The sequence below is a fragment of the Kitasatospora sp. CMC57 genome, assembly GCF_045866025.2.
GTDB lineage: Bacteria > Actinomycetota > Actinomycetes > Streptomycetales > Streptomycetaceae > Kitasatospora.
In genome coordinates this window covers 6,717,163-6,770,001 of record NZ_AP035881.2, presented here as the reverse complement: position 1 = coordinate 6,770,001, position 52,839 = coordinate 6,717,163, and the positions used below count along the sequence as shown (strand labels likewise).

Below are 52,839 nucleotides of genomic sequence, written 5' to 3'. Positions count from 1 at the left end.
GCCCGACCGGCCCGAACCCACCGCTGCCGACCTGTTCGCCGTCCTCGATCCCGCCGAGCGGCTCCGCGCCGAGGCGTACCGCTCGGCCGAGGACCGCCGCCGGTTCGTGGTCGCCCACGCTGCGGTCCGGCACATCCTCGCCCGGCAGCTCGGCGTCCCACCGGCCGAGCTCCGTTGGCAGCGCGGGCCGCACGGCAAACCCGAACTGACCGGCCATCACACCGGCACGGAGGTCAACCTCTCCCATTCCGGCGACCTCGCCATGGTCGCGGTCTCGATTACCCGGCCGGTCGGCGTGGACGTCCAACGGGTGCTGCCTCGGCTGGACGCCGTGGCCATGGCGGAGCGCTACTTCGGGCCCGAGGAGGCCGAGTTCGTTCGGGCGGCACCGGACCCCGTAAGCCGGGCCGACTGCTTCGCCCGGCTCTGGGCCCGGAAGGAGGCTCTGGTCAAGGCTCACGGCGGCCGGCTGACCCAGGGGCTGCGGATCCCGCTGCACGAGAGCGACACCGGGGTCGGCGGTAGCTGGTCCCGCGACTACCGCGTCTCCGACGTGCCCGCACCGCCCGGCTACCGGGCGGCCGTCGCACTGTCCGGCACCGAGCCCTTCCGGGTCACCCTCCGCCCCTGGCGCCGGCCCGCGCCGACGACCACCTGACACCCGTCGAACGGAGCACCCACCATGCCCCTGGACCCCCGGCTCCAAGCCCTGCGCGAGCAGCGCGCCCGCAGCGGCGCGGCCCCCCTCTACACCCTCTCCCTGGAACAGGCCAGAGCCGCCGACCTCGCCGCGATCCGCGCCGCCGCCGGCCACCCCCGGCCCCTGTACGAGGTCACCGACCGCCAACTCCCGGGCCCCGCAGGCGAGCTGACCGCCCGCATCTACCGGCCGAGCGCCGAACGGCCGCTGCCCGCCCTGCTCTACCACTTCGGCGGCGGGTGGACCCTCGGCAGTATCGACACCGCCGACGTGCTCTGCCGCGACCTCGCCGAGGCGGTCGGCTGCCTGGTCGTCACGGTCGGCTACCGGCTCGCCCCCGAGCACCCGTTCCCGGCTGCCGTGCACGACTGCCACGCGGCGCTCCGCTGGGTCGTCGGCCACGCCGAGGAGCTGGGCGCCGACCCGTCCAGGCTCGCGGTCGGCGGCGACAGCGCGGGCGGCAACCTCGCGGCGGCGGTGACCCTGCTGGCCCGCGCCGACGGCGACCTACCGCTCGCCGGACAGCTGCTGGTCTACCCCAACACCGACCAGCTGGCCGACGACGCGTCGATGCGGGCCAACGACGACCCCTGGATGTTCAACCACCACTCGGTGGCCTGGTACGGCGGCCACTACCTGACCACCCCGCAGGACGCCGGCCACCCGCTGGCCTCCCCGCTCCGGGCCCCCGATCTGACCGGCCTGCCCCCGGCTCTGGTCCTCACCGCCGAGTACGACCCGCTGCGCGACCAGGGCGAGGCGTACGCCGCCCGGCTCGCCGCCGCCGGGGTGACGGTGGAACTCACCCGCTACCCCGGCATGGCTCACGGCTTCTTCACCATGACCGGCACCCTCGACGCCGCCCGCACCGCCAACCGCCAGGCGGCCCGCTTCCTGCGGGACCGCTTCGCTTCGTGCTGACGGTCAGTCCGTTGCGCCGGACCTCACTGGCCCACCCGGCCATCGACGCACTCGCGCAGCAGGTCGGCGTGCCCGCAGTGCCGGGCGTACTCGTCGATCCGATGCACCATCAGTTCCCGCACGGCGGTCCCGTTCTTCCCCAACCGCACTCCCAGGTCGGGGTGTTGGGCCAGCGCGGCGTCCGTCTCGGCCTGCTCCCTGGCCAGGTCCTCGAACGCGGCGTCGACCACGGCCTGCTCGCCGACCGCATCCTCGAAGTCCGCGTCCCGCCTGCCGTAGAGCTTCGGCAGCGGATCCCCCTCGGTGATCCAGTTGCGCCAGTCCCGCTCCACCTCGGCGAGGTGCCGGACCAACCCGAGCAGCGACATCGTCGAGGGCGGCACCGACCGGCGGGCCAGCTGCTCCGCGTCCAGCCCCTCGCACTTCATCCGCAGAGTGAGCCGGAAGTTCGCCAGGAAGTCCTGCAGGGTCGCCAGCTCCCCGTCGGGGCTGGGACCTTCACTGTTGCGGGGGTCGTCGTCCGGGTTGGCCCACATGTCGGGGTAGACGGTGGCCTGGGTCCATCGCGCGGGATGATCAGTCATACGGCCCATGGTCGTCCGCACCACCCCGAGGCCGCCAGCGAGTTTCGCCGCCGGTAGTCTCCGTCACCATGAGACGCGCGTGGATGTTGCCGGTACTGCTTGTGCTCTGCGGCTCGGCCCTCTCCACCAGGCAGATCGTCCAAGGACACCCCGGCACGGCCGCAGCCGTCCTGCTGGGATTCGTGCTCCTCGCGGCCCTGAACTCGCCGCTGATCTTCCCCCGGTCGGTCAGCGCGCCGGAGGCCCAACGCCTCAGTGCCCTCGACGGCCGCCCGATCGTCTACTGGCGGCCGGGCTGCCAGTACTGCCTACGCCTGCGCCTCCGCCTGGGCCGCCGCGCCCACCGGCTGCACTGGGTCAACATCTGGCGCGACCCCGCCGGAGCGGAGGCCGTCCGAGCGGCCAACGACGGCAACGAGACCGTCCCGACCGTCTTCGTGGCGGGCAACCCGCACACCAACCCGGCCCCTGGGTGGGTGCGCGATCAGCTCCGCTGACGGGCAGTCAGTTGTTCGGCGACCCGTCAGTCGTCCGGTACGACCGCGACCGGGCAGGGCGCGTGGTGAATCGCGGCCTGGGCCACCGACCCGAGGTGAGGCCCGAGGGAGAGCCGTCGGCTGTGCCGGCCGATCACCAGCAGTCCCGCGCCGGCGGCGGCCTCCAGCAGGGTGAGCGTCACGGTGCCGAGCACCGCCTCCCCGGTGATCGCGAGCTGCGGGTACCTGCGCCGCCACGGTTCCAGTGCTTCCTCGACCAACGTCTGCTCGACCTTGGCGAGCTCCTTCTCCGAGTTGCCGATGGCCGCGAACGCGAGGTAGTCGCTGCCGCTCGGCGGGCTCCAGACGTGGATCACCCGCAACGGAGCCGACCGTGCGGCCGCAGCCTCGCAGGCGAACTCCACCGTACGGTCGGTGGGGTGACGCATCCTCAGGCCGACCACCACGCCCGCCTGCCGGTCGCCGTCCGGCGGGGTGACATCCGTCGGGCTGTCATCCGTCCGGCTTTCGCCCGTCCGGACCAGGACCACCGGGCAGTCCGCCCGGCCGAGCACCTGCCGGCTCACCGAACCGGTCAGGAACCCCCGCAGGGCGCCGAGCGCACGCGAGCCGAGTACGAGCATCGCGGCGCCCTGCCCGGCCGCCCGCAGGACGGTGACCGGGTCCCCCTGGACGTGCGTGGCGATCACCTCGACCCCGGCGCTCCGGGCGCCCAGCCCGGCCGCCTCGTCCGCCAGCCGCCGCCGGGCCCACCGCATGGCCTCCTCGCTGCCCAGCACGTGGTCGCCCGCCCACGGCCACACCTGGACCAGCTCCACCGGCCATCGCCGGCGCACTCCCTCCAGGGCGGCCCAGTCGGCGGCGGCCACGCTCTCGGGTGATCCATCGAACCCGACCACGATCGATGCGTCCACGGGAACCTCCTCGGGTACGGCGTGCCCGTCCTCGATCACCTTCATCCTCCGCCTACGCGCCTCCGTCCGCACGGGCCGCGCGGCTCGGGCCAGGTGTGGCAGCCGTCATGACAGCCACCAGGCGCGCCGCCGACCCGCTGTCGGCGCGGGTCCCTAGGATGCCGGTCATGACCTCGACCCCGCTGCACTGGAAGCTCGTTGTCGACGCCCACGACCCACACGCCCAGGCCGACTTCTGGGCCGCCGCACTCCACTACCAGGTCGAGGACCACAGCCCCCTGATCGGCAGACTCCTCGGCGCCGGCGCCGTCCCACCCGAGCTCGTGACCGACCACCACGGCCGCGCCGCCTGGCGGGACGCAGCGGCGGTACGCCACCCCGACGAGCCGTACGACCCGGAGAGCGGCACCGGACTGGGTCGCCGGCTGCTCTTCAACCGCGTACCGGAGTCCGAGCGGAAGACCACCAAAAACCGCCTGCACATCGACCTCCACGGCCCAACTGGCGAGCGCGACAAGGAAGTTGAGCGCCTCACCGCCCTCGGCGCCCGAACCTTCCGCCACGTCAGGGAGCCGGCGGGCGAGTGGGTGGTCATGACGGACCCCGAGGGCAACGAGTTCTGCGTTCACTAGCCTCGATCTTTCGTGACGATCGTGTACCGCCACAGCCCATGCACCGCGGACAGCGTGGTGCCCGGGCCGATCCGGCGAACGGTCTCCACCAGCAGCGCTCCGCCAGCCTGCGAGACCCCTCTCGATCCGCCTCCCGATATCCGGACACGTGGACAAGTTCCGTTGCGCTTCATCAGGCGTGCCCCGTGCTGGGGCGATGTCACCGGACCGTAAGCGGGCGATATCCTCCCAGTTCAAGTGCACTTCGTTGATCTCCGGCTGCCGCCCGGGCGAGGAGTCACCGGTCTCGTCGGCACGAAGCACCGAGAGCAGAGGGGACCACCCGTGTCAGCTGGCACATGGCCGCAATTCTTGGTCCACTCCGAGCGGTTCACCGCCGTCTACCCCGACTTGCCGGCTTTGGAACGCTTGGTTCTCAGATCGGTGCACCTCAGTCCCTACGGTCCCGCTGTGACATTGCGTGTCGAGCTTCCGCGCTTTCCTGACCTCGCTCCGCCGGACTGGGCCGAAGCAGGCTGTGACCGCTTCGAGGCCCAGATCGAGTTCATCGCGGTGGGCGAGGACCTCCGGATGCGGGGTCTCCCCGACAGCACCGTGGTCGACATCGAGTTCGGTCCCCACGTCCAGACCCCGGAGCGCCGGATCAGGATCGCGGTGAGCGGCCCGCAGTTCTCACTGGAATTCACCGCGCACGCAATGAAGGTGGGCCACCTCAACGCCTACCGCTCCGGCGAAGCGAACCCCTACACGGCTCGGCGATGGTTCGAGAGTCCCCTCGACCAGCGTCTGCACCCTGAGGTGCTGCCTCCCACGACTGCGAGGGTGTTCTATGAGCGAGCGTGACTGGTCTGCCGAGCTGGCCAACCCCGAATCGATCCGCGAAGTCCTGGGCACACCCCCACGACCACTGACGGACTACCACCTGGACTCCGTCCTCATCGACGAGCGCGAAGCGTCGGTCACTCTGAGATTCTCCGACTTCGGCATCCCGGCCGGTGCCACCGGCCTGTGGCACGCGCGCGGCCACAACGCGGTGGAGTTCGTCCTGGTCTGCAGCGGCGTGAAGAACTTCGAAGTCGACGGCTGGTCCGGCTGGCCCACAACTGTCGCCAGCTTCACTCAGCGAACCGTTGTGCTCGGCGGCCAGGACAAGCACGTGTCCTTCGACACCGACGAAATTTGCGCCCAATCCCCGGTTGGACACCGACGGAGTCGAGCGCAGTGACTTCGGCCGACAGTCGAAGAAGAACTGGCGCGGCGAGGACTTCACCTCACGGACGAACGTCGCAGACCCTCGGCTGGGTGCAGCGCGGGAGGAGGATTCACAGGTCAGCGCCGCCCTCTAGGATCCTGATTGCCCATCAGCACCTTTCTTCGTGAAAGCGCGGGGCTGGGCACGGTGTGGGGTCGGGTGCCGCGACGGCGCATGGCCGACCCCCTGGTGCTCGGGATCGGCCATGCGTGGGCGGAGCGGTCAGTGAAGCGCGGTGGAGCAGGTGGTGCCGTTGAGGGTGAAGCCGCCGGGTGCGGGGTTGGTGCCGGAGTAGGCGCCGTTGAAGCCGATGGTGGTGGAGCCCCCGGTGGGCAGGGACGCGTTCCAGCCGGCGTCCTTGACGGTGACCTTGTCGCCGGTCTGCGCCCAGGTTCCGTTCCAGCCCTGGGTGACCGTCTGGTTGCCGGTGAAGGTGAATCCGAGGTTCCAGCCGGTGACCGGTGCCGCCAGGTTGGTGATCTTCACGCTCGCGGTGAAGCCGCTGCCCCAGTCGTTGCCGACCTGGTAGGCGACGGTGCAGCCGCTCGTCGTGGCCGGACCGGTGGTGACCTGCAACGGAGCCGACGGCGGTGAGCTGCGGCCGCCGGTGTCGGTGGCCACCACGCGGAACGTGTAGGCGGTGGCCGGGGTCAGACCGGTGACGGTCGCACTGGTGGCCGAGGCGGGGACGGTGACCAGCGGCGCCGTGGTGGCCGGGTCGCCGGCGTACACGCGGTAGTCCGCCAGGGGGGACGTCCCGGCGGTGGCGGCCGGCCAGGTCAGCGTCACGCGGTCGGAGCCGGTCGCGGAGGCGGTGGGGGTGCCGGGGGCCGTGGGTGGGGTGGCCTGGGCCGAGCCGGCGGGAATGACGTACTCGGTGATGGAGTACGCCGGGAAGGTCGCGGTGAAGGAGCCGCCGTTCAGCGGCTGACCGGCCGGGTGCTGGATCGCGGCGGGGTCGCCCTGGCCGTAGCGGTAGACCTGCGCCGCTGCCGGGAGCGCGGTGCTGCCGGTCACCGAGACGGGTGCGGTCAGGTCACCGGTGGTCTTGTTGATCACCATGACCGTGGTGGCGTGGTCACTGCTGCGCTCGGCCGCGTAGACCGACAGCTTGTCCTGGTCGGCGCTCGCGGCCTTGACGGAGGTGTCGCCGAAGGTGCCGCCCTGGCCGTCGTAGTTCAGGAACATGCGGAAGGCGTACGCTCCGGGGTCGGTCGCCTTCGGCGGTGACCACAGGGTGGCCAGGTCGAGTCCCTGACGTCCGAAGATCCCCAGCACGTCGGCCTGTGCCAGGCCACCGTCGATGTGGTCCAGCGCGCCCCAGTTGTACTCCGAGATGGCCAGCTTGGTACCCGGGTAGTTCTGGTCGATCAGCGAGCGCATCCGGGGGACGAACTGGATCGGCTGGTTGATCCAGCTCTCGTCGACGTAGGACGGGTCCCACAACTGCCGGGTGGAACGCAGTCGCAGGGCCTGCGTAGCCGCGTCGTCGGCGCTGCCGGAAACTCCGGACTGCTGCGGGTAGATGTGCTCGTCGAAGTAGTCGAGGATCCGGCGCCCGTGCGCCTGCTCGTACTCCTTCATCTTCTGCAGGTACCAGGGGGCGAACTGCAGGCCGCCGTGCGCGGCGGCGTCCGGCGGGTTCGACCAGCAGCTGCCGCCCTGCTGGCCGCACACCTGCTGGTCCAGACCGGAGTAGACCAGCGAGTTGAAGCCCCAGCCGACCGGGCCGAGGGTCTGCGCGGCCGGATCGGCGTCCTTGACGGCTGCGGCGACGGCGTAGGTGCTGTCGCGCATCTCGTCGTAGCCCGGCCCGGTCGGGTGGACGTCGCGGTGCGTGCCGAACCACAGGTCCGGTTCGTTGTCCAGGTTGTAGAAGCGCACCCCGCCGCTGCTCGCGGTGCCGTAGGCACTGTCGAGGTACTGCACCCAGCCCTTGACGAAGTCAGGCCCCGCAGGCGTGCTGGTCTCGGTCGGGGCGTTGCCCGTGATCAGTGTGCCGTCGGGTTTCTTGCCGTTGCCGCAGTCCGGCCGCCACTGCGCGTCGGTCTCCTGCTGAGGGCCGTACTTGGCGATGCTGAACCCGCAGCCGCTGTCCCGGCCGGCCGCCGTCCAGCCGATCATCGGCACGGTCATCAGCGTGTCGGTCCCGGTCCTGCGGTTCTGCTCGACGAACTTGTCGGCCTGCGATCCGGCGGGCAGTGCTGCGGCGTCGTTGTTGTAGTGCAGGTCCTCGAAGTACCAGTCGGACCCGGCGTTGTAGGCGTCGAGCTTGTAGTTGTACCGGCTGGTGGCGTTGCCGCCCCAGCGGCCCATCGGCAGGCGCAGTTCCTTGGCCAGTACCTCGTCGGGAAAGTTCATGCCGTAGATGTGGGGGTCGATGGCGTGCCGTCCGCTGGTGGCGTCCACGGTGATCGCCGGGCCCGCGGTGGCAGCGGCCGCCGACACCGCCCGCCCGGGCGCGGTGCCGGCGGCCTGCGCCGCTCCGGTTCCGGCCAGCAGGACCGCGACTGCCGCCAGGGCGGCCGCCTTGTGTGTGGTACGCATGGTCTCCTTCTCAGCAGCCGACAGCGCCGGGGTACGGTCCGCGACGCCGAAGCGTGCGATCGACGCGTACCGCCGACAGCGCCGCGGCCTTGGGTGGGGGGATGGAAACGACCGCGCTGTGGGAACCCGGCACTCAACTCGCCGCCCAGTGGGGCCAGTCAATACGTGGGAGCGCTCCCATCCAGGAGTCTGGAGCGCCCGGACCGGGGTGTCAACACGTCTGCACGGAGCACTGATCCGGCTCGGTCCGAGTCGGTGTCGCGCGCCTGAGAAGACCGGCCGGGTCGGCCCGGCCCGCCGGAGGGCCGTCCGGGCTGCACGGTTTAGGCTCGGTGACTCGGGGGCTCAGTGCTTCAGGGGCGACGATCGGGGGGACGAAGTGGGCAGATGGGAGCGGGCGCTCGACGCGGCCGGAGTGCACGACACCGGACTACGGGCGGACTACGGCCGGCAACGGCAGCAGGTCGCCGAGTACAAGCGCGAGGTCGCGCTGGCCGTCGGCCTGCTCCTGCCGGACTCGATGCTGCCGCACGTCATCGCGGCCGCCGCGTTCATGCACCGCACCGACAGCCTGCTCGACAGCGGCCCATCGGCGGACCGCAGGAGGGCCTCCTCCGACTGGGAGCGGGAGGTCTCCGAGGGCCTCGCCACCGGGCGCTCCGACCACCCGGAGATCCGTCCCCTGCTCAACAGCACCGAGGCGCACCCGGTACTGCGTGACCGCGTCAGGGACTACCTGGCCGCAGCCGCCACGGACCTCGACTTCGCCGGATTCGCCACCGAGGACGACTACCAGCGGTACGTCGACGACTATTCGCTGCCGGCGTTCATGGTCGTCGCCACGCTGCTCGGCCCGGACGGTGACCAGACGGAGTACCGCGCGGCCTGCCGGACGTTCATCGAGGCGAGTCAGCGGCTGGACTTCGTCAACGACCTCGCGGAGGACCTGGCGGACGGCCGCCTGACCATCCCGGTCCAGACCCTGGCGGCGTACGGTGTCACCCGCACGCACCTGGAGCAAGCCCGGTCCGTACCGGCGGTGCTCGCCCTGCTCACCGACCAACTCGACCGGGTGGACCGCGCCCTGACGGCGGGGCGGGCGGTTGTCGGGCTCGTACCGGCGCGTCACCGGCCGATGGTCAGGTGCATCGTCGGAGTCGACGAACTCACCAGCGCCGCCGCCCGTTCGGCCGGTGGCACCCTGCTGCGTCGCCCCGCGAGTCCTGCCAAGCTCGCCGCCCTTCGGCTCCTCGGCCGCGAGTACCTCCAGGCCTGGCGGCACCGCGGCTGAGGCGCGTCAGGCGCTGCCGCCGACCGAACCCGGTCAGATCGCGGTGCCGGACCCCGGGTCGGAGAACGTCAGGCCGCCCACGGCGAGCGGCCGGCGGGTCGGGCGCGGCTCGGCGACCTCCTCACCGGGCGGCTGCCGGAAGTCGGCACCCTGCTCGACGGGAGGCAGGCGGTGGCCACTGCTCGGCACCGGGGCGGGCGCGTCGGTGGCGGATTCGGAGAATGCGGGCAGCCCGAGGCTGCGACGGTCGGGGGTCATGTCGATCAGTGTGACAGGTCCGCCGACGGTTCCGGTCGCTGGCACCGGCCCGGGGCGCCGATCCGGCCGACGGGTCGGCGTTCGCGCCCCACCGCCGCCCGCCCAGATGGTCTAGTCCACTCATTGACAGGGGGCGGCCGCAGCCGAATAGTTGGGCAGCACAGTCGGCACAACGAGGAGGTCCGGGTGTCCACACCGTCAGCGTCGGAGTTCGCCGCCGCAGCTCACGCGGCGATCGAGCGTGTCAGCAAGGAACAGGCCGAAGGCGTGGTCAGGGCGGCCGAGTTGATCGTTGCGGCACTCGCCGCCGGCGGCATCGTGCAGGCGTTCGGCACCGGTCACTCCGAGGCGCTCGCCATGGAGCTCGCGGGTCGCGCCGGTGGCCTGGTCCCCAGCAACCGGATCGCCCTGCGGGACGTGGTCCTCTTCGGCGGCAGGCCCCTGGAAACCTTGCAGGGGCCCGAGTTGGAGCGCGGCACCGACTCCGCCGCCCTGCTGTACGAGCTCGCGGCACCGCAACCGGCCGACGTCTTCGTGATCGCCTCCAACTCCGGCGTGAACGGCTGCGTGGTCGAACTCGCCCGACTGGCAAAGGAGAACGGCCATCCGCTGATCGCCATCACCTCGGCAGAGCACACCGCCCGCGTCCAGCCCAAGCACCCGTCCGGCCTCCGGCTGCGCGACCTGGCCGACGTCACGCTGGACAACGGTGCACCCTACGGCGACGCCGTGCTGTCGATGAGCGGCGGCGGCAAGGCCTGTGGAATCTCCTCGATCACCGCCGCCCTGCTCGCCCAGCAGATCATCGCCGAGGTGATCGCACGGATCCAGGCCGGTGGCGGCGTCCCGCCGATCTACCTGTCGGCCAACATCCCCGGCGGCGACGAACACAACCGGGTGTTGGAGGCGCGCTACGCCGGCCGCATCCGGCGTACGGCGTGACCGACGCACCCGTGGTGCTCGGCCTGGACGTCGGCGGTTCGACCACCCGGGTGCTGCTCGCGGACCTGGACGGCCAGGTGCTCGCCGGTGCCACGGGCGCGGGCGGCAACCCGGTCTCGTACGGCGAGGCCACCGCCGCCGGGCACATCCTGGACGCCCTGCGCACCGCTCTGGCCGAGGTGGATCCGGCCGGGGTGGTGGCCGGTGTGATCGGCCTGGCCGGCGGCCTGATCCGCGCCACCGCCCTCGACCAGGTCTGGTCCGCCGCCGGTCTGCCGATCACCCCACGCGTGGTCAGCGATCTTCAACTCGCCTACGTCGCGGGAACCTCGGGCCCGACCGGTTCGGTCCTGCTCAGCGGCACCGGGGCGGCCGCGGCCCACTGCCGGGACTTCGAGCCCGTCCGGACCGCCGACGGTCACGGCTGGCTGCTCGGCGACCGGGGCTCCGGCTACTGGCTCGGCCGAGCCGCCGTCGAGACCGCCCTCGCCGCCAACGACCGGGGCGAACTCGACGGCCTCGCCGCCCAGGTGGTCCACACACTGGCCGGACCGCAGCCGCCCGGCCGCCGAACGCGCGCCGCCCTGATCGCCGCAGCTCACGCCGACGCTCCCGTACGGCTGGCCCGGCTCGCCCCGCTCGTCCTGTCCTCCGCCACCGCCGGAGACCCGCAGGCCCGCCGACTGGTTCACCGTGCGGCCGACCACCTGCTCGACACGCTCACCGCCGTCCACGCCCCGCACTCGCAACTCCCGGTGGTCCTTGCAGGCGGCGTGCTCGCACCGGACTCCCCGCTCAGCGCCGAAGTGCGCACCCGCATCACCGCCCACTGGCCCGACGCCCCGCTCACCCACGCGGGCAATACCGCCGGTGCCGCCGCCTGGCTCGCCATCCGCCAACTCGGCCGCACCGACACCGCCTTGCACACCCGCCTGACCGCCCAGCCACCCACCCCGACCCGTACCTGACGCTTCCACAGGTCGCACCCATTCGGGCAACTGCCGCTCCTGCAAAGAATGCAGTTCGTTTCCCGGTGCTCCGATCGGTGCCTGCGGGCGCGGCTTCCGCCACCGCTCAGCCGCCCGGAGTTCCGAAGAGGCTGCGTTCGACGTGCTGGGTGTCGGTGTACTCCCGTACGGAGACGATGACGCCGTTCCGTACGACGAAGACGCCGAGGCAGGTGTTGTCGTAGACCCGGCCGGTCGCAGCGAGTCCCTTGGACGTCCACTCGGCGACGACCTGCTCGCCGTCCGCGATCACGTTGGTGAGCGTTACGACCGGGGTGCCACCTGGGGCGAAGAGGCTGCCGACGCCGCCGAGGAAGTCGTTGATGATGGCGTCGCGTCCGCTCCACACGCCGGTCAGGGGGACGTCACCGGGGTACGTCCAGCTGGCTTCCTCGGCGAAGCTCGCGACGATGGTGTCGAGGTCGCCCTCAACGACGGCATTGACGTAGCGGGTGACGACGGTACGGGGGTCGAGCCGGGTCATGGGAGTGCTCCTCGGAAAACTGGCTGACGGTGGGTCAGGAGATGGTGAGTACGGCGTTGCCACGGATCCTGCGGTCCCGCAGGTCGGCGAGGACTCCGGCGGTCTGCTGCCAGTCGGCGGTGCGGCCGAGCTCGGGGTGCAGACGGTCCTCGGCGACCAGGCGGACGAGTGTTTCGAGGTCGGCGGCGTCCGGCTCGTCCACATCGGCGTAGCTGAAGTGGCGAACGGTGGCAGAGACCGGCCCGGCGAAGAAGTCGAAGAAATCCAGGAGGGCCGGCTCCCGGCTCGCCTGACCGAACCAGACCAGCTGCCCGCGCGGCGCCAGCCGGGAGAGCGCCGACGTCAGGTTCTTGCCGCCAGTGGACTCCAGGACGAGGTCGAAGGTGCCCCGCGCGTCCTCGACCTCGTGGACCACGGCAGCGGCGCCGAGCGCGCCGAGCCGCTCGCCCCGCTCGGACGACGCGCTCACCGCCGTCACCAACGCACCGGCTGCGGCCGCCAGTTCGGTGGCGTAGTGGCCGACGCCGCCGGAGGCTCCGGTGAGCAGGATGCGTCGGCCCGCCACGCAACCGGTCGTCCGCAGCAGCCGCAACGCGGTCAGCCCGGCCAGCGGAAGCGCGGCAGCCTGAACGGCCGTCACCGAGTCCGGCAGCAAGGCGAGGCTGCCGACCGGCACCGCGACCAACTCGGCCCAGCCCGACGAGGACGGATGGCCGACCACCCGCTGTCCGACCTTCGGCCCGGAGCCGTCCGGCGCCGCCTGCACGACCAGCCCGGCGATGTCCTTGCCGGGGCGTGCGCCCTCCGCCGACTGCTCCAACTGGAAGATCTCGCCCCGGTTCACCGAGTACGCGTCCACCTTCACCAGTGCCTCATCGGGCCGCTGGACCGGCTCGCCGACCTCGGCCTGTCGGACCAACTCCGGGCCCCCGGTTGCCACGAATGCCTTCATATCGCTCTCCCACGCTGCTCCGGTCGGTGCTGCCCGACCGGTGTCCAGCAAACCGCCGGGGCCGGTCAGCGGTCCAACAACCGGATGCCGGTGGCGACAACCACGGGTTGTCGGCCAGGATGGCGGCCGTGGATCTCGATCTCGCCCAGGTGCGCGCCTTCGTCATGACGGCCGAACACCTGCACTTCGGCCGGGCGGCGCAGGCGTTGTCGCTGAGTCAGCAGGGTCTGTCCAAGCGGATCGCCCGACTCGAGGAGGGCCTCGGGGTCACCCTCTTCGAACGGGGCTCCGGTGCAGTCGGCCTGCTCCCGGCCGGAACCCGCTTCCTCGGGCCGGCCAGGGCGCTGCTCGCCGCTGGGGAGGCGGCCCTGGCGGCTGCCCGCGAGGAGGAGCGGCCCGTCAGGATCGATGTCTGGGGCCATCTGTTCGCCCCACTACGGACGGTGCGGGAGGCGCTGGACGATGCATCGGACGAGGCCCTGCACGCCGAGGTCGGCTCCGGCCGTGACCTGCCGGCGGTGGCGGCGGCCCTGCTCCGAGGGGACGCCGACGCCGGTTTCGGGCGGTATCACCCGTTCGGGGACCGCCGCGACGAGGCACTCGCCCACCGCCTGGTCCGGCTGGAACCGGTGGACGCGATCCTCGCCGCTGACCACCCGCTGGCCGGTGCCGAGGAGCTACGGCCCGTCGACCTGACGGCCGGACGACTGGTCCTCCCCGCAGCGGCCGGACGCCTTGACTTCCTGCGGCGGTTCGCTGAGCAGTTCGCCGTGCCGATGCTGCCGGGCGAGGCGAACCTCGGCTTCGACCACCTGTTGGAGCGGATTCGCAGCACCCCGGGAGGCTTCACGCTCTTTCCCGCCGAAGTGCCACTGCCGGACGGCTCCGGTCTGGTCGCCGTCCCACTGGTCGAGCCGACCCCGCTGTACGCCTGGTCACTGCTCTGGCCACGCCACCAGGCCGCTCCGGGCGTGGCGCACCTGGTACGCGGGTTCGCCAGGAGCGGCCGGCGGCGGCGTTGGCTGGAGTACCGTCCCGGCCGGGACTGGCTACCGGAGGCCGATCAGGAACAGGTACGGGCGCTGTGAGGCGGTGCAGGCGGACTCCACCAATTTGCCACGGTGCCGTCGCCGTTGGAGGTGAACTTCCAGCGCGGCGAGGTCCGGGATGTGTCCAGTGCGGCGAACTCGGCCCCGCCGAGATGATGACGCTGCAGCTCCCGCCACACTGGAAGGCGACGCCACCGCCTTCGCTGAGCGCGAGGTGGGCGTTGTCATCGACCACCGTGGGGCCGTACTTGACGGCGCGCGTGTCCAGCACGGCCGGTGGTGGGCAGCGGCGGCACGGCCGTCGGGCGGACGTTCTTGGACCAGTCGGCGAAGGTCGCGGCCGTTTGCGCGGAGGTCGTCTGCCTGGTCCGGACCTGCTCCTAGCCGAGGGCCCCACCACCTGGCCCTGGGCCACGCTATCGGGTAAAGAAGTGCTCTTCACGGACAACAGCGCCCAAACGCTTGACCGTTGGGCGCGTGCAGTGAAACCGTCCACGAGTGACTGCTGATACAGGGGAATCGACTTCGGCCCGCCCCGACGACCGGGCCGCGTCGGCACTGCGCTTCGCGGTGGAACTCATCGCCTGGGTGGCGACGCCCTGGGCGCTGGCCGGCCACTCCTGGCTGCTGGCCGTCCTCTCCGTGGCCGTCCTGATCGGCCTGCCCACGTGCTTCTCCACTCCGGGCGACAAGGCGCAGGTGATCATCGCGGTGCCGGGCTGGGTGACGATCCTCCTCGTGCTGCTCCAACTCGCTGCTGCGGTGGCCTCCTCCTGGCTGGCCTGGCCCGCGTGGGCGGCGGTCCCGGTGACCGTACTGGCCACCGCGACCCTGGTCACGGAGAACCGGCGCTGGCGGTGGCTGCTCTCCGGCGCACCCACCCGCCACTGAGGACATCGCGCGAGCAGCTCACACACGGCGCCCTGCACCGGGCGAGCCGACATGCCCCGGTCAGACTTATTGACAGCCTGTCAGCCGAGCCACATCCTTACCGCACGGTAGAACCGCCTGGTAACCACGACTGGAGCGCGAATCGCCTCCCGTCGGCGCCCCCACGCCCACCCGGCGAACACCCCCATCCACCCCACCCGGAGGCACCCCCATGCCCTCGACCGGAACCTCCCGCGCCCGTACGGCCCTCACCGCATTCGCCCTCGCCGCCGCCGTCTCCGGCGGCGCCGTGACCGCTGCCGGCCCCGCCGCCGCTCAGACCACCTACGCCCGCTACGTCGCCCTCGGCGACTCGTACGCCTCCGCCGCCGGAGTACCGGACCAGATCGACACCGCGTGCGCCCGCTCCAGCCGCAACTACCCGTCGCTGCTCAACGCGGCCCTGACCCCGGCCGCCCGGGTCGACGTCACCTGCGGCGGGGCCACCACCGCCCACATGACCTCCCGCCAGACCGGCTCTGCCGGACCGCAGTTCGACGCCCTGAACGCCGACACCGACCTGGTCACCCTCACTATCGGCGGCAACGACATCGGCTTCGCCGACATCATCGTCCGCTGCGCGACCCTCGGCCTGTTCTCCCCCAACGGCGCACCTTGCAAGTCGAGTTACACCAAGGCCGGGGTCGACCAGCTCTCGGCGAAGATCGACGTGACGGCCGGCAGCATCGCCGCCACCCTCGACGGCATCCGCCAACGCTCGCCCCGGGCCACCGTCCTGGTCACCGGCTACCCGGCGATCCTCCCGGACGACGGCACCAACTGCTTCTCGACCGTCTCCATCGCCAAGGGCGACGCCCCCTGGCTGCGCGACACCGAGAAGCACCTCAACGCCGTGATCGCCGCGCAGGCCGCCGCCCACGGCGCCCGCTACGTGGACACCTACACGCCCTCGATCGGCCACGACGCCTGCAAGCCCACCGGCACCCGCTGGCTCGAACCGCTATTCGCCAGCGGCGCGGCCGCCTTCCACCCCAACGCCACCGGCGAACAGTCGATGGCCGCCGCCGCCCTCGCGGCCGCTACCCGCTGATCCACTCCGGGCACCATCGGTCCCAACGGACCGGTGGTGCCCGCCCCGTTCACTTCCAGAGCGGACCGCTGTTCCCGTTGTCCGCGTCCTCGCACGCCCGGATCCGCCGCTCGACGGCCTGCGCCTCGGAGTCCCGCCCCTGCGCACGCAGCTGCGCGGCGCGCGCGCTCATGGCGGCGACGTCACAGGTGACCGTCCCACCCGCCGCCGCCGGAACGCTCCCGGCGAGCAGTGCGGCGCCACTCAGGGCCAGGGCCAGGGTGAGATTCGACGCGCGACGGATCACCGGTACACCTCCGAGTGGGGCTACTCCGCTTCGCCCACCCTCGAGTTGACCACCTGCCCCACCGCCGACTCCACCACCCACGCCGCCCCGAGCGGGTGAACCGCCCCGCCGAAACCACGGCTGACGCCAGGTCAGAATCGGTTGACGCCGGTCGGCCGACGGCAACCTGGCGTCGCGCTCGCGGCTACTTGCTCACCGCGAACCGCATCAGGGCCTTCTCGTCCCCCTGCTTGATCTTCCCGGTCTCGTTGATCACCTGGAGCTTCCACGAGCCGCCGACCCTCATCGCCTTGGCGACCGCGCAGCCGTTGTCGTCGGTGAGCATGCTCGGCCAGATGTCGGCGACCTGCTGCGAGCTGCCGCCCGTCGCGTCGTACACCTTGAAGCTGATGTTCCGCGCGTTCTTGAAGGCGCTGCGCTTCTTGTAGGCGGCGGCGATGAACACGATGGACGTGATGTTGTCGGGGACCCGCGAGAAGTCGACGGTCACCGTCTCGTCGTCGCCGTCCCCGTGCCCGGTCTGGTTGTCGCCGCTGTGGGTGAGCCCGCCGTTGCCGAGCGGGTCCAGCGAGTCCAGGCCGGCCAGTCGCACGGGGTCCGCGCCCTGCATGGCGATGGCGATCAGGTCGAGGTCGGTGCCGGCCTTCTGCCGGAGCTTGCCGATCAGCCCGCCGCTGCTGCCGACGGTCGGGTCCCAGGAGACGCCGATGGAGAGGTGGGTGACTCCGTCGAGATCCGCCGGGCCGTCTTCCTTCTTCAACGTGATCATGCGTGATCCTCTCGGTGTGGGCTGCTGCGCCCGAGTCTGCCCGGTGTGCCCGGCGCCCGGCCCACCCGGGGCATGACCTACGCCTGCGGTGGGCAGGAGCCGATCATGACAGACAGCCTCACCGTCGGTGTCCTCGGTACCGGGATCATGGGGGCCGCGATGGCCCGCAACCTCCTCCGGGCCGGACACACCGTCCAAGCGTGGAACCGCACCCGTGCCAAGGCCGAACCGCTGGCCGCCGACGGCGCGCGGATCGCCGACTCCCCTGCCGAAGCCGTACGGGACGCGGACGTCGTCCTGACGATGCTCCACGACGGTCCTGCGGTCCTCGCGACGATCCGTCAGGCGGCGCCCGCCCTGCGGCCCGGCGCTGCCTGGGTGCAGTCGACGACCGCCGGGCTGGAGGATGTCGGCGAACTGGCCGACTTCGCCCGGCAGCACGACCTGGTCTTCTTCGACGCCCCCGTGCTGGGCACCCGCCAACCCGCGGAGGCCGGCCAGCTGACCGTACTGGCCGCCGGGCCGACCGGGCGGCGGGCCGCGGTCGCCCCGGTGTTCGACGCCGTCGGCGCCCGTACGGTGTGGACGGGCGAGGACGGCGCGGCCGGCAGCGCCACCCGCCTCAAGCTCGTCGCCAACAGCTGGGTACTCGCCGCCACCATCGCTACGGGCGAGGTGCTTGCCCTGTCCAAGGGGCTCGGCGTGGACCCGCAGGACTTCTTCGACCTGATCGCGGGCGGCCCGCTCGACATGGGCTACCTGCGTTCGAAGGCCGCCCTGGTCCTGGAGGACCGGCTGTCGCCGGCGTCCTTCGCGGTGACCACGGCCGCGAAGGACGCCGACCTGATCGTCCGGGCCGGGCAGCACTGCGGTGTCCGCCTGGACGGTGCCGCCGCCAGTGCCGAACGGTTCGCCCGCGCCGCCGCCCTGGGCCACGGCGAGGAGGACATGGCCGCCGCGTACTTCGCCAGCTTCGAGGACGGCAAGGCCCCCTGACCCTACGTCAGGGGGCCGTGCGGTCAGCTGATCTGCCAGAGCTGCGGGGCCGCCGAGCCGCCGGGCGGCGGCTGGGTGACCAGCGCGCCGTCCGTGCCGGCGGCGGCGCTCAGCAGCAGGGTGCTCCTCTTGTTGGCGACGGTGCAGCCACTGCCCGTGCGGTGATCAGCCAGCGTTGGCTTTCACCGCCGGTGCAGAGTGCGGCAACGAGCAGTCCGGACAGTCGCATGAAGAGGCTCAAGGGGACGGTCAGTTGAGGGTGAGGTCCAGTTCTGGGCGTCCGCGCCGGGGGCGGGCTGCCGACTGAGCAATGCGAGGGCACACGTGGGGCCGCACAGGACGGCGGCAGGGGCGGGCGGATGCGCATGGCGGCCTGCGCACCTGTGCAGCGTAAATCGCTCGGTGCTGTCAATAGTTGATTGAACATCAGCTGAAACGTGCATCTTCGATCACGTGCACTGACCGCGGTCCGGGCGGGCGTGCTGAAGCGCACCTCACAGTCCGGGACGGCGGCGCCGAACCGGCAGGTGCGGGCTACCGGTCCGTGGCGGCCCGTCCCGACGGAAGCGGTCTGTTCGAGCTGTCCCGCGCCGACTCGGCGGACGGGCATGGCGGTCGGGGTCGGATCGTGTGCCAGGAAGTCGAGGATGACCCAGTTGGTCTCGGCGGGCTGCTCCAGCGGCAGACCGTGAGAGGCTCCGGGCACGACGGCCGACTGGGAGCTCGTGCAGAAGCCGCCGTGCAGCAGGAGCAGCGGGTCACCGTCGCCCTCGACCTCGTACCAGGTCCTGGACCCGGACCCGGAGAGCTCCACGTGCTCGCTCATGGCCCCGGCCCTATCCGGAATGCCAGCGCCCAGAGCAGCCCTTAACCTCCAGTCTCCGGGCGCCTCCCCCCTCCGCCCGTTGCGCGGCGCCGGTCAGACGGGGGTGAGTACCTCCTCGTGGGCGCCGTCGAGGACGAACCCGTTGTCGAAACGGACCCGGACCGTCACGCTGCTCCCCCGCTCCTGGAAGGCTGCCCACTCGGCCTCCAGGTCGCCGACCTGCGATTCCAGCCGCTTCCGGCTCTCGGCGGGCATGGTGTGGCCGTAGTCCTCGAGCAGCGACTTGAGCCGCCGGTACTCGCGGACCTCCTCGGGCTCGGGCAGCTCGCCGTCCACCTGTTCGACGGTGCCCTCGGTGCCCGCCGCCAGGGACAGGAATCCCACGACGGCTCCCGTCGTCCCCGCGACGGCATCGGCCAGTCCGATGTCCGCCACGAGCCTGACCCGTCGGCCTTTCGTCAAGTTCATCGGTCCTCTGTTCCTCGGTTCGGTAGGTGCCGCAGGCACCCGACTCACCCGCCGCCGAGCAGCGCCCGCAATGCGCGGGCCGTCTCGGCAGTGTCGTTGGCGAAGCCACCCTGCGCCAGGCGCAGCATGAACGGCACCGCCTCCTCGTCGCTGGGGTCGGTGTACGGAACACCGTTGTAGTCCAGGAAGAGCAGCATCGCCTCGAAGGTGGTCCGCTTGTTCCGGTCGATCAGCGGGTGGTTACGGGAGATGCTCTCACCGAGTGCCGCCGCCTTGGTCCAGGGGTCGGGGTAGGCGTCCAGCCCGAGCACGCTCTGCTGCGGACGGCCGAGCGCGGAGAGCAGCAGCCCCTCGTCGCGGATCATCGCGGGGCCGCCCGCCAGGTATCCGACGTCGTCCAGGTCGAGGTGGTCGGTCACAGGTCGGCCAGCCTCTCCAGCGTTCGCGCGTTGGCGGCACGGATCCTGGCCACCAGAGCGGCCCGCCGCTCGGCCCGCCACTGCGGGTCCGGCTCCTCGCCGCCGTCGGCGCCCTCCGGCTCGGCACTCCCGGCCGGTCGCCGACCGGCTGCCGTCTGCTCGCTGCTCATACCGAACCGTAGCCGGGCACCGCCACCCGCACCAAGGGTGTTTGGATCCGGGACGGCCGCGATCGACGGGTGAGGGCCGACGTGGTCCCCCTTTGGGTGCTCGGACGTGTGAGCCATCCACGGCGCATCCGTCCAAGTCCAGCAGGTCAGCGCGGCGCAACTCGGCCGGTGGGGCAGCATGCAGGTTGGGCCGGACCCCGGCTTCGGTCCACGCCCGCGGTCGGCGCCAGGCCGTCACTCCGGAGCAGCCCACAGTCTCGGCGGGTACGTCGCGCCAGGCGACACCGGGCAGAAGGTCCGGGCTCAACCCGTCGTGGAACGAACTGCTATGCCTTGGCGACGGCCGGCGGGTTCCAGGTCCCGTCGAGGACGTCGGGTTTGGGCGCATAGAGGCGCATCGTGATGCCCAGTGGGCCGGAGGGTGCGGGCAGCCAGTTGGATTCCCGGTCTGGTCCGGGGTTGTGCTGCGAGATGTAGATGGTGAGCGAGCCGTCCTGCTCATCGTGGGCCAGGTCGTCACGGTCGCCGAGGGCGAAGCGGTTGATCTCGTTCGCGGCCTGGTAGCCCTCGCCGTCGTACATGGTGACCGACCAGAAGGCGCCGGCCGGCGGCATCGCATCAGCCTCGAACCGCAGGATGTAGTCGTGGTCACCGTTGACGGGATCGCCGTCTGCATCGGTGGCCAGAACCGGGTAGACGGCATCCTCCGGCGGGTTGGCGCCGAGCCCGCCGGCGGCGACTGCGGCGCGCTTGAAGTAGCTGTTGCCGTAGACGCCCATGGTGTCGAGGGAGGTCCGCCAGCCGTTGGCCGCAGAACCGAAGCTCGCCATCGACCCGAGGATCTCCGTGAGCGCCTCCTGCACGCCGGCTTCGATCTCGGCGAGGTCGGCTTCGACGAGGCCGGGATCGAACTCCTGGCCCGGCACGATGCCCAGGTTCGCGATCCGGGCCAGGAGGGAGAAGTCCGCGTCGTGCGGCGGGTTGACCGCCAGTGCCCGGGCGGCCCAGGTGAAGAATTCGGCCGCGCCGAGCATGCTCACCATGGCTAGCGCGTCGGCCGTGACGTCGATCCGATCGTCGTGGACGTACTCACGTGGGGGCTCGGCGGTCAGGGTGTAGCCGTCCTGGACCTTCCAGACGGCTGGGTAGTCGGCCGGGCCGTTGGTCTGCGTGCGGCCGATGATCCACACGTGGGGCGTCGGCGCCCTGAGCACCGTCACCCCGGCCTGGGCAGTGCCGTCGTGGCCGGGGCCGACGATGAGGTAGTCCTGGTCGCCGGTCCCGGTGGTGCGCTTGCCGATGGTGGCGAACACGTCGGTCCACATGTCCATCAGCGGGAGCATGAAGTACCGGTCGGCAGTGTCGGTCACGTGCAGTTTCACCGGGCCGCCGGTCAGGTCCAGCCAGGCGTTGGAGTACAGCGTGTCGAAGTTCGGCCGCACCACGGCCCGGAACTCCGCCGAGGGGAATTCGCGCAGGTGGTCGAATTGGTTCGGCGGGCCGTAGCCCGGCCTCTCCGCAGCTGCGGGCGAGGTGCCCTGACGGCGAGTGACGTCCATCATGACCAGCGGATAGAGGTAGGTGTACGCCTCACGGGCCAAGGTCCGCGGATCAGCCGACAGCAAGCTCATGCCCAACGCCTCCAAAACGTGATGAATCCCTGACTGAGAGTCAGGAACAGTCTGCCGCAAGGCGGTCCGCTGAGCCGGGACGCATCGCCAGCCAGCCGGACCACACTGCCGATGTGAGAGTGCGGAGTCATGGTGAAACGGTCGGCAAGTCGGTTTCTGCCCGGGTCCGGCCCGACTCGCTCGCTGCCGGGAGGACATCGGCGGGCTTCGTCAGCCGCGTCCACCACTCCCGGAAAACTTTTCTGCGAAATCATGGCCGGACATGTCGAAATCGCGGCGCGTGCCTCTACCTGTCAGTGCAGGCACCCGCCATGGGCGCCGAGGAGACCGAGGAGCAGGCCATGAAGTACATGCTGTTGATGCAGTTCAGCGCGGCGACCGTCGACTTCCCGACCATCGACACCTGGACGCCGGAGGAGCTCCGGGCCCACATCGGCTTCATGGGCGAGACCAACCGCAAGCTGGCCGCCGACGGCGAGTTCGTCGACGCCCAGGGGCTGGCGATGCCCGACACCGCGAAGATCGTCCGCTCCGGCGCGAACGGTTCGCCGGTGGTCACCGAGGGCCCGTTCGCGGAGACGAAGGAGTGGGTGGCAGGCTGGTGGATCGTCGACTGCGAGAGCCCCGAGCGCGCGGTCGAGATCGCCGCCCATGTCTCCGCCGCACCGGGCCCCGGTGGGAAGCCGCTGAACATGCCGATCGAGGTGCGCCAGGTGATGTCGGCGCCGACCGAGGAGATGTGACCCCCTGACCGGACTCGACCCGGCCGCCGAGGACCTGCTGCGCACCCTGGCGCCGCAGGTCCTCGGCGTGCTCACGCGCAGGTTCGGCGACTTCACCGCCGCCGAGGACGCCGTCCAGGAGGCGCTGCTCGCCGCCGCTCTCCAGTGGCCGGCGGAGGGCCTGCCCGCCAATCCGCGTGGCTGGCTGATCCAGGTCGCCCAGCGGCGGATGACCGAGGAGGTCCGCAGCGAGCAGGCCAGGCGCCGCCGCGAGGACCGGGTCGCGGAGCAGCTGCCCGCCGACCACCGCTCGGCGCCGCCCGCCGACGCCGAGGACGTCACCGGGCGGGACGACACCCTGCTCCTGCTGTTCCTCTGTTGTCACCCCGCGCTGTCGCCCGCCTCCGCGATCGCGCTCACCCTGCGGTCGGTCGGCGGCCTGACCACCGGCCAGATCGCAGACGCATTCCTGGTGCCCGAGGCGACCATGGGACAGCGGATCAGCCGGGCCAAGCAGCGGATCAAGAGCTCGAAGATCCCGTTCCGGATGCCGGAGCCCGAGGACCGGCCCGCCCGGCTCGCCTCGGTGCTCCACGTGCTCTACCTGATCTTCAACGAGGGCTATGCCAGCAGCGCCGGGCCCGACCTCCAACGGGTCGAACTCTCCCGCGAGGCCATCCGGTTGACCCGCGCGCTGCACACGCTGCTACCGGAGCACAGCGAGGTGACCGGTCTGCTCGCGCTCATGCTACTCAACCACGCACGCAGCCCCGCCCGCACCGGCAGCTCCGGCGAACTGGTCCCGCTCGCCGACCAGGACCGCAGCCGATGGGACGCCGAGGCGATCGCCGAGGGGGTCGCGTTGATCACCGCCGCTCTCCCCCGGGGCCCGGTCGGCCCGTACCAGGTGCAGGCGGCGATCGCCGCCGTGCACGACGAGGCCGCGACCGCCGAGGAGACCGACTGGCCGCAGATCCTGGCGCTGTACGGGGTGTTGGAGCGGCTCGCGCCCAGCCCGGTGGTTGCTCTCAACCGGGTCGTCGCCACCGCCATGGTGCACGGTCCGGCCGTCGGCCTCGCCGAACTGGACGCCTTGACCTCGGAGGGAACCCTGACAGGCCGTCACCGCCCCGCCGTGGTCCGCGGCTACCTGCTGGAGCTCTCCGGCGACCGGGCGGGCGCCGCCGAGCAGTACCGTACCGCCGCCCGCCACACCGCGAGCCTCCCGGAGCGCCACCACCTGACCATACGGGCGGCCCGGCTCACCCGATGACGCCGGAGCACGGACGGGTCTCCCCGGCCGGCGCGGTCATCAGCTCCCGGATCCGCCCGCGCAGCCAGGCGTGCGCGGGGTCGGCGTCGTGCCGCGGATGCCAGGCGAGGCCGAACAGCAGCGGAGGAAGCTCCAGCGGGATCTCGAAGAGGGTCAGGCCCAACGCGTCGGTCAAGCCGCGCGCACGCCCGTGGGCCAGTCCCACCAGGTCGCTGTCGCGCAGCATGAACATCGCGGCGGGGAAGGCCGGTGCACTTCCCGACACTCGTCGGCTCAGCCCGAGTTCGGCCAGCGCCGTGTCGATGGGCCCGTGCAACCTGCCGCGCCGGGAGACGCTCAGCTGCGGGGCCGCGGCGAACCGCTCAGGGGTGACGGGTCCGTCGGTCAGCAGCGGGTGCCCCGGGCGTGCCACACCGAGGATCCGGTCCTCGAAGAGGTGTTCCACGTGCACCTCGGGCGAGGTGGCGCCGATCACGCCGACCTCCAGGTCGGCGCCGCCCTCCCGCAGCGTCGGCGCGTCCAGGTGGCTGTCGGCCAGAATCCTCAGCCGGACGCCCGGTGCCTCGGCCGCCGCCCTGGCCAGCAGCGGCGCGCCGTACAGGGCGGCGAACGCGTCGTGCGCGAGCACGGTGAAGGTGCGCGACAGCGCGCCCAGGTCCACCTCTCCGGTGGGGGTGAACAGCGCCTGCGCCCGCTCGACCACCGCCCGTACCTCATCCCGCAGCGACAGCGCATGCGGGGTCGGCACCATCGCGCGTCCGGCCCGTACCAGCACCGGATCGCCGAGTGCCCTGCGGATCCGGCCCAGCGTGCGGCTCATCGCGGGCTCCGAGAGGTGCATCCGCCGGGCCGCGCCCGAGACGCTGCCCTCCTCCAGCAGCAGGTCGAGGGCGATCAGCAGGTTGAGGTCCAGATTGGATTGCGCCACACGCATTCATTCCTTGTGAAACATGCACTGGAGGACAGGACTCGGTCGCCCTACGGTGACAGACACACCGTCGTCCGCGCCAGCTCCAGGGGGAGCCTTGTCCACGTCTGCCCATACACCCGTCCCGGTGCCCACCACCAGCACCACCGATCCCGGACGGCTGGTGGTGTTCGTCGTCTGCGCCTGCACGCTGGTCGCGCAGAGCATGGTCGCCGCGATCAACCTGATGATCCCTCAGCTCTCGGCTTCTCAGCTGAACTTGAACGCCGGCCAGCTGGTCTGGGCCGTCGACGCCTACGTCATCGTTTTCGCCGGTCTGCTGATCCCCGCCGGGGCACTCGGCGACCGCTACGGACGTCGGCGCGCGCTGCTGGCCGGCCTGGGCCTGTTCGCACTCGGCGCGGCGGCCAGCGCCGTGGCCACCGGGCCGGTACTGCTGATCGCCGGACGGGCCGGCTCGGGCGCCGGAGCGGCGCTGATCATGCCCGCAACCATGTCGATCCTGGTCCAACTGGCCGGTCCCGAAGGGCGGTCCCGCGCGCTGGCCTCCTGGACGCTCGCCCTCGGCCTGGGCGGGCTCGCGGGCAACGTCGGCGGCGGACTGATCGCCCAATTCCTGCCCTGGCAGGCGCTGTTCTGGTCGATGCTCCCGCTGGCTGCCGTCCTCGCCTACGCCGTCATCCGGACCGTGCCCGACTCGCCCCGGCACCCCGCCACCACCGACGGACGCGGCTCCCTGCTGCTGATCAGCGGGCTGGCCGCCGTGCTCTACGGCATCATCGAGGGTCCCTCGCAGGGATGGGCGGCGGGCCGCGTACTGACCGGCTTCGCCTCCGGGGCGCTGCTCATCTCGCTCTTCACCGCCCACGCCCTTCGGGCCGCCCACCCGCTCGTCGACCCCCGGCTCTTCCGTAACCGGCGCCTGCGGTCGGCTGCGCTCGGCTCGGCCGCGAGCTTCTTCGGCCTGTTCGCACTGTTCTACGTCAACTCCCAGTACCTGCAGTACGTCAAGGGCTACTCGGCCGCACTCACCGGGCTGGCCATCGTGCCGCTCACCGTCGGCATGGCGCTGGCCCCGAAGGCGGCTGTCCGGCTCCAGGCCCGCTACGGCCCGCGTCCGCTGATCGGTGGCGGACTGCTGCTGATCGGCGTCGGCCTGCTCTGCGTCTCCACCGCCGACTCGGGCACGCCCTACCCGCTGTACGCGGGGTACCTGCTGGTGCTCTCCTGCGGAATGGGCTTCTCCGCCCCCGCCCTCGCCTTCGGAGTGGTCTCCGAACTCCCGCCTGGCCAGGCCGGCTTGGGCGCAGGCCTGAACACCGCAGCCCGCGAGATCGGCGCCGCCCTCGGCGTCGCGGCGGTCGGCACCGCCCTGGCCGCCCAGTCCGGAGGCCATCCCACCGACCCGACCGAGTTCGTCCCGGCCATGGCCCTCGGCCTCCGCCTGGTCGCCCTCATACTCCTGGCCGCCGCTACCGCAGCCACCATCGGCTACCGGCCCGACCCGGCTTCCGCCGGACCGGCGCGGTCAGGAGCGTGAACCGGGCACCGCCCAGCTCAGTGGTGCGGGTGTCCCGGAGTCCGGTCCTGGAAGGCGAGGATGGCGGGGTTCTGGATCACGCCGTCGCGGATCTCGGTGGCGCGGCGGATCGTCTCGTTGGAGTCCCAGGCCGCCGAGCCGGTGAGGACCGCGTCCAGGAAGGGCAGCAGGGCCTCGCTGTTCTCCCAGGTGGCGGAGTTCCACAGGTAGGACGGGCTGTGGTCGACGCCGTAGTAGCGGACGTTGTCACCGACCACGAAGGTCGGCTCGGTGAAGGTGGTGGGACGCGCCCAGCTGAAGCCCATGCCCTCGTCACAGGAGACGTCGATGACCAGGGTGCCCGGCGCGAGCAGGCCGAGGTCGTCGTCGTCGAGGAAGACCAGCGGCGCCCCGGTGTCCTGGAGCACACAGTTGACGATGATGTCGTGCTCGGCCAGGAAGCCCGCCAAGGGCACCCGGCCGTCCTCGGTGAGGGCGTGGATCGGACGCGGTGCGTCGGCGTCACGGTCGAATTGGACGATCCGTGCCGAGTGGATGGGCGAGCTGACGGCGGTGACCCCCCGCTGGGTCAGGACGTCGACGTCGTGCACGCCGAGGGCGGCCAGCGCGGTGACCGCACCCCGGGCAGTCGCACCGAAACCGATCACGACCGCGCGCAGCCGACGGCCGTAGTCGCCGGTCGAGCCGTCGATCTGCATCGCGTGCAGGACCGAGGAGTAGCCGGCCAGTTCGTTGTTCTTGTGGAACACGTGCAGGTTGAACGAGCCGTCGTTGGTCCAGTGGTTCATCGCCTCGAAGGCGATGACCGTCAGCTTCCGGTCGATGGCCAGCTGGGTGAGCTCCCGGTCCTGCACACAGTGCGGCCAGCCCCACAGGACCTGCCCTTCCCGCAGCTCGGCGAGGTCGGCCGCCATCGGCTTGGCGAGCAGGATGACGTCGCACTCCTCGATGAGCTCCGCCCGCGACCGGAAGCCCCCGACCAGCGGCGCCAACGCCTTGTCCGGGACGCCGAAGTGCTCGCCGTAACCGTGTTCGAGGAAGATGCCGGAGCGCAGCTCGGGATCGATCCGGTCGAAGTGGGCGGGGTGGATCGGCCGCCGGAACTCGTTCTCCTTGCGGGTCCGTGCCAGTACGCCGAGACGGAGGAGCTGCTTCATTCGGTTCCCTCTGGTGGTGACGGTCCGGCAGCTGTGCGCTGCCGGGGCAGGTCCGGCGTCCGCGCCGGATGGGGCGCGGACGGCGGACCGGCACTGGAGAGGGCGTGGTGCGTTCCGGCAGTGACTCGGGTTACGCGGCGAGGCCGACGCGCCCGCCCGAGCGGGGTGAACGGGAGGCGGAGCCGCTGCGGCCGACCGTACCGGAGCCGCCGCCACGGCGGTCGCGGGCCCGGCCACGGGTGGCCGAAGGGCTGCGGCGCGGCCGCTCCCGGACCGGGTCGGGTACCACCACGGGCTCGCCGGTGGGCACCCGGGCACCGGTGATCCGGGCGAGTTCCCCGTCGGTGGAGTGGACCTTGACGGAGCCGGGGACGAGCGCGGCGGCGGTCATCATCCGGGCCATCTCGCGGCGCTGGTTGGGCAGTACCAGCGTGACCACGGTGCCGGACTCCCCAGCCCTGGCGGTCCGGCCGCCCCGGTGCAGGTAGTCCTTGTGGTCGCTGGGCGGGTCGATGTTGACCACCAGATCGAGACCGTCCACGTGGATGCCACGGGCGGCCACGTTGGTGGCGATCAGCGCGGTCACCTGTCCGTTGCGGAACTGCTCCAGCGTGCGGGTGCGCTGCGGCTGCGACTTGCCGCCGTGCAGGGCGGCCGCCCGGACGCCGACGGCCAGCAGGTCCTGCACCAGACGGTCCGCGCCGTGCTTGGTGTCGGTGAACATGATCACTCCGCCGTCGCGGGAGGCGATCCGGGCGACCACCGCGTTCTTGTCGTGACCCTGCACGTGCAGCAGGTGGTGCTCCATGGTGCTGACCGTGGCGGCCGTCGGGTCCACCGAGTGGACCACCGGGTCGCTGAGGAAGCGGCGGACCAGCTTGTCGACGTTGCGGTCCAGCGTGGCGGAGAACAGCATCGTCTGGCCGCCCTCGGCGACCTGCGTCAGCAGTTCGGTGACCTGCGGCATGAAGCCCATGTCGGCCATCTGGTCGGCCTCGTCCAGCACGGTCACGCCGACCTGGTCGAGCAGGCAGTCCCCGCGCTGGATCAGGTCCTTGAGTCGGCCCGGGGTGGCGACGACGACCTCGGCCCCCCGGTGCACGGCCATCGCCTGACGGCCGATCGACATCCCGCCGACCACGGTCACCATCCGCAGCCGCACCGCCTGGGCGTACGGCGTGAGCGCCTCGGTGACCTGCTGGGCCAGCTCGCGGGTCGGCACCAGCACCAGGGCCAGCGGACGGCGCGGCTCGGCCCGCCGACCGGCGGTCCTGGCGAGCAGCGCGAGCCCGAACGCCAGGGTCTTGCCCGAGCCGGTACGGCCCCTGCCGAGCACGTCGCGGCCGACCAGGGTGTTCGGCAGTGTGGCCGCCTGGATCGGGAACGGTGCGGTGACGCCCTGGCGGGTCAGCGTGGTCAGCAGCGCCTGCGGCATGTCCAGCTCGCCGAAGGACTCGACGGCGGGGAGCGCCGGAGTCGTGCTGACCGGCAGCGCGAACTCGCCCTGGGCGGAAGGACGCTGACGCTTCGGCGGGCCGGACGGACGGCGGCCCTGGGTGGAACGGGAATTGGCATTCTGGTACGACGAGCGGCTGGGGCGGTTCATGGGAAGACCTTCCTCGGAGCGGCACGCCACGAGGCCGAAATCCCGAACCGTGAACATCCGGTTTCGGCAGAAATGCCGAGAGGCCCGCACCGTGCATGATGCGCGGTGCGGGCCCCTCCTGCGTGGCAGGTGCCTGCGCAGTGAAAACTACAGCGGGCGAATGTTCTCGGCCTGCGGGCCCTTCTGGCCCTGCGTGACGTCGAACTCGACCTTCTGGCCCTCGAGCAGCTCGCGGAAGCCGTTGGCGTTGATGTTCGAGTAGTGGGCGAACACGTCAGGACCGCCACCCTCCTGCTCGATGAAGCCGAAGCCCTTTTCCGCGTTGAACCACTTCACAGTGCCGTTAGCCATAAAAAATCTCCTTCAAGAGGCTGACCAGCGCCCGCCCTGTGCGGGGCCGCGTCGCCGCGAGGATTACCCATCCGGCCGAAACCGGGAAACAAAAAACGCGCCTGCGGTCGAACCAGCAGGCGCACACGAAAGTCATGGGAACCAAAACTGCAACTTCCGCAACTGTAACAGAACCCCACCGGCTTCGGAAACCAATCCCCGTGGACCACTCTTTCGCGCCCGCGGCCATCACCGCCCACCTCATCGGAATATCCGCTCATTTCCCGAACGGGCCGTCCAGCGCCGCCCATTGGAGCAGCATGATGGTCTTCGCATCGGCGATCGCGCCGGTCCGCACCAGGTCGAGAGCGTCGGTGAAGGCCAGTTCGAGCACCTCGATGTCCTCGCCCTCCTCCACGACCCCGCCACCCGTCCCGGTACGGGTGCCCGCGCTGTACGGGGCCGCGTAGAAGTGCAGGCGCTCGGTGACCGAACCGGGGCTCATGTAGACGTCGAAGACGTGCTGCACCGCGCCGACGGTGTGCCCGGTCTCCTCGGCCGCCTCCCGGCGGATCGCGGTCTCGGGGTCGTCCTGGTCGAGCAGTCCGGCGGCCGTTTCGAGCAGCATGCCGTCCGGGTGCCCGTTGACGTAGGCGGGGTAGCGGAACTGCCGGGTGAGCAGCACGGTGCCGCGCTCGGTGTCGTACAGCAGGACGGTGGCGCCGTTGCCGCGGTCGTACGTCTCGCGCTGCTCGGTGCTCCAACTCCCGTCGCGGTGACGGTAGTCGAAGGTGGTGGTGCGCAGGACGTACCAGTGGCAGGAGAGCAGGCTCACGTCGCGGACCTTGACCCCGGGGTTGCCGGTGAGGTCGCGGCCCGCCCGGTCGAGGTGGGTGCGGCCGCGCCGGTCGGGGGTGTCGAGGCCGGCCGTCACCGGGCGGCCGGGATCTCGTCGAACCGGTGGTAGACCGGCTTGCCCTGGCCCGCGGCCTGGGCGGTCATCAGGTCGGCGCCCTGGGAGGGGCCGCCGATCCGCCAGACCGCGTCGCAGCGGGCCAGCAGCCGTTCGGCGACGGGGTGGAAGATCTCGTCGAAGGCCGGGTCACCGACCGTCGCGGAACCGGCCGCCTCGATCAGCGGCAGGGCCAGGGCCTCGCCGGTGACGGGCAGATGGCCGGCCCGGAAGAGGGCGAGGGCGGCTTGGTTCATCGCCTCGACGTTCGCGGCCAGCTTGGCCGGGTCGTCGCCGGTACCGGACCGGTACGGGCCGGCGACCAGGATCATCAGGGGGCGGGGAGTGTCCGGCATCGGGAGCCTTTCGTCGGAGGAGACAAGGGGCGGGCGACGGTCAGATCAGCCGGGTGTCGACCCCGGCGTCACGCAGGGCGGTGAGGGTGTGCGGGCCACTGGGGTGGGTGTCCGGGTCGGCTCCCGTGGCATCGGTGACGAAGACGTCCACGGCGGACAGCGGGGCGACCCGGCTGAACGCCTGCACCCCGAGCTTGGTGGCGTCCGCCACCGCGACAGTCCGGGCGGCCCGGGCCAGCGCAGTCTGTTTGACGGCGCAGTCGTCGAGCGAGAACTCCGACCATCCGTGGTCGGCGTGCACTCCGCCGATCGACATCACGAAGCAGTCGAAAGCCAGCGCGTCCACCGCCCGCAGCGCGAGCGGTCCGACCAACGACTGCTCGTTCGCCCGCGCCTCTCCCCCCAGCACCAGCAGCCGAATCCCCGGCTGGTCCGCCAGCCGGACGGCCGCCTGCAGGCTGAGCACCGCCACCGTCAGCGGGGCCCGCGCGATCAACTGCGCCGCGACGTGCACCGTGGTGGTGCCCGCGTCGAGCAGCACCGTCTGGCCCGGTTCCACCAACTCGGCCACGGCGGCGCCGAGTCGGTGCTTGGTGGCGGCCTGCCACGGCTCCCGCGCCGCGAACCCGATCCGCCGCTCCCGCGTCCCGGTGGCCCGGGCACCGCCCCGCACCCGCTCCACCATGCCCTGGCGCTCCAACTCGTCCAGATCCCGGCGCACCGTCATCTCGGACACCCCGAGCCGCCGGGCCAGTTCGCCGACCCCCATCTGCTCGGCGCCCTGGACCAGGCGCAAGGTGACGTCGAGACGGTTCGCGGTAGCCATGACGCATTTCTAACACACTGATGTTCGTTCTGGTAGATCGATGTGCTCTTTCGCGAACGAGCCGGGATCCGAGCCGGGCGTCCGGGCGGCACTCGTCACCCGATCCCGGCTCGCTACACTTCAAACGTCTGTTCACCGAAGCGTTCTGATTCCGTAACAGATCTCATGTCGGCCCCGTCATCTCGGCTAGGTTCGTACAGGTGCCCGACGGGGGCCCGACCACGACGACCGGGGGATGTGCCATGGCGAACGACGAGCCGAACCCCGGTGGACGGGCGGCCGCACGGCAGGCGGCCCGGAAGCGCGGGCGACGACAGTCGGGGACCCGTCCCCGGTGGGTGGCGCCGACCCTACTGACCGCCGGAGCGGTGCTGCTCGCGGGCTGCGGTGGTGCCTTCCTCTACCTGCAGCACCTGGACTCCAACATCCAGTCCGACCGGCTCGGCGCGGGCAATGCGCCCCCGCCGCCCGGCCAGGCCGACGCCAAGGGCCGGGTCGCGATGAACATCCTGATCATCGGCACCGACAGCCGGAAGGGCCTCGGCGGCGGCTACGGCGACCGGCAGAACGTCGGCCTCGGCAACAACGACGTCAACATCGTGCTGCACGTGTACCCCGACAAGCGTGCGGCGGTCGCCCTGGACCTTCCCAGGGACTCCCTGATCGACATCCCGAACTGCACCTCCAAGGAGGGCAAGGTCACCCCGGCGGCGAAACACCTGCCGCTCAACGAGGCGATGTCCCGGGGCGGCGCCGGCTGCGTGCAGGACACCGTCCAGGACCTGACCGGTCTGAAGATCGATGCCTGGGTGCTGGTCAACTTCCAGGGCGTCAAGGATCTCACCGACGCCGTCGACGGGGTCGAGGTCAACCTCTGCACTCCCGTCAACGACTCGGGCTCACACCTGAACATCCCGGCCGGCCCGGTCAAGCTGACGGGCGAGCAGGGCCTGCAGTTCGTCCGCACCCGGCACGACGTCGGGGACGGGACCGCAATCGGCCGGTTCTCGATGCAGCGCGCCTACCTCTCCTCCCTGCTGCGCAAGCTCACCGACAAGGGCACCCTGCTCGACCCGACGAAGGCGTTCCCGGTGATCGAGGCCGCGACCAAGTCGCTGACGGTCTCCGAGAACATCGCGGGCACCACGAAGCTGGTCTCGCTGGCCACCGACCTCAAGAACATCAAGCCCTCCGAGGTCGAGTTCGTCCAGCCGCCCACCGCCTTCACCCACGACGACCCGAATCCGAACTTCCGGGAGAAGAACTCGCTGGTCCAGCCCCAGACCCGCGACCTCTTCACGCTGATCCGGCTGGACAAGCCGCTCAGCGGTGGCGAGGACCACAGCGGAGCGCAGCCCGGTACCCCGACCACCACCCCCAGCGCACCCGCGCCGCCGGTGGTGGACCCGGCCACGGTCAGCGTCACCGTGCTCAACAGCACCGCGCAGAAGGGCCTGGCCGCCGCGACGGCCGAGAAGCTCGCCAAGCTCAAGTACAAGGCCGAACCCGGCACCGGCGCGCCGAAGAACCTGGCCGCCAGCACCGTCCGGTACCCGAGGGCCGACCAGAAGGACGCCGCCCTCGCCATCGCCCTGGCCCTCGGTCTGCCCGAGTCCGCCGTCACGGCGGGCGGCACCGGGACCGGCGTGCTGGTCACCCTGGGCGCCGACTACCACCCGACCGCAGCCACCCCGGCCGCACCGGTGCCCACCGCCTTGCCGTCCGACGTGGCGGTGCACCAGGCGGACGAGACGGGTTGCACCAAGGTCAAGTAACCGGCCGGGCCTGAGAGACCCTGGACGTCCAGGAGTTGGGGAGAGCCTGCCCGGCTACGTCCGGTCCGCCGTCCACGGCCCGACGCCGAGCCGGCCGGTCGTGCCCAGGTCGAGTTCCGGGATCACCATCACGGGATCGGCGCCCGGCGTCGCCCGCACCCGCAGGTACGGTGCGTTCACCGGGTCCTGGACGCCGAGCTCGACCGTGTTGCGCCACACCACCGTGGCGCGGGCGCGCTCCCCCGGCTGCACCGCCAGTGGCTCGGGCGTCCCGTCGGCACCGGTCCCGCTCGCGATGGCGCCGCCACCCTGCACGACCTGCACGCCGTCCACCACCGTGTGCCTGTCGTCGAGGATCTGGAGCCGCGGGTAGCCGTTGAGCCCGATGGTCGCGGTGCCACAGTTGTCCAGATGCAGTCCCACCACCCGCAGCCCCATCGCGGCGTCGCCCTCGTCCGCGCGGATCCGCATCCCCGACGGCGGACAGGCCCCCGCCTCGGCCGGCGCCTCGGCGGTCGGCACGCTCCGCACCTTGGCGATCCGCACCCGCCGCGGGCTGTTGGACGGTGATGCCGTCCCGGCCACCACCGTGCCCTTCACCGTCTCCCCCGGGCCGACCGAGCGAACCGCCTGCTTCGGGGTGGCCAACGCCGTCCCGGTAGCCGACAGGAACGCGAAGGAGATCGAGTAGACGAGCGGACCGGCCTCGTGGTTGGTGACCTCGAAGTCCGCGCAGACACCGCGCACGGCCGTGATCCTGACGCCGTCCTTCTCCAGATCGCTCGACTCGCCGAGCGGCCTCGGCGTCGCCGACCCGCTCGGACCACCGCAGGAGGGAGCCCGGGGCAACGGTTCCGCCGACACCACCCCACCACGGCTCCCGGGGCCGGCAACCTGCGACCCGCACGCGGTCAGCGTCAGCGCAGCGGCCAGGAGAACGGGAAGGGCAGAGAAGGATCGACGCATCCCCCGAGTCGATCAGCCCACCCCCACGAGCCGCCGTGATCCGGGCCACACCTTCTGCAACAGCCTTGTCACAGCCGTAACTTCACCACCCGGTCGGGCGCTTCCCGCTGCGCTGGGGTCCTGACCTGCCGCGTCCCTGCGGCAGGAAAGGGAGGATCTATGGTGGTGCAGGTGACGGCTTTCGACGGGTACGAGCGCCGGACGTGGGCCGGGCGGGCCGAGGCGTATGCCGGGAGCTTCGCGAGGCTCTGCGCGTATCCGGTTCCGCAGGTGCTGGACGCGGCAGCGGTGGGCCAGGGAGTCCGGGTGCTCGATGTCGGAACCGGGACCGGAACGGTGGCTGCGGCGGCCTGTGAGCGCGGCGCGAAGGTGACCGCAGTGTACGCCGAGCCCGGCATGGTGGAGCTGGCGGCGCAGGCCGCCCCGTCGGCGGAGGTCATGACGGCCGTCCTGCCGGAACTGCCTTTCGAGGACGGCACGTTCGATGCGGTGGTCGGCAACTTCGTGCTCAACCACGTCGGCCGTCCGAGAGTCGCGCTCGCGGAGCTGCGTCGGGTGCTCCGCCCCGGTGGGCGGGTCGCCCTGACGATCTGGGCGGTCCCCGCGCCCGCCGGCCAGGCTCTGCTGGGCCGGGCCGTGCAGGCGGCCGGCGTGACCCGGCCCCCGCATCTGCCCCCGCTCGCCGCCGAGGACGACTTCCCGCGCGACCCGGACGGTCTCGCCTCCCTGCTGGCGTCGGCCGGACTGCACGAGGCGGCCTGCCGGACCATCCACTGGGATCACCGCGCCGACCCCGAGGAGTGGTGGAGCGGACCGGCGTCCGGAGTGGCCTTCATCGGGCAGCTTCTGCTGAGCCGACCCGAACCGATCCGCGCGGAGGTCAAGCACCACTTCGACCTGCTGTCCCGGGAGTTCCTCGGCGAGGACGGCCGACTGGTCCTCCCGCACGCCGCCCTGCTGGCCACCGCCCACCGCTGAGCCGAATCCGCTCCCGGCAACCCGCCGGGAGCGTGCCCACGCCCACTCGCGCTGCGGCCGCCGGCCCGCGCCGGATCGGTACTCGCTGGGTTCACTGCGGCCCGCAGCCTGACGAAACCCGGGCGTCAGACGATCAGCGGCACCGCGTGGATCTCGTCCGCCCGGTGCCCGGCCCGCTCGTGGATCCGCTGGACCGCTTCCTTCGACGGTGCCTCGGACAGGCAGTACACGACGCCCGCCTCCGGGTCCGCCCACGCCTGCTCGAAGTGCACACCTTCGTCGGCCTCGATGGCGAGGTCCGCCATATGGGCCGCGCGGAGTTCCTCCGCCGTGATGCCCGCCATGTTCTGGTGCACATCCATGAACTTCGCCATGGTCCCAACACCTCCGGTGTCCATCGGCCGCAGCCCGGCCGGGCGGGGCCGTCCCTCACTCCAGGGTGCGCTCGACCGGACGGCTCGGCACGACAGCGCGGGAGCCGGGCCGGCCCAGGTCCGTACGGGTGGACTCGCCGGTCACCGTCCGGAGCCGCCCGGTCCCGGGCCGGGCCGGATGGTGACGTTGCCTGGCCAGGTCCCCGCTCTCCGGAAGAGGCCCGATCCATGCCCCGTGTCCCCACCCGCCGACTCGTCGGCGCGCTGCTCGCCCTCGCCACCCTGACCCCGCTGGCCCTGACCTCCCCCAGTGCCCAGGCGCTCCCGCCGACGGCTGCCGTCGTCCGCGCCGCCCACCCCGACGGCGCGCCGCACCAGGAGCTGGATCCCGCGCTGGTGGCGCGCCTCGACGAGGCGATCGCGCGCGTCCGCTCGGAGGCCGGCATCCCCGGCGTCACCGTCGGCCTGTGGCTGCCGGGCCGGGGTACGTACGTGCGCTCGACCGGGGTGGCCGACACCGCGACCGGCCGGCCGATGACGCCCGACCTCAACATGCGGATCGGCAGCGAGACCAAGACCTTCACCGTCACCGCACTCCTGGAGCTGGTGGACGACGGACTCATCGGGCTGGACGACCCGATCTCCGCCTACCTGGACTGCGTCCCCGACGGCGAGCACATCACCATCCGCCAGCTGGCGGAGATGCGCAGCGGCCTGTTCTCGTACACCTTCGATCCGGACTTCGTCCAGGCCCTGCTGAGCGAACCGACCCGGTCCTTCACCCCGCCGGAGCTGCTGGACTACGCCTTCCGGCACCCGAACGTCTTCGCCCCGGGTTCGGCCTTCGAGTACTCGAACACCAACATCGTCCTGCTCGGCCTGGTGGTGGAGAAGCTGACCGGGATGCCGCTCGCCGACGTCATCCACCAGCGCGTGACCGGCCCCGCTGGGCTGCACCACACGTTCCTGCCCGAGGGCGCCGAGTTCCCCGAGCCGCACGCGCACGGGTACACCCGCCAGACCCTGTCCGGTGAGGTCGCCGACACCACGGACTGGAACCCGAGTTGGGGCTGGGCGGCCGGCGCGATGATCTCGGATCTGCACGACCTGCACCGCTGGGCCAAGGTGGTCGCCACCGGCACCCTGCTCTCGCCGGCCACCCAGACACAGCGGGAGCAGTTCCTGTCGCTGCCCGGTTTCAGCGACGGCGGGTACGGCCTCGGCCTGTTCCGGACCCACGGCTGGGTCGGGCACAACGGATCGCTGCCCGGCTACGAGAGCGTGACGATGTACCTGCCGGAGCAGGACGCCACCATGGTGGTCCTGCTCAACACCGACATCCCGTACGCCGGTTCGGAGCCGAGCACACTTGTCGCCAACGCGGTCACCTCGATCGTCACCCCGGAGAACGTCTACCAACTCCCGGTCCACGGCTGACCGTACGGCGCTGACCACCCGGCGACCGGACCGCCCTCCATCAAGGCGGCTCGGTCGCCGGGTGTTTGCGTTCAAGTGGTGAATACTGAACGGCCTATTGACGGCCTGTCACTCCATGGATTCACTGGACCCCGCCGCCCCCGGCAGGCCCGCCCCCACCCCACGGGCCCGTCCCCCACCCCCGGCAGTACTGCGCGTGTGCATCTCCCGCATCGAGTGGGAGCGCTCCCACTCGTCTGCCGGACCCCACAGAGAGGACCAGCGACGTGCTCCACCCCGTACGCCGCCTGCGCGATGCCCTGTTGACCATGGCCCTCGCGTCAACCGCCCTGATCGCTCCCGCCGCCGCCCAGGCCGCCGCGCCCGCCGCAAGCGCTGCTGCCGCCACCACGACCGCCACCGCAACCGCCGTCGGCTCCGGCTACTGGCACACCAGCGGCCGTCAGCTACTGGACGACGCCAACCGCCCGGTCCGGATCGCCGGCATCAACTGGTTCGGTTTCGAGACCGCCAGCTACGTCCCGCACGGACTCTGGGCCCGGGACTACAAGAGCATGATTGACCAGATCAAGTCGCTCGGCTACAACACCATCCGGCTGCCCTACAGCGACGACATCTTCAAGGGCACCTCGCCGGTCAGCCTCAACACCTCGGGCGGCATGAACGCCGACCTTCAAGGACTGAACTCACTCCAGGTGATGGACAAGATCGTCGACCAGGCCGGAGCGACCGGCCTCAAGGTGATCCTGGACCGCCACCGTCCGGACTCCAGCGGGCAGTCGGCGCTCTGGTACACCGCCGCCGTCCCCGAGTCCACCTGGATCAGCCACCTCAGCGCCCTCGCCACCCGGTACGCGGGCAAGCCGACCGTGATCGGCATCGACCTGCACAACGAGCCGCACGACCCGGCCTGTTGGGGCTGCGGGGACACCACCGTCGACTGGCGCCTCGCCGCCGAACGGGCCGGCAACGCGGTGCTCGCCACCAACCCGCAGCTGCTGGTCTTCGTCGAGGGCAACCAGACCTTCAACGGCAGTTCGTACTGGTGGGGCGGCAACCTCCAGGGCGCCGGCCAGTACCCCGTCCGGCTGAACGTCGCAGACCGGCTGGTCTACTCCGCGCACGACTACGCCACCAGCGTGGCCCAGCAGACCTGGTTCAGCGACCCGTCCTTCCCGGCCAACATGCCGGGAATCTGGGACCGCAACTGGGGCTACCTGTTCCAGCAGAACATCGCACCGGTGTGGGTCGGCGAGTTCGGCACCACCCTGCAGGCGACGGTCGACCAGAAGTGGCTGAAGTCGCTGGTCCAGTACCTGCGGCCGACGGCCCAGTACGGGGCGGACAGCATGAGCTGGACGTTCTGGTCCTGGAACCCCAACTCCGGTGACACCGGCGGCATCCTGAACGACGACTGGACCACCGTCAACACCACCAAGGACGCCTACCTCGCCGACATCAAGGCACCCGGCTTCGGCCAGAGCGGGGGCGGCGGCAGCGATGTCCAGGCCCCCTCCACCCCCACCGGGCTCACGGTGACGGGCACCACCGCCACCTCGGTCTCGCTCTCCTGGACCGCCTCCACCGACAACACCGGCGTCACGGCGTACGACGTCTACCGTGGCACCACCCTCGCCGGTACGGCCTCGGGCACCACGTACACGGACACCGGGCTGACCGCCGCCACCGCGTACTCCTACACCGTGCGGGCCAGGGACGCGGCCGGGAACGCCTCGGCGGCCTCCGCCGCCGTGAGCACCACCACCCCGGGCAGCGGCGGCGGCAGCGCGGGCTGTACGGCGGGCTGGCATCTCGACAACCAGTGGAACCCGGGCTTCACCGCCACCGTCACGGTGACCGCCACCGCCCCCACCAAGTCCTGGACGGTGCGCTGGACCTGGCCCAACGGCCAGCAGCTCAGCAGCGCCTGGAGCGCCACCGTCCAGCAGTCGGCGAGCTCGGTCACCGCGACCAGCCTCGCGTACAACGGCACGCTGGCGCAGGGCAGTTCGACCACCTTCGGTCTCCAGGGCACCTGGACGGGGGCCAACACCGCCCCGACGCTCACCTGCACCGCCGCCTGACCGTCCCCCGGCAGGGGTGGGGCCGCCCGACCACGGCGGCCCCACCTTGTCGCTACTTCGACGCCCCGCTCCCTCTGGTGAAGACTCGAGCCCTTCCGTCAGGACAGCCGCTCGCGCGCCTCGCGGAGCGCCGAGGCGAAGCCCGCCGCCACCTCCACCGGGTCGGTGCCCTGGGCCTCGACCTCGGTGTGGCCGCGGGGCTGCTGCTCGATCCGGGTCCGGCACGGCAGCGCGGTGTAGGAGCCGGACTCGAACTCCCACCGCAGCCGCTGCCCGGCCCACTCCCCACTGAGCGAACCGTCCTGCTCGACGACGGCCCGCAGGTAGTGGACCGTCCGGCAGTCCGGGACGCGGTCCCAGACCGGCCGGGGGCCGGTCCACTCCTCACCCTGTTCCACCACGCGGGCGTAGTCGTCGTCCTCGGCGTCCTCGCCGAGCTGGGAGTTCCACAGCGCGGTGATCTCGTCGGCTATCGCGCGGGTCGTGACCTGCAGGGTGTGCACGCCCGCCCGGAGCAGGTACCCGGGCTGCGCCTCCGGGCCGGTCTGACTCTGCGGATTCTCGGTCACGCTCCGATTCTCCCGCAGCGGCCGGCCCCGGCACGGAGCGGGGCCTACGGGCTCAGCGCTCCGCCCAGTCGGGGCAGACCGGCTGGTGCCACCGGGTGCGTACCACCGCCCCGCCGAGCAGCCGGTGTTCGCTGCTCCAGGTGCGGCAGCACCCCGACCGCACCTGCGGGTTCTCCCGCCGGGCGGCCGGACCTACGGGGAGCGGGCCCGCGACGGGCCGGCCGGTGCTCGGGGCGGCGGCTGACGAAGGCCGGGCGTGGTGGCGGCGCCTGCGCGCCTGCGAGGAAGAGGAAGAAGTGGTCACACCCAGCCCCTCCCACCGAGGGCCCGCTCCCAACCCGCATCTCACCCGAACAGGCGACTGCCGAACCGGCCGAACCGCTGACACGGACGAGGTCGCGGTCAGTCGTGGTGGGCGCCGAGCTCGTCCAGGTACCGCAGACGTCGGATGCACGCCCGCGCGCCGAACTCGGCGGCGTACACGTCCACCTCACCGCCCGCCTGCACCCACCGCCCGGTGAGCCGGTCCGCCACCGCCCAGGTCTCGCGGCCCCGGTCGTCCGGGGGCAGCCGCACCACCTCGTACCGGGGTGCGGCACCGTCCACCGGTGGGTCACCGGCACCTGGGCCGGCGACCTCGGGAGGCGCCTCGGACCGTGGTAACAGCCCGCCAGGGCCCCCGCTCGTCATGCCCACCACATTAGAGGAACGGCGTCGTTGACAGTGTGTCAACGGATCATTCCGCCGGTCAGGTGCAGAGCTGACTGGCGGTCACCGCCCGCAGCCCGAGCCGCTGCAGCCCGTCCAGTACAGCGGGCAGCGCGTCCACGGTGCCCTGGTGGCCCATGTGCAGCGCCACCACGGAGCCGCCCTGCACCGAGCGGAGCAGCCGCCGCTGGAGCAGGTCGGCGCCCGGGTCGCTGTAGTCGCGCGGGTCCACGTCGAAGGACAGGCAGTGCTCGTACCCCACCAGCCGGGCCTGTTCCCGGACCATCGGGCTGGCGTACTGGGTGGCCGACGGCCGGAACCAGCGGCCGATCGAGCCGGTCAGCCTGCGCAGCCGCTCCGCGCACTCGGCTATCTCGGCGTGCGCCTGAGCGGGGCTCAGGGCGTTGATGTTGAGGTGGTTCTGGGTGTGGTTGCCGAGTTCGTGGCCACCGCGCAGGATGCGTTCCGCCATCTGGGGCTGCTGGTCGAGCCAGCGGCCCACCGCCAGGACGGTCAGCCGTACGCCGCGCTGCTCGGCCCGCTCCAGCAGTGCCGTGGCCTGCGCCGGGTCGCCCTCGCCGTGGAAGGTGAGCGCGACCTCGGCCCGCCCGCGCGGCCCGTTCACCACCTCCACCGGTGTCCCGGGCGCGAGCGGCGCCACCGCTGGGACCACGGCGCCGGACGGCGCGGGCGCACCGGTGGCGGCGGGGGTCGCGGGCGGGGTGGGCCTGAGGCGGAGCGAGTACCCGGCCGGACCCTCCGGCGGGTCGCTCGGCGCCTGGACAGGCGTCCCCCGGGTCGGACCCGGCGCGCACGCGGACACCGCACCGACCGCGGTCACGGCGGCGAGCCGGGCGGCGGTGCGCAGAACTGAGCGACGGTCAGCAGTCATCGCGCACCAGCATAGGGACGACGGAAGGCCCGAACGAATCGAACGCGCTCGACCGGACCAGCGGAAACTCCGTCACCGGGCCACCCCCACGCCGATACCGCGACCTGCCTCGGCCGGTTGGCCGAGTTCCGTCATCTAGACCGAAAGTTGACCATTCTGCGGGCGAGTCGTGGGCCACCGTGCTCCTATCGTCGGCCGCATGCCCCCACAGCTCAGCCGGCCCGCCGCCGCCCTGCCCGTTCTGCCGTACCGCAAGCCCACCCGGGGCCGCGACTACTGGGTCCTGGACGACGTACTGCCCAACATCGACGAGATCCGCGCCCGCGCCCTGGCGGTCGAGGAGTGGGACGAGGGCTACCCCCACAAACCGGAGGCCTGGCCGGGCCTCCGCACCATGCCCGCCCTGCTGCCCGCCGAGCTCGCCCGGGTCGAGGCACAGGTCAGGAAGGCCACCGGCGCGTCCAAGGTCTGGGCCCTCACCGAGGCCGAGGGCGGCACCTTCAACCACAACTGCGTCCAGGTGGTCGGCGCCGGCGAGTGCGAACCGCGCCCGCACACCGACTCCCGTGCCCTCTGCCGCTACGCTGCCGTGCTGTACCTGAACCCGGACGTCCCCAAGCAGTGCGGCACCAGCTTCTACCGGCAGAGCTTCCCGGGCGGCCGACTGGGCGGCAACCTGGTCACCGCCCCGCACAACAACCTGGTCGACGCCCTGGGCACCCGCTACGTCCCGGCCGACTCCTTCACCGAGGACATCGCCGTCCCGCACCGCTACAACCGTCTGCTCCTCTACACCGCCAACATGATGCACACCGCCAGCTCGTACTGGGGCAGCACGCTCGCGGAGAAGCGCATGACCGCGGTCTTCTTCTGGATGGCCTGACAGCTCCGTCACTTCACCCGGCCCTCAGGTGAGGACCTCCGCCGCGGCCCGGCGGAGGTCCGCCACCGCGTCCGCCTGCCGTTCGGCGTTGGCGGCCAGCCGGTCCAGCAACTCCGGGTCCAGGCCCGGGTGGTGGTCGGTGATCTGCCGGAGGGTCTGCCAGAGCAGGGTCTTGCCCCGCATACCGAGGAGCAGGGCCTCCAGCTCCAGCAGGTCACTCAGCGGCGAGCGCCGGGCCAGCCGCCCGTTGGACTTCAGGCGACCGGCCCGCTCCGCCAACCAGCCGGCGGCGATCTTGTACCGGCGCACCGGCAGCCCGAGCTCCCTGATCAGACCGACCAGCGTCTCGCGGTCCTCGGAGATCTCGGCGGCCAGTCGGCGGAGCTCGACGCCGGCGTCCTGGGTGGGGTAGGCGCGCGCGGCGCGGCGGCAGAGCGCCAGGCCGCCGGTGGCGCCCGCCAGGTGGTCGTTGAGGTAGACCGCCAGCCACCGGCGGCCGTCGGCCTCGCCGGAGCGCCGCAGCTGCGCCTGTCCACCAGCGGTCCGTGGTGCGTGGGTGAGGTTCATGCCGTGCGGCTACCCCGTCGTCCGCAGCTCACGCCCGGAGACCCTCGCGGCTCACATCCGCACGCGAGGTCTCCCAGGCGGGCGCCCGGGAGACCTCGTCACCGCCGGTCTACTGCATCGGCCGGCGGACCTCCTGCACGGCCGTCTGCCCCGTGTTCCTCAGGTCGTCGGCCGCCTGGCGACCGGTGTCCTGCGCCGTCGCCTTGCTGGTCTGCACGGCGTCCTGAGCGGTGGCCTTCACCGACTCCACGGCCTCTGCCGCCGGTTCGCGCAGCTCGTCCCTGACCTCCTGGACGGCCTCGAGGGCCGCCTGCTTGGCCGGCTCGAGAACGTCTCCGGCGTGCTCGCGCAGCTTGGCGGCGGCCTGTTCCTCCGCCTGACTGGTCGGCAGCAGTGCGGCGGCCAGCAGTCCGGCGCCGAACGCCATGATGCCGGCGGCCAGCGGGCTGCCCTGGGTCCGGCGGCGCACCTGGGAGGGTGCGTCCTGTACCGCCTCGCCGATCCCGGCCGCAGTGTCCTTCACCGTGGCGGTCATCTGCGTGGTGGTCTCCTTCGCGGTGCCACCGATCTGCCCGGCCCGGTCGCCGATGCTTCCGGTCCCGGTCCGGTCGGCGGTGGTGTCGTGGGCGCTGCCCATCACTCGCTCCTTGATTCCGGTCAGCCTCCGGTGGGCGGCCTGGCTCGTCCGGTGCGCGACCCGCCCGGGGGCCACCCGGTCGGCGAGCAGGTCGACGTTGTGCGCGAGGTGCGCCCGCCGTGCCTCGACCTCCGCCCTCAACTGGTCGGGTGTCGCGCCCATGCTGCGTCCTCCTTCAGGGTTTCGATGGTCTGCCGGGGCGCCGGCCGGACCTCGCGCAGGCGCTTGCGCCCGACGAGGAACAGCACCGCTCCGCCGACCGCCCACAGTCCGGTCACCACCAGGGCGGCCCAGGCCAGGTTCATCACGTTGCCCAGCGCGAACACCACGGTGAGGCTGCCGAGCAGCAGCACCAGGTGCCCGGCGTAACCGGCTCCGGCGAGCATGCCGGACGCCTTACCCGCTTTGGTGGCCTCCTGCTTGATCTCCGCCTTCGCCAACTCGATCTCGTCCCGCACGAGTTGGCCGAGGTCGTCGGTGATCTCGCCGATCAGGTCACCCAGCGAGCGGTCCTCCGGCGGCTCGGTGCCGGGCGGCTGGGCGGTCGGCGGCCGGGCGGCCGACGGAACCGGCCCCGTCGCCCCGGTCGCTTCGGCACGGGTCTGCCCCGCGCGCTGGTCCGCGTACGAGAGCGCCACGACTCACCTCCCCACCGTCGGCGGCTGGACCCGCCCGTCTCCGGCACCGCCGTAGACCGGCGTCACGTGCGGGGGCTGGGACTGCCCGTACCCCTCGTACGCACCCGTCTGCCTCGGACCGGTGGCCGTCGAACCGATCGCGCCCGCCTGCGGACGCGGTGGGACCGGCGCCGCCGGATCGGGGCGGCCGAGCCGCTCCGGCCGGTCCGTCGCCGGCGTCGGGGTGGCCGCGTCCGAGGGCACGGTCGACTCTGCGGCCACGCCCTTGCCGGAACGGCCGATGGCGAATCCCGCCACGGCCGCGCTCGCCAGGAACAGACCGGGCTTGCGGCGCGCGAAGTCCCTTACGTCGTCCAGCAGTCCGTCCGGCCCGCGCCGCTCCACGTGGTCGGCCACCTGGTGGCCACCGGCCGCGACCTGCCGCAGGGCGGTGGTCGCCGTGGAGCCGGGCTTGCCGTGCTCGGACATCTCCCGCAGTTCGTCGGCGAGCCGGCGTACGTTCTCGGCGAGCCGGCCGGTCTGGGAGCGGGCCTGGTCCCGCAGTTGCTCCCGGGCCTCGCCCACCAGGTCGCGCGCCTGCGTGGTGGCGTCCTCGACCACCTGGGAGGTCTGCTCCCGGACGGTGCCCACCACCTCGCCGGTGGCATCCGCCACCGTGCCTGCCGCGTCGCTCGCCCGCTCCCGGGCACTCTGCGCCGCAGCCGTCACCGGCTTGCTGTTCTCCTGCCCGGCCGGCCTGCCCGGGCTGGTGTACTCGCTCAAGGCTCCTCCTCACTTCGTGGATCGGATCGTCCTCGAAGCCCACGCCTGCCCCGCCCGAGCCAGTCCACACACCCGATCTGACAACACCCGGACAGGCCCGTCAGCCGGCCGCGACTCCCGGCACCACGAGCCCCGATTCGTACGCGATCACCACGGCGTGGGTCCGGTTCTGCGCCCCGAGCTTGGTCAGGACGTTCCCGACGTGCGTCTTCGCCGTCTCCGGACTCACCGTGAGCGTCTCCGCGATCTCCGGGTTGGAGAGGCCGGTGGCCATCAGGCGCAGCACCTCCTCCTCACGCCCCGTCAGCGCCGCCCCGGGCAGCGCCTGGGGGGAGGCCAGCGGGCGGGCGGCGACCATCCGGCGCAGGGCCGCCGGGAAGAGGATCGCCTCGCCCGCCGCCACCACCCGCACCGCTTCGGCGATCTGCCGGACCGGCAGCCGCTTGAGCACGAACCCACTCGCTCCCGCGCTGAGGGCGGCGGTGACGTAGTCGTCGTTCTCGAAGGTGGTGATCATCACGACCTTCGGCGGTTCGGGCGTCTCGGCGAGCAGGTGCCTGGTGGCCTCGATCCCGTTGCGACGCGGCATCCGTACGTCCATCAGGACCACGTCGGGCCGCAGCAGCAGCGCCCGCTCGACCGCCTCGACGCCGTCGGCGGCCTCACCGGCCACCGTGATGCCCGGCTGCGCCGCGAGCAGTGTCCGCAGACCGCTGCGGGTCACCGCGTCGTCGTCCGCGATCAGCAGGCTGACGGGCGCCGCCGTGCCCGGGTCGGAGCCACTCATACCGACGACCGCACCGGCAGTCGGACCGCCAGCCGCCAGTGCTGCGACCCGTCCACGCCGGCCTCCAGCTGACCGTTCAGCAGCCGCACCCGCTCGGCCAGTCCGGGCAGACCGTGCCCGGAGGTCGGGAAGGCACGCGTCCCCCCGGTCCGGTTGACCACGCTGAGCTCCAGCGCGTCCGGCCCGGCCGCCACCCGGACCTGGATCGGGCCGCCGGCCCCGTGCCGCAGGGCGTTGGTCAGCCCCTCCTGCACGATGCGGTACGCCGCCCGGGAGAGCGTCCCCTGTACCTGCGTCAACTCGCCCGACAGCTCGGGCTCCACCACGGCGCCCGCGTGCCGCAGCCGGTCGAGCAACTCGGGCAGGTCGGCCAGGGACCGGGTCGGCGCCGTCCCGGCCTGCTCCTCGCGGAGCACTCCCAGGACGTAGTCCAGGTCCTCCAGCGCGGCCCGGGTCGACTCCTCGATGCTGCGCAGGGCGGCCCGCGCCGCGGCCGGGTCGGCGGCGAGCACCTCGCCCGCCACCGCTGCCTGGATGGTGGCTGCGGTCAGCGTGTGCCCGATCGAGTCGTGCAGCTCGTGGGCCAGCCGGTTGCGTTCGGCCAGCTGCTGCTCCCGTTCGGCGGCCAGCGCGAGCCGCTCGGCCGCGGACGGCCCCAGCAGCCTCGGTGCCGACCACCGCAGCGTGTTCGTCACCGCCACGCACACGGCCAGCGCCAGCAGGACGCACAGGAACGCCAGCACCCAGCTCCAGCCACCCTCCACCCGCACCGACCAGTCGAACAGGGTGATCCCCGCAGGGCCGCGGGTCCAGTCCCCCGGCAGCGCCAGACCGGCGGCGAGCAGCGCGCCGCTCGCCAGTGCTCCGATCCACCCCACGGCCACGTGCAGCACCAGCCAGAGCGGGGTCCGCCAGCGGTCCGCGCCGGACGACCCGGCAGGAGGTGTGGGCAGCGGCACCTTCAGCAGCCGGCGGGCGGCCCCGGCCAGCACCCGCCGGGTGACCGGGGGCAGCCCGACCACACCGATCAGTGCCGCCCAGGCCAGCAGGCAGAGCCCGGCCTTCACCCCGTCGGGCGCGGACGGCCAGGCCGCCGCCGGCAGCAGCGCGAACAGCGCGAGCGGCAGGCTCAGCAACGCGCCGCAGTAGGCGAACAGCACACCCGAATACGTGGAGCCGCGTAGCAGCGGCCGGATTCCCCTGATCATGATCGCCAGTATGACCGGCCGCCTCAGCGGCGACCTCCCCCGATCGGGGGAGCATCTTTCCCGCGTGCCGACCGGCCGAAGGCGAGGTCAGAGCACGTCGTCGAACTCCCGCAGCAGCCGGGCCTTGGCGCGGGCACCGACCACGGACCTGACCGGTTCGCCGTCGCGGAAGACCATCATCGTCGGCATCGACAGCACCGCGTACGCGGCCTGGGTCTCCGGGTTGCGGTCCACGTCGAGCTGCACCACCTTGAGCCGGTGCGCCTCCTCGCGCGCGATGTCCGCCAGGATCGGCGCCATCATCCGGCACGGCGGGCACCAGTCGGCGGTGAACTCCACCAGTACCGGCCCCTCCGCCGCGAGCACCTGCTCCGCGAAGGTCCGGTCCGTGACCTCGGCCACCCCTGTGATCTGCACTGTCGTCCCCTTTATTCGGTCTCGTCCTCGGCGACCGGCGTTCCGGCCACCAGTTCACAGCGCGGCGGTTGCTCGGCGGCGGTCGCCAGCGCGTCCCTCGACTCGCGGGCCCGGACCAGCTGGGCGCCGACCTGCTCCCGGACTTCGTGGAGCCGGGCGATGCACGCGTCCAGCTCGGCGAGCTTGCGCTCGTACACCTCCAGCGAGGCCGGGCAGGAGTCGCCCTGCGGGTGGCCCGCCTGGAGGCACTCGACGAACGGCCGGGTCTCCTCAAGACCGAACCCGAAGTCCTGGAGGGTGCGGATCTGCTGGAGCAGGCGCAGGTCGTCCTGGCTGTACGCCCGGTACCCGTTGCCGGAGCGCCGCGCGGGCAGCAGGCCCAACTGCTCGTAGTACCGCAGCGTCCGGGTCGTCGTGCCCGCCCGCTCGGCCAGCTCACCGATCCGCATCTCGCGCTCCTTCCGGGGTGCCTCTCCGCACCGCCTGGAACGACCGTAGACCTTGCCCCTGACGTCAACGCCAGCACCCGTGACGCAGCGCGGCCCGGAACCGTGGCGACCCGGTGGGCCGGACGGTTCCGGGCTGCTGCCCGTACGGGGTGCCGTTCAGTTGTCCTGGGCGCTGTCGGACTCGGCCTGCGAGGCCGCGCTCTCGGCGGCGTCGACCTTCTGCTGCATGTCCTTGACCTGCGCGTCGTCGGCTCCCGCCGACTGACCCGCCCGGTCGGGCGTGCCCTGGCTCCCGCCGGTCGGTCCGCAGCCGGTGAGCGTCAGGGCGGCGAGGGCCACGAGCGCCGCCGCCCCGAGGCCGAGCTGACGGCCCGTCACTTCGCCGGGGCCTGGCTGTGGCCCTGGGCCGCGCACCAGGTGGCGACGGCCTTGAGGTCGTTCTGCCGGGTCTCCAGCGTGGGCAGCAGGCTCTTGCGGAAGGTCAGCCGGTCGTTGAGCAGGGTCTGGATCTCGGTGTGGCCGGCGGTCCTCGCGTTGGCCACCCGCTGCTCCATGCGGGCCACCGAACCCTTGACGGTCGCGTCGCCCTTCAGCCGGGTCAGCGAGTCGCTGACCCGCTGCTCGGTCTTGGGCAGCCGCTTGCAGATGGACTTGGCGCCGTCGCCCTTCGGCGCGCTGGCGGGCTTGGTCTCGGCCTGCGCGGGCATGGCCACCAGCAGGGTGCCGGCCAGCGCGAGTGCTCCGGTGAGGACGGCCTTGCGGTTGCTGAGCATGGCTGGATCTCCTTCGACGACAGGTGCGTTGGCCCGTGGCCGGGCCGGTCGTGGAGGAGGCTAGCGCCGTTTCTTGTGGTTTCCTTGTGAGCTCCCCGGGACGCCCGCCGGGCCGTCAGGAGCGGTCCCCGGCCAGCCAGTCCCGGCGCATCGAGAGCTGTACGGGCAGCTCCAGCGTCGCGGCGTCGGTGCGCAGCAGCGGCAGCCGGACCTCGAACCTGCTGCCCGCCCCCTCCGGCCCGGGGCCGGCCGTGACGGTGCCCCGATGCAGGGCCGTCTGCTGGGCCACCAGAGTCAGCCCGAGCCCGGAGCCGGGGCTGTCCGGCCTGCGGTGGAACCGGGTGAAGACCGCCTGCCGCTCCTCGGGCGCGATACCGGGTCCGCGGTCGTCCACGGTGAGCACCGCGTGCTCGCCCTGGGTGCCCAACCGCACGGTGACGGTGGCCGGTTGGTCCGGTCGGTGTCCGTGCACCACGGCGTTGCCGAGCAGGTTGGCCAGCAGGATCCGCAGTCCACCCTCCCAGCCGAACACCCTCACCTCGGCCGGGGTCTCGACGGACAGTAGGACTTCGGGGTGCCGCCGCCGGGTCTCGCCGATCGCGTCCTCGACCAGGTCGGCGAGGTCGATCGGGGCGAACGCCGAGACCTCCACCAGGTCCCCCTGTGCCAAGGTCCGTAGCGCGGTGAGCAGTTCCTCCAGCCGGGCATGGTCGGCCCGGAGGTCCCTGACCACCTCGGCGCGCTCCCCGGCGGGCAGGTCGGGGTGCGCCGCGAGCACGTCGAGATCGGTGCGCATGCTGGTGAGCGGGGTGCGGAGCTCGTGCGAGGCGGCGGAGGAGAACGACCGGGCGGTGTCCAATGCCTGGGCCGTCCTGGCTGCCTGCTCGTCGTAGCGGAACAGCAACATGCCGATGGCGGTGGCCAGTTCGTCCACCTCGGTGATCCGGCTCCGTCCGGGGACGAAGGCGGCGGCACCGGCCCGCGGATCGAGTTCGGCGGCCCGTCGGCTCAGCCGCCGGATGGAGAGGGTGGCCCGCCGGGCCAGCCCGAAGGCGACCAGCCCGGAGACCGGCGCGGCCAGCAGCGAGATCAGCAGCACCCGACGGCGTACGGCGGCCAGCTGCGGTCCGTCGGCGGCGGCCGGCGCGATCAGCCACAGCGTGCCCGACGCCGTGCCGTCCACCCGTACGGTCAACACCCGCCAGACGTCGCCGTGTTCGCGTACGGTGACCGGCCCGCCGGGCACGGTGGGCAGCCGGGCCGGGTCGGTCGGGGCCGGACCGCCGGACAGCACCACGACGCCGTCGGCGGCGGCCACCCGGACGCCGGAGTCGAGCGCGTCGCCGAGGACGCGGCGGCTCTGGTTCTGCTCGACCTTGGGCCGTCCGCCCCGGTCGGCGGTCAGCAGCGCTCGGGCGGCCGGCAGGACGGCGGCGGCCCGGTCGTGCAACCGGGCGTCCTGCTGGCCGCGCAGGTCCCGGTTGACCAAGCCGAGCAGCAGGGCACCCGCGCCCAGCACCAGCAGCGGCACGACCACCGTGACCGACAGCGCGATCCGGGTGGAGAGCTTCACGAGCCCTCCCCCGCCTCGGAGCCACCGGTGGGCAGCCGCAGGACGAAGCCGACGCCCCGCACGGTGTGGATCAGGCGCGGCCGTCCGCCCTCCTCCAGCTTGCGCCGCAGGTAGCTGACGAAGGTGTCGACGGCGTCGGTGCGCACCTCGAAGTCGTAGCCCCAGACCCGGTCCAGCAGGACGTCCCGGCTCAGCACGATCCCGGCGTTCCTGACCAGCTCGGCCAGGAGCTCGAACTCCCGGCGGGTCAGGCTGAGTTCGATGCCGTCCCGGTGCACCTGCCGGGTCTCCTGGCTGATCACCAGCGGCCCGGCCCGGAGCATCGTGGAGGGCGGCGCGGGCCGTCGCCGGAGCAGCGCCCGCAGCCGCAGCACCAGCTCCTCCAGGGCGAAGGGCTTCACCAGGTAGTCGTCCGCCCCGGCCTGGAGGCCGGTCACCCGGTCCGTGAGTTCGTCCAGGGCCGAGAGCATCAGTACCGGCGTCTCGTCACCCTGGGCCCGGAGGCTGCGGCAGACCTCGGTGCCGGACCGGCCGGGCATCGAGACGTCCAGCACCAGCACGTCGGGCGCCGCCTCGGCCAGCAGCCGCAGCGCGTCCTCCCCGTTCTCGGCGGTGCGGACGGTGAAGCCGCTGAGCCGCAGCCCGCGCTCCAGCGAACGGCGGATGGCCGCGTCGTCGTCCACCACCAGGACCCGTCCGGCAGTCATCGGGCTCTCCTCCCGCCCCGGGCCGACATCGCGGGGCGCCCTACGCTCTCACGCCACCCCTGACACGTACGGCCGGGGGTCGGCTCACCGTCACAGGACGGCCCGCCGCCGCTCCCGCGCGGCGCACACGCAACCGGCGGCGGCCTCGACGCTCGTGCAGTCGGCCCTCCTCGGCGGCCGTCCGCATGCCTCGGCCGACCCTGCGGTCAGGCGCCCGATTCACCCCGAGCTCGGGAGGCCGGAGAGCAGGGCAGCGGCAGCTCGGTCGAAGGGGGCGATGCTGCCCGCAGCGCGACACAGGATGTGGGCGCCTTCGAGCGTGACGATCATGAGGGTGGCCAGCTCATCTGCCTGGGCCGCGCTCATGCCGGCGCGGGTGAGTTTTCCGGCGAGCTCGCCGCCCCATCCGGCGAACGCCTCGGCCGCGACACCGCGCAGGCTGCTCTGGTCGGCCGTGGCCGCACCACCGTCGACGGTGACCGCCGCGACCGCGCAGCCGCCGCCCTCGGCGGACGCCTGCAACACGGGACGGACACCGGCGAGGAAGGCCTCCACGACCTCGCGTGGTGTGCCGGCCGGCAGTTCGTGCAGGTGGCCGCGCACGTCTTCGGCGTTGCGCCGGGCGGCTTCGAGAGCGAGCTCCTGCTTGCCGCCCGGGAAATGGTGATAGATCGCTCCGCGCGCGGCACCACTCTCGGCCAGGACGTCGGTGAAGGACATCGCCGCCAAGCCGTGGCGCTGCAATAGTCCGATTGCTGCGCTGATCATGCGGGATCTGGTGTCCGCGGCCATCGCCACCTCCTTGACTAGTACGGCCATCCTAGTGCATGCTCAACCCGCTAGTACGGACGTACTAGCGAGTGGGCTGAACAGCCCCCGGAACCGGAGGTTCATGATGGGGAAGACGTTTCTCTACACCGAGATCCAGGCGGCAGTGCCGTTCGAGCAGTTCGACTGGCACCAGGTCAACGCGGCACTGAAGACCGCCCCGGGCCTGATCCGCAAAACGTGGCTGTCCGGCCTCGGCACCCACACCATCGGTGGCTTCTACGAGTTCGACAACGCCGAGAACGCCCTGGCCTTCGCCCAGGGCCCCTTCGCCGAGGAGGCCCGCCGGGCCGGAGCCCCGGCGACGACACGACTGTTCGACGGCGACATCGTCAAGGACGCCAGTGTCGACCTGAACTCGCCCTACTACGCCTGACACCCCGGAATGCCGCCGAGTTGACGCTGAACCGCCTCGCCCTCCCCGGGGCGAGGCGGGCCGCCGCACCATTCCGGAACGGCGGCCGTCGGGAGCATGAGAAGACCGTCGAACCCGAAACGGCATTCGACGGTCATGGAGGTGGAGACAGGAATCGAACCCATGTACACGGCCTTGCAAGCCGCTGCCTCGCCTCTCGGCCACTCCACCAGGCGGTTCGAGGCACCAATTTAGGGCGTTCGTCACTGAATACCCGTCAGGACACGCCGCGGGACGCCACATTCTCCGCAATGTAACGAATGCCTTTTCGAATCTCCCCGACGAATTCGGTCAGAAGTCCTGTTCGGTCCACCCCACAGCGCCCGGCGGCCACGCCCGTGGGCGGGCCCGGCGGTAACCTGCTGCGAGCAGCGCCCGATCAGCGAAGATGGGATTCACGCGTGACCGTCAAGGATTCCCGGCCGACCTTTTCCGTGGGCCCCGTATTCACCGGACCGGCCACCAGGTGCCAGTACAAGAGCCTGCCACTGCGGGACCTGCCCCCGCTGGGTGTCGTCCGCCGGGCCCGGCTGGTGCTCGAGGACTCCCGCGAGCGGCGCTCGGGGATCCCGGCGCCCGGCAAGCCCTCCGCCTTCTCGGTCGGCGAATGGGTGCGGGTCAAGGACGCCGAGGAGATCCGCGCCACCCTGGACGACCAGGACCGTCACCGCGGCCTGTGGTTCACGGGCAGTCAGTGGTCGTACTGCGGCCGCACCTACCAGGTCGAGCACGTGGTGCGCCGGATGGTCGACGACCACTACCGGATGCGCCGGCTCTCCGCCACCACCAGCCTCAGGGGTGCGACCTGCCTCGGAGCCGACCGGTCCGAGGGCTGCGGTCTGGCCTGTGCGCTGCTGTTCCGGGACGAGTGGCTGGAGCCCTCCACCGAGGCGGCCGCCGAACCGCTGACGCCCGGTCAGTACGTGACGGTCCGTAGCCTGGACGAGATCCGGGCCACCCTGGACGCCGACGGGCGGCTGCACGGCGTGCCCTTCCAGCCGGGCATGGCGCGCTTCGCCGGGACGAGCCACGGCGCGACACCGGTCCTGCACCGGTCCCTGGCCCGCTGGCAGCGGCCGGTCGGCGGGGACTGGTACGTGCTGGACAGCCTGCGCTGCAACGGCGAGCCGCTGCCCCTGACCGGCT

Annotated in this window: 61 protein-coding genes, 1 tRNA gene and 2 pseudogenes (2 of these 64 cut by a window edge); 23 read left to right on the top strand and 41 right to left on the bottom strand. The window is 72.0% G+C overall.

What is annotated here, in order from left to right; translation table 11 throughout:
* Both ACKUU6_RS30520 and ACKUU6_RS30515 read left to right on the top strand, forming a co-directional pair.
* Positions 1–658, top strand: the 3' portion of a protein-coding gene (locus ACKUU6_RS30520; RefSeq protein WP_407991787.1) for a 4'-phosphopantetheinyl transferase family protein. The gene continues 38 nt to the left of window position 1, outside the view; 658 of the gene's 696 nt are visible here — the last part of the coding sequence; its start codon lies beyond the left edge, outside the window; its stop codon occupies positions 656–658.
* Between the two features lie 24 nt (positions 659–682).
* Complete coding sequence (locus ACKUU6_RS30515) at positions 683–1,621, top strand: alpha/beta hydrolase (protein ID WP_407991786.1); 939 nt, start codon at positions 683–685, stop codon at positions 1,619–1,621.
* Positions 1,622–1,644: 23 nt separating this feature from the next.
* On the opposite strand, the gene ACKUU6_RS30510 is transcribed toward ACKUU6_RS30515, so the two are convergent.
* Entirely contained in the window at positions 1,645–2,214 is a 570-nt protein-coding gene (locus ACKUU6_RS30510) for a DinB family protein (protein ID WP_407991785.1), read from the bottom strand.
* A gap of 59 nt (positions 2,215–2,273) precedes the next feature.
* On the opposite strand from ACKUU6_RS30510, the gene ACKUU6_RS30505 reads away from it, so the two are divergent.
* Positions 2,274–2,702 (top strand): glutaredoxin domain-containing protein, encoded by a 429-nt coding sequence (locus ACKUU6_RS30505; protein ID WP_407991784.1) that lies wholly within the window; start codon positions 2,274–2,276, stop codon positions 2,700–2,702.
* A gap of 26 nt (positions 2,703–2,728) precedes the next feature.
* Here the strand turns inward: ACKUU6_RS30505 and ACKUU6_RS30500 are convergent, their stop codons facing one another.
* A complete protein-coding gene (locus tag ACKUU6_RS30500; protein WP_407991783.1) occupies positions 2,729–3,616 on the bottom strand; it encodes a universal stress protein in 888 nt (295 codons plus the stop codon).
* Positions 3,617–3,783: 167 nt separating this feature from the next.
* Here ACKUU6_RS30500 and ACKUU6_RS30495 point away from each other — a divergent pair, with 167 nt between their 5' ends.
* The 3 genes from ACKUU6_RS30495 (at position 3,784) to ACKUU6_RS30485 (ending at position 5,473) form a co-directional block, all read left to right on the top strand.
* Entirely contained in the window at positions 3,784–4,248 is a 465-nt protein-coding gene (locus ACKUU6_RS30495; RefSeq protein WP_407991782.1) for a VOC family protein, read from the top strand.
* Between the two features lie 324 nt (positions 4,249–4,572).
* Entirely contained in the window at positions 4,573–5,091 is a 519-nt protein-coding gene (locus tag ACKUU6_RS30490) for an Imm50 family immunity protein (RefSeq protein ID WP_408649647.1), read from the top strand.
* Positions 5,078–5,473: an Imm50 family immunity protein gene (locus ACKUU6_RS30485; protein ID WP_407991780.1), complete on the top strand. Its 396-nt coding sequence runs from the start codon at positions 5,078–5,080 to the stop codon at positions 5,471–5,473. Before ACKUU6_RS30490 ends, ACKUU6_RS30485 begins: the two co-directional genes overlap by 14 nt.
* 249 nt (positions 5,474–5,722) lie before the next feature.
* Here ACKUU6_RS30485 and ACKUU6_RS30480 read toward each other — a convergent pair whose 3' ends face one another.
* Entirely contained in the window at positions 5,723–8,047 is a 2,325-nt protein-coding gene (locus ACKUU6_RS30480) for a glycoside hydrolase family 44 protein (protein ID WP_407991779.1), read from the bottom strand.
* Between the two features lie 379 nt (positions 8,048–8,426).
* Between ACKUU6_RS30480 and ACKUU6_RS30475 the strand changes: the two genes are divergently transcribed.
* Positions 8,427–9,338, top strand: coding sequence for a phytoene/squalene synthase family protein (locus ACKUU6_RS30475; RefSeq protein ID WP_407991778.1), 912 nt, complete (start codon positions 8,427–8,429; stop codon positions 9,336–9,338).
* Between the two features lie 33 nt (positions 9,339–9,371).
* Here the strand turns inward: ACKUU6_RS30475 and ACKUU6_RS30470 are convergent, their stop codons facing one another.
* Positions 9,372–9,596, bottom strand: coding sequence for a hypothetical protein (locus ACKUU6_RS30470; protein WP_407991777.1), 225 nt, complete (start codon positions 9,594–9,596; stop codon positions 9,372–9,374).
* A 186-nt stretch (positions 9,597–9,782) separates the two neighbouring features.
* Between ACKUU6_RS30470 and ACKUU6_RS30465 the strand changes: the two genes are divergently transcribed.
* Together ACKUU6_RS30465 and ACKUU6_RS30460 are read left to right on the top strand one after the other, a co-directional pair.
* Complete coding sequence (locus ACKUU6_RS30465; protein WP_407991776.1) at positions 9,783–10,538, top strand: sugar isomerase domain-containing protein; 756 nt, start codon at positions 9,783–9,785, stop codon at positions 10,536–10,538.
* On the top strand, positions 10,535–11,506 hold the full coding sequence (locus tag ACKUU6_RS30460) for an N-acetylglucosamine kinase (RefSeq protein ID WP_407991775.1): 972 nt from the start codon (positions 10,535–10,537) through the stop codon (positions 11,504–11,506). The genes ACKUU6_RS30465 and ACKUU6_RS30460 overlap by 4 nt, the downstream gene beginning before the upstream one ends.
* A 106-nt stretch (positions 11,507–11,612) precedes the next feature.
* Here ACKUU6_RS30460 and ACKUU6_RS30455 read toward each other — a convergent pair whose 3' ends face one another.
* Both ACKUU6_RS30455 and ACKUU6_RS30450 read right to left on the bottom strand, forming a co-directional pair.
* Entirely contained in the window at positions 11,613–12,029 is a 417-nt protein-coding gene (locus tag ACKUU6_RS30455) for a nuclear transport factor 2 family protein (RefSeq protein WP_407991774.1), read from the bottom strand.
* Between the two features lie 34 nt (positions 12,030–12,063).
* Positions 12,064–12,981 carry a zinc-binding dehydrogenase gene (locus ACKUU6_RS30450; RefSeq protein ID WP_407991773.1) on the bottom strand — a complete coding sequence of 306 codons (918 nt, stop codon included), beginning with the start codon at positions 12,979–12,981 and terminating at the stop codon, positions 12,064–12,066.
* 128 nt (positions 12,982–13,109) lie between these two features.
* Here ACKUU6_RS30450 and ACKUU6_RS30445 point away from each other — a divergent pair, with 128 nt between their 5' ends.
* The 3 genes from ACKUU6_RS30445 (at position 13,110) to ACKUU6_RS30435 (ending at position 16,011) form a co-directional block, all read left to right on the top strand.
* Positions 13,110–14,069 carry a LysR family transcriptional regulator gene (locus tag ACKUU6_RS30445; protein WP_407991772.1) on the top strand — a complete coding sequence of 320 codons (960 nt, stop codon included), beginning with the start codon at positions 13,110–13,112 and terminating at the stop codon, positions 14,067–14,069.
* 459 nt (positions 14,070–14,528) lie between these two features.
* Positions 14,529–14,921 (top strand): hypothetical protein, encoded by a 393-nt coding sequence (locus ACKUU6_RS30440; RefSeq protein ID WP_407991771.1) that lies wholly within the window; start codon positions 14,529–14,531, stop codon positions 14,919–14,921.
* Positions 14,922–15,132: 211 nt separating this feature from the next.
* On the top strand, positions 15,133–16,011 hold the full coding sequence (locus tag ACKUU6_RS30435; RefSeq protein WP_407991770.1) for an SGNH/GDSL hydrolase family protein: 879 nt from the start codon (positions 15,133–15,135) through the stop codon (positions 16,009–16,011).
* Positions 16,012–16,060: 49 nt separating this feature from the next.
* On the opposite strand, the gene ACKUU6_RS30430 is transcribed toward ACKUU6_RS30435, so the two are convergent.
* Complete coding sequence (locus ACKUU6_RS30430) at positions 16,061–16,297, bottom strand: hypothetical protein (RefSeq protein WP_407991769.1); 237 nt, start codon at positions 16,295–16,297, stop codon at positions 16,061–16,063.
* A 184-nt stretch (positions 16,298–16,481) separates the two neighbouring features.
* Positions 16,482–17,066 (bottom strand): TerD family protein, encoded by a 585-nt coding sequence (locus ACKUU6_RS30425; RefSeq protein WP_407991768.1) that lies wholly within the window; start codon positions 17,064–17,066, stop codon positions 16,482–16,484.
* Between the two features lie 105 nt (positions 17,067–17,171).
* Between ACKUU6_RS30425 and ACKUU6_RS30420 the strand changes: the two genes are divergently transcribed.
* A complete protein-coding gene (locus ACKUU6_RS30420) occupies positions 17,172–18,062 on the top strand; it encodes an NAD(P)-dependent oxidoreductase (RefSeq protein WP_407991767.1) in 891 nt (296 codons plus the stop codon).
* A 721-nt stretch (positions 18,063–18,783) separates the two neighbouring features.
* Here ACKUU6_RS30420 and ACKUU6_RS30415 read toward each other — a convergent pair.
* From ACKUU6_RS30415 to ACKUU6_RS30390, 6 genes and pseudogenes are all read right to left on the bottom strand, one after another.
* Positions 18,784–18,888, bottom strand: a pseudogene (locus ACKUU6_RS30415) (alpha/beta fold hydrolase); the annotation flags it as partial.
* A 93-nt stretch (positions 18,889–18,981) separates the two neighbouring features.
* The gene (locus ACKUU6_RS30410; RefSeq protein ID WP_407991766.1) at positions 18,982–19,272 is read right to left on the bottom strand and encodes a hypothetical protein; all 291 of its coding nucleotides are present in this window, start codon (positions 19,270–19,272) and stop codon (positions 18,982–18,984) included.
* Between the two features lie 128 nt (positions 19,273–19,400).
* Positions 19,401–19,775, bottom strand: a complete 375-nt coding sequence (locus ACKUU6_RS30405) for a type II toxin-antitoxin system death-on-curing family toxin (RefSeq protein WP_407992285.1) — start codon at positions 19,773–19,775, stop codon at positions 19,401–19,403.
* On the bottom strand, positions 19,772–19,945 hold the full coding sequence (locus ACKUU6_RS30400; RefSeq protein ID WP_407992308.1) for a hypothetical protein: 174 nt from the start codon (positions 19,943–19,945) through the stop codon (positions 19,772–19,774). The genes ACKUU6_RS30405 and ACKUU6_RS30400 overlap by 4 nt, the downstream gene beginning before the upstream one ends.
* Positions 19,946–19,982: 37 nt before the next feature.
* Positions 19,983–20,240 (bottom strand): annotated as a pseudogene (locus ACKUU6_RS30395) (IS5/IS1182 family transposase); the annotation flags it as partial.
* 31 nt (positions 20,241–20,271) lie between these two features.
* On the bottom strand, positions 20,272–21,576 hold the full coding sequence (locus ACKUU6_RS30390) for a DUF1254 domain-containing protein (protein ID WP_407991765.1): 1,305 nt from the start codon (positions 21,574–21,576) through the stop codon (positions 20,272–20,274).
* Between the two features lie 311 nt (positions 21,577–21,887).
* On the opposite strand from ACKUU6_RS30390, the gene ACKUU6_RS30385 reads away from it, so the two are divergent.
* Together ACKUU6_RS30385 and ACKUU6_RS30380 are read left to right on the top strand one after the other, a co-directional pair.
* Complete coding sequence (locus ACKUU6_RS30385) at positions 21,888–22,319, top strand: YciI family protein (RefSeq protein ID WP_407991764.1); 432 nt, start codon at positions 21,888–21,890, stop codon at positions 22,317–22,319.
* A 4-nt stretch (positions 22,320–22,323) separates the two neighbouring features.
* Complete coding sequence (locus tag ACKUU6_RS30380) at positions 22,324–23,571, top strand: RNA polymerase sigma factor (RefSeq protein ID WP_407992284.1); 1,248 nt, start codon at positions 22,324–22,326, stop codon at positions 23,569–23,571.
* Here the strand turns inward: ACKUU6_RS30380 and ACKUU6_RS30375 are convergent.
* The gene (locus ACKUU6_RS30375; protein ID WP_407991763.1) at positions 23,561–24,505 is read right to left on the bottom strand and encodes a LysR family transcriptional regulator; all 945 of its coding nucleotides are present in this window, start codon (positions 24,503–24,505) and stop codon (positions 23,561–23,563) included. The genes ACKUU6_RS30380 and ACKUU6_RS30375 overlap by 11 nt on opposite strands.
* A gap of 121 nt (positions 24,506–24,626) precedes the next feature.
* Here ACKUU6_RS30375 and ACKUU6_RS30370 point away from each other — a divergent pair, with 121 nt between their 5' ends.
* The gene (locus ACKUU6_RS30370) at positions 24,627–26,039 is read left to right on the top strand and encodes an MFS transporter (protein WP_407991762.1); all 1,413 of its coding nucleotides are present in this window, start codon (positions 24,627–24,629) and stop codon (positions 26,037–26,039) included.
* A 17-nt stretch (positions 26,040–26,056) separates the two neighbouring features.
* Here ACKUU6_RS30370 and ACKUU6_RS30365 read toward each other — a convergent pair whose 3' ends face one another.
* The 6 genes from ACKUU6_RS30365 to ACKUU6_RS30340 all read right to left on the bottom strand — a co-directional run bounded on the left by ACKUU6_RS30365 (position 26,057) and on the right by ACKUU6_RS30340 (position 31,266).
* Positions 26,057–27,196 carry a N(5)-(carboxyethyl)ornithine synthase gene (locus ACKUU6_RS30365; RefSeq protein WP_407991761.1) on the bottom strand — a complete coding sequence of 380 codons (1,140 nt, stop codon included), beginning with the start codon at positions 27,194–27,196 and terminating at the stop codon, positions 26,057–26,059.
* 130 nt (positions 27,197–27,326) lie between these two features.
* Positions 27,327–28,802 (bottom strand): DEAD/DEAH box helicase, encoded by a 1,476-nt coding sequence (locus ACKUU6_RS30360; RefSeq protein ID WP_407991760.1) that lies wholly within the window; start codon positions 28,800–28,802, stop codon positions 27,327–27,329.
* A gap of 147 nt (positions 28,803–28,949) precedes the next feature.
* Positions 28,950–29,153, bottom strand: a complete 204-nt coding sequence (locus ACKUU6_RS30355; RefSeq protein ID WP_030918248.1) for a cold-shock protein — start codon at positions 29,151–29,153, stop codon at positions 28,950–28,952.
* A 256-nt stretch (positions 29,154–29,409) separates the two neighbouring features.
* Positions 29,410–30,066, bottom strand: a complete 657-nt coding sequence (locus ACKUU6_RS30350) for an NUDIX domain-containing protein (protein ID WP_407991759.1) — start codon at positions 30,064–30,066, stop codon at positions 29,410–29,412.
* Positions 30,063–30,440, bottom strand: a complete 378-nt coding sequence (locus ACKUU6_RS30345; protein WP_407991758.1) for a DUF4406 domain-containing protein — start codon at positions 30,438–30,440, stop codon at positions 30,063–30,065. Before ACKUU6_RS30345 ends, ACKUU6_RS30350 begins: the two co-directional genes overlap by 4 nt.
* Before the next feature lie 40 nt (positions 30,441–30,480).
* The gene (locus tag ACKUU6_RS30340) at positions 30,481–31,266 is read right to left on the bottom strand and encodes a DeoR/GlpR family DNA-binding transcription regulator (RefSeq protein WP_407991757.1); all 786 of its coding nucleotides are present in this window, start codon (positions 31,264–31,266) and stop codon (positions 30,481–30,483) included.
* A 242-nt stretch (positions 31,267–31,508) separates the two neighbouring features.
* On the opposite strand from ACKUU6_RS30340, the gene ACKUU6_RS30335 reads away from it, so the two are divergent.
* Positions 31,509–33,041 carry an LCP family protein gene (locus ACKUU6_RS30335; protein WP_407991756.1) on the top strand — a complete coding sequence of 511 codons (1,533 nt, stop codon included), beginning with the start codon at positions 31,509–31,511 and terminating at the stop codon, positions 33,039–33,041.
* 54 nt (positions 33,042–33,095) lie between these two features.
* On the opposite strand, the gene ACKUU6_RS30330 is transcribed toward ACKUU6_RS30335, so the two are convergent.
* Positions 33,096–33,788: a DUF4232 domain-containing protein gene (locus tag ACKUU6_RS30330; protein WP_408649646.1), complete on the bottom strand. Its 693-nt coding sequence runs from the start codon at positions 33,786–33,788 to the stop codon at positions 33,096–33,098.
* Positions 33,789–34,178: 390 nt separating this feature from the next.
* Here ACKUU6_RS30330 and ACKUU6_RS30325 point away from each other — a divergent pair, with 390 nt between their 5' ends.
* The gene (locus ACKUU6_RS30325) at positions 34,179–34,985 is read left to right on the top strand and encodes a class I SAM-dependent methyltransferase (protein ID WP_407991754.1); all 807 of its coding nucleotides are present in this window, start codon (positions 34,179–34,181) and stop codon (positions 34,983–34,985) included.
* A 125-nt stretch (positions 34,986–35,110) separates the two neighbouring features.
* Here the strand turns inward: ACKUU6_RS30325 and ACKUU6_RS30320 are convergent, their stop codons facing one another.
* The gene (locus ACKUU6_RS30320) at positions 35,111–35,359 is read right to left on the bottom strand and encodes an SCO4226 family nickel-binding protein (RefSeq protein WP_407991753.1); all 249 of its coding nucleotides are present in this window, start codon (positions 35,357–35,359) and stop codon (positions 35,111–35,113) included.
* Between the two features lie 228 nt (positions 35,360–35,587).
* Between ACKUU6_RS30320 and ACKUU6_RS30315 the strand changes: the two genes are divergently transcribed.
* Positions 35,588–36,796 carry a serine hydrolase domain-containing protein gene (locus ACKUU6_RS30315; protein ID WP_407991752.1) on the top strand — a complete coding sequence of 403 codons (1,209 nt, stop codon included), beginning with the start codon at positions 35,588–35,590 and terminating at the stop codon, positions 36,794–36,796.
* A gap of 308 nt (positions 36,797–37,104) precedes the next feature.
* On the top strand, positions 37,105–38,880 hold the full coding sequence (locus tag ACKUU6_RS30310; protein ID WP_407992283.1) for a cellulase family glycosylhydrolase: 1,776 nt from the start codon (positions 37,105–37,107) through the stop codon (positions 38,878–38,880).
* A 98-nt stretch (positions 38,881–38,978) separates the two neighbouring features.
* Here the strand turns inward: ACKUU6_RS30310 and ACKUU6_RS30305 are convergent, their stop codons facing one another.
* The 4 genes from ACKUU6_RS30305 to ACKUU6_RS30290 all read right to left on the bottom strand — a co-directional run bounded on the left by ACKUU6_RS30305 (position 38,979) and on the right by ACKUU6_RS30290 (position 41,049).
* Entirely contained in the window at positions 38,979–39,449 is a 471-nt protein-coding gene (locus ACKUU6_RS30305) for a hypothetical protein (protein ID WP_407991751.1), read from the bottom strand.
* Between the two features lie 52 nt (positions 39,450–39,501).
* The gene (locus ACKUU6_RS30300) at positions 39,502–39,753 is read right to left on the bottom strand and encodes a hypothetical protein (RefSeq protein WP_407991750.1); all 252 of its coding nucleotides are present in this window, start codon (positions 39,751–39,753) and stop codon (positions 39,502–39,504) included.
* A 98-nt stretch (positions 39,754–39,851) separates the two neighbouring features.
* Entirely contained in the window at positions 39,852–40,055 is a 204-nt protein-coding gene (locus ACKUU6_RS30295; protein ID WP_407991749.1) for a hypothetical protein, read from the bottom strand.
* A 142-nt stretch (positions 40,056–40,197) separates the two neighbouring features.
* Positions 40,198–41,049: a polysaccharide deacetylase family protein gene (locus ACKUU6_RS30290; RefSeq protein ID WP_407991748.1), complete on the bottom strand. Its 852-nt coding sequence runs from the start codon at positions 41,047–41,049 to the stop codon at positions 40,198–40,200.
* 199 nt (positions 41,050–41,248) lie between these two features.
* Here ACKUU6_RS30290 and ACKUU6_RS30285 point away from each other — a divergent pair, with 199 nt between their 5' ends.
* Positions 41,249–41,932, top strand: a complete 684-nt coding sequence (locus ACKUU6_RS30285) for a DUF6445 family protein (RefSeq protein WP_407991747.1) — start codon at positions 41,249–41,251, stop codon at positions 41,930–41,932.
* A gap of 24 nt (positions 41,933–41,956) precedes the next feature.
* On the opposite strand, the gene ACKUU6_RS30280 is transcribed toward ACKUU6_RS30285, so the two are convergent.
* The 13 genes from ACKUU6_RS30280 to ACKUU6_RS30220 all read right to left on the bottom strand — a co-directional run bounded on the left by ACKUU6_RS30280 (position 41,957) and on the right by ACKUU6_RS30220 (position 51,242).
* A complete protein-coding gene (locus ACKUU6_RS30280; protein ID WP_407991746.1) occupies positions 41,957–42,499 on the bottom strand; it encodes a hypothetical protein in 543 nt (180 codons plus the stop codon).
* Between the two features lie 109 nt (positions 42,500–42,608).
* Positions 42,609–43,298, bottom strand: a complete 690-nt coding sequence (locus ACKUU6_RS30275; RefSeq protein ID WP_407991745.1) for a DUF3618 domain-containing protein — start codon at positions 43,296–43,298, stop codon at positions 42,609–42,611.
* Positions 43,274–43,774: a phage holin family protein gene (locus ACKUU6_RS30270; RefSeq protein WP_407991744.1), complete on the bottom strand. Its 501-nt coding sequence runs from the start codon at positions 43,772–43,774 to the stop codon at positions 43,274–43,276. Before ACKUU6_RS30270 ends, ACKUU6_RS30275 begins: the two co-directional genes overlap by 25 nt.
* Before the next feature lie 3 nt (positions 43,775–43,777).
* Positions 43,778–44,536 carry a hypothetical protein gene (locus ACKUU6_RS30265; RefSeq protein ID WP_407991743.1) on the bottom strand — a complete coding sequence of 253 codons (759 nt, stop codon included), beginning with the start codon at positions 44,534–44,536 and terminating at the stop codon, positions 43,778–43,780.
* Between the two features lie 100 nt (positions 44,537–44,636).
* On the bottom strand, positions 44,637–45,323 hold the full coding sequence (locus ACKUU6_RS30260) for a response regulator (RefSeq protein WP_407991742.1): 687 nt from the start codon (positions 45,321–45,323) through the stop codon (positions 44,637–44,639).
* The gene (locus tag ACKUU6_RS30255; protein WP_407991741.1) at positions 45,320–46,531 is read right to left on the bottom strand and encodes a sensor histidine kinase; all 1,212 of its coding nucleotides are present in this window, start codon (positions 46,529–46,531) and stop codon (positions 45,320–45,322) included. The genes ACKUU6_RS30260 and ACKUU6_RS30255 overlap by 4 nt, the downstream gene beginning before the upstream one ends.
* Before the next feature lie 87 nt (positions 46,532–46,618).
* Entirely contained in the window at positions 46,619–46,942 is a 324-nt protein-coding gene (gene trxA, locus ACKUU6_RS30250) for a thioredoxin (RefSeq protein ID WP_407992282.1), read from the bottom strand.
* A 17-nt stretch (positions 46,943–46,959) separates the two neighbouring features.
* On the bottom strand, positions 46,960–47,397 hold the full coding sequence (locus tag ACKUU6_RS30245; RefSeq protein ID WP_407991740.1) for a MerR family transcriptional regulator: 438 nt from the start codon (positions 47,395–47,397) through the stop codon (positions 46,960–46,962).
* A gap of 156 nt (positions 47,398–47,553) precedes the next feature.
* Entirely contained in the window at positions 47,554–47,775 is a 222-nt protein-coding gene (locus tag ACKUU6_RS30240; RefSeq protein ID WP_407991739.1) for a hypothetical protein, read from the bottom strand.
* A complete protein-coding gene (locus tag ACKUU6_RS30235; RefSeq protein WP_407991738.1) occupies positions 47,772–48,170 on the bottom strand; it encodes a hypothetical protein in 399 nt (132 codons plus the stop codon). Before ACKUU6_RS30235 ends, ACKUU6_RS30240 begins: the two co-directional genes overlap by 4 nt.
* Before the next feature lie 115 nt (positions 48,171–48,285).
* Entirely contained in the window at positions 48,286–49,743 is a 1,458-nt protein-coding gene (locus tag ACKUU6_RS30230) for a sensor histidine kinase (protein ID WP_407991737.1), read from the bottom strand.
* Positions 49,740–50,450, bottom strand: a complete 711-nt coding sequence (locus tag ACKUU6_RS30225; protein ID WP_407991736.1) for a response regulator transcription factor — start codon at positions 50,448–50,450, stop codon at positions 49,740–49,742. Before ACKUU6_RS30225 ends, ACKUU6_RS30230 begins: the two co-directional genes overlap by 4 nt.
* A gap of 219 nt (positions 50,451–50,669) precedes the next feature.
* Positions 50,670–51,242, bottom strand: a complete 573-nt coding sequence (locus ACKUU6_RS30220) for a TetR/AcrR family transcriptional regulator (protein WP_407991735.1) — start codon at positions 51,240–51,242, stop codon at positions 50,670–50,672.
* 103 nt (positions 51,243–51,345) lie between these two features.
* Between ACKUU6_RS30220 and ACKUU6_RS30215 the strand changes: the two genes are divergently transcribed.
* A complete protein-coding gene (locus tag ACKUU6_RS30215) occupies positions 51,346–51,654 on the top strand; it encodes a hypothetical protein (protein ID WP_407991734.1) in 309 nt (102 codons plus the stop codon).
* Between the two features lie 136 nt (positions 51,655–51,790).
* On the opposite strand, the gene ACKUU6_RS30210 is transcribed toward ACKUU6_RS30215, so the two are convergent.
* Positions 51,791–51,864: transfer RNA gene (locus tag ACKUU6_RS30210), tRNA-Cys, on the bottom strand.
* A gap of 263 nt (positions 51,865–52,127) precedes the next feature.
* Here ACKUU6_RS30210 and ACKUU6_RS30205 point away from each other — a divergent pair.
* Positions 52,128–52,839 carry the 5' portion of a hypothetical protein gene (locus ACKUU6_RS30205; RefSeq protein WP_407991733.1) on the top strand. The gene runs 68 nt beyond the window's last position, so only the first 712 of its 780 coding nucleotides appear in the window; the start codon lies at positions 52,128–52,130; its stop codon lies off the right edge, out of view.

What these genes read in the sequence shown, in the direction of transcription:
- ACKUU6_RS30510 (WP_407991785.1), bottom strand. Translation starts at nt 2,214, where the DNA reads ATGGGCCGTATGACTGATCATCCCGCGCGATGGACCCAGGCCACCGTC.
- ACKUU6_RS30390 (WP_407991765.1), bottom strand. Translation starts at nt 21,576, where the DNA reads ATGAGCTTGCTGTCGGCTGATCCGCGGACCTTGGCCCGTGAGGCGTAC.
- ACKUU6_RS30345 (WP_407991758.1), bottom strand. Translation starts at nt 30,440, where the DNA reads ATGCCGGACACTCCCCGCCCCCTGATGATCCTGGTCGCCGGCCCGTAC.
- ACKUU6_RS30425 (WP_407991768.1), bottom strand. Translation starts at nt 17,066, where the DNA reads ATGATCACGTTGAAGAAGGAAGACGGCCCGGCGGATCTCGACGGAGTC.
- ACKUU6_RS30385 (WP_407991764.1), top strand. Translation starts at nt 21,888, where the DNA reads ATGGGCGCCGAGGAGACCGAGGAGCAGGCCATGAAGTACATGCTGTTG.
- ACKUU6_RS30335 (WP_407991756.1), top strand. Translation starts at nt 31,509, where the DNA reads ATGGCGAACGACGAGCCGAACCCCGGTGGACGGGCGGCCGCACGGCAG.
- ACKUU6_RS30375 (WP_407991763.1), bottom strand. Translation starts at nt 24,505, where the DNA reads ATGCGTGTGGCGCAATCCAATCTGGACCTCAACCTGCTGATCGCCCTC.
- ACKUU6_RS30340 (WP_407991757.1), bottom strand. Translation starts at nt 31,266, where the DNA reads ATGGCTACCGCGAACCGTCTCGACGTCACCTTGCGCCTGGTCCAGGGC.
- ACKUU6_RS30455 (WP_407991774.1), bottom strand. Translation starts at nt 12,029, where the DNA reads ATGACCCGGCTCGACCCCCGTACCGTCGTCACCCGCTACGTCAATGCC.
- ACKUU6_RS30220 (WP_407991735.1), bottom strand. Translation starts at nt 51,242, where the DNA reads ATGGCCGCGGACACCAGATCCCGCATGATCAGCGCAGCAATCGGACTA.
- ACKUU6_RS30280 (WP_407991746.1), bottom strand. Translation starts at nt 42,499, where the DNA reads ATGAACCTCACCCACGCACCACGGACCGCTGGTGGACAGGCGCAGCTG.
- ACKUU6_RS30360 (WP_407991760.1), bottom strand. Translation starts at nt 28,802, where the DNA reads ATGAACCGCCCCAGCCGCTCGTCGTACCAGAATGCCAATTCCCGTTCC.
- ACKUU6_RS30450 (WP_407991773.1), bottom strand. Translation starts at nt 12,981, where the DNA reads ATGAAGGCATTCGTGGCAACCGGGGGCCCGGAGTTGGTCCGACAGGCC.
- ACKUU6_RS30215 (WP_407991734.1), top strand. Translation starts at nt 51,346, where the DNA reads ATGGGGAAGACGTTTCTCTACACCGAGATCCAGGCGGCAGTGCCGTTC.
- ACKUU6_RS30275 (WP_407991745.1), bottom strand. Translation starts at nt 43,298, where the DNA reads ATGGGCGCGACACCCGACCAGTTGAGGGCGGAGGTCGAGGCACGGCGG.
- ACKUU6_RS30260 (WP_407991742.1), bottom strand. Translation starts at nt 45,323, where the DNA reads ATGAGTGGCTCCGACCCGGGCACGGCGGCGCCCGTCAGCCTGCTGATC.
- ACKUU6_RS30355 (WP_030918248.1), bottom strand. Translation starts at nt 29,153, where the DNA reads ATGGCTAACGGCACTGTGAAGTGGTTCAACGCGGAAAAGGGCTTCGGC.
- ACKUU6_RS30495 (WP_407991782.1), top strand. Translation starts at nt 3,784, where the DNA reads ATGACCTCGACCCCGCTGCACTGGAAGCTCGTTGTCGACGCCCACGAC.
- ACKUU6_RS30310 (WP_407992283.1), top strand. Translation starts at nt 37,105, where the DNA reads ATGGCCCTCGCGTCAACCGCCCTGATCGCTCCCGCCGCCGCCCAGGCC.
- ACKUU6_RS30320 (WP_407991753.1), bottom strand. Translation starts at nt 35,359, where the DNA reads ATGGCGAAGTTCATGGATGTGCACCAGAACATGGCGGGCATCACGGCG.
- ACKUU6_RS30245 (WP_407991740.1), bottom strand. Translation starts at nt 47,397, where the DNA reads ATGCGGATCGGTGAGCTGGCCGAGCGGGCGGGCACGACGACCCGGACG.
- ACKUU6_RS30235 (WP_407991738.1), bottom strand. Translation starts at nt 48,170, where the DNA reads ATGCTCAGCAACCGCAAGGCCGTCCTCACCGGAGCACTCGCGCTGGCC.
- ACKUU6_RS30480 (WP_407991779.1), bottom strand. Translation starts at nt 8,047, where the DNA reads ATGCGTACCACACACAAGGCGGCCGCCCTGGCGGCAGTCGCGGTCCTG.
- ACKUU6_RS30315 (WP_407991752.1), top strand. Translation starts at nt 35,588, where the DNA reads ATGCCCCGTGTCCCCACCCGCCGACTCGTCGGCGCGCTGCTCGCCCTC.
- ACKUU6_RS30290 (WP_407991748.1), bottom strand. Translation starts at nt 41,049, where the DNA reads ATGACTGCTGACCGTCGCTCAGTTCTGCGCACCGCCGCCCGGCTCGCC.
- ACKUU6_RS30485 (WP_407991780.1), top strand. Translation starts at nt 5,078, where the DNA reads ATGAGCGAGCGTGACTGGTCTGCCGAGCTGGCCAACCCCGAATCGATC.
- ACKUU6_RS30435 (WP_407991770.1), top strand. Translation starts at nt 15,133, where the DNA reads ATGCCCTCGACCGGAACCTCCCGCGCCCGTACGGCCCTCACCGCATTC.
- ACKUU6_RS30255 (WP_407991741.1), bottom strand. Translation starts at nt 46,531, where the DNA reads ATGATCAGGGGAATCCGGCCGCTGCTACGCGGCTCCACGTATTCGGGT.
- ACKUU6_RS30365 (WP_407991761.1), bottom strand. Translation starts at nt 27,196, where the DNA reads ATGAAGCAGCTCCTCCGTCTCGGCGTACTGGCACGGACCCGCAAGGAG.
- ACKUU6_RS30285 (WP_407991747.1), top strand. Translation starts at nt 41,249, where the DNA reads ATGCCCCCACAGCTCAGCCGGCCCGCCGCCGCCCTGCCCGTTCTGCCG.
- ACKUU6_RS30505 (WP_407991784.1), top strand. Translation starts at nt 2,274, where the DNA reads ATGAGACGCGCGTGGATGTTGCCGGTACTGCTTGTGCTCTGCGGCTCG.
- ACKUU6_RS30515 (WP_407991786.1), top strand. Translation starts at nt 683, where the DNA reads ATGCCCCTGGACCCCCGGCTCCAAGCCCTGCGCGAGCAGCGCGCCCGC.
- ACKUU6_RS30470 (WP_407991777.1), bottom strand. Translation starts at nt 9,596, where the DNA reads ATGACCCCCGACCGTCGCAGCCTCGGGCTGCCCGCATTCTCCGAATCC.
- ACKUU6_RS30400 (WP_407992308.1), bottom strand. Translation starts at nt 19,945, where the DNA reads ATGAGCAGCGAGCAGACGGCAGCCGGTCGGCGACCGGCCGGGAGTGCC.
- ACKUU6_RS30420 (WP_407991767.1), top strand. Translation starts at nt 17,172, where the DNA reads ATGACAGACAGCCTCACCGTCGGTGTCCTCGGTACCGGGATCATGGGG.
- ACKUU6_RS30225 (WP_407991736.1), bottom strand. Translation starts at nt 50,450, where the DNA reads ATGACTGCCGGACGGGTCCTGGTGGTGGACGACGACGCGGCCATCCGC.